General features: G+C 64.8%; 55 protein-coding genes (2 of these 55 running past the window's edge). 26 read left to right on the forward strand and 29 right to left on the reverse strand.

Annotation, left to right across the window (positions count from 1 at the left end; all coding sequences use genetic code 11):
* A protein-coding gene (locus tag ACYVH8_RS16465; protein WP_460489895.1) for an efflux RND transporter permease subunit crosses the window boundary here: on the forward strand, positions 1–1,127 show its end. It extends 1,948 nt beyond the left edge of the window; the window shows 1,127 of its 3,075 coding nt (coding positions 1,949–3,075); its start codon lies off the left edge, out of view; the stop codon is at positions 1,125–1,127.
* Positions 1,128–1,189: 62 nt separating this feature from the next.
* Here the strand turns inward: ACYVH8_RS16465 and ACYVH8_RS16470 are convergent, their stop codons facing one another.
* Entirely contained in the window at positions 1,190–2,791 is a 1,602-nt protein-coding gene (locus ACYVH8_RS16470; protein ID WP_460489896.1) for a methyl-accepting chemotaxis protein, read from the reverse strand.
* A 120-nt stretch (positions 2,792–2,911) separates the two neighbouring features.
* Complete coding sequence (locus tag ACYVH8_RS16475; RefSeq protein ID WP_460489897.1) at positions 2,912–5,131, reverse strand: heavy metal translocating P-type ATPase; 2,220 nt, start codon at positions 5,129–5,131, stop codon at positions 2,912–2,914.
* Between the two features lie 156 nt (positions 5,132–5,287).
* On the opposite strand from ACYVH8_RS16475, the gene ACYVH8_RS16480 reads away from it, so the two are divergent.
* The 8 genes from ACYVH8_RS16480 to ACYVH8_RS16515 all read left to right on the forward strand — a co-directional run bounded on the left by ACYVH8_RS16480 (position 5,288) and on the right by ACYVH8_RS16515 (position 9,666).
* Positions 5,288–5,485 carry a heavy-metal-associated domain-containing protein gene (locus tag ACYVH8_RS16480; RefSeq protein ID WP_460489898.1) on the forward strand — a complete coding sequence of 66 codons (198 nt, stop codon included), beginning with the start codon at positions 5,288–5,290 and terminating at the stop codon, positions 5,483–5,485.
* Positions 5,486–5,490: 5 nt separating this feature from the next.
* Positions 5,491–5,928 (forward strand): Cu(I)-responsive transcriptional regulator, encoded by a 438-nt coding sequence (cueR, locus tag ACYVH8_RS16485; protein WP_460489899.1) that lies wholly within the window; start codon positions 5,491–5,493, stop codon positions 5,926–5,928.
* Between the two features lie 52 nt (positions 5,929–5,980).
* Positions 5,981–6,184 (forward strand): YgaP family membrane protein, encoded by a 204-nt coding sequence (locus ACYVH8_RS16490; RefSeq protein WP_460489900.1) that lies wholly within the window; start codon positions 5,981–5,983, stop codon positions 6,182–6,184.
* Between the two features lie 4 nt (positions 6,185–6,188).
* Complete coding sequence (locus ACYVH8_RS16495; RefSeq protein ID WP_460489901.1) at positions 6,189–7,115, forward strand: sensor domain-containing diguanylate cyclase; 927 nt, start codon at positions 6,189–6,191, stop codon at positions 7,113–7,115.
* Positions 7,116–7,122: 7 nt separating this feature from the next.
* Positions 7,123–8,007, forward strand: a complete 885-nt coding sequence (locus ACYVH8_RS16500; RefSeq protein WP_460489902.1) for a pirin family protein — start codon at positions 7,123–7,125, stop codon at positions 8,005–8,007.
* Positions 8,008–8,130: 123 nt separating this feature from the next.
* On the forward strand, positions 8,131–8,619 hold the full coding sequence (locus ACYVH8_RS16505; RefSeq protein WP_460489903.1) for a Spy/CpxP family protein refolding chaperone: 489 nt from the start codon (positions 8,131–8,133) through the stop codon (positions 8,617–8,619).
* Between the two features lie 16 nt (positions 8,620–8,635).
* The gene (locus ACYVH8_RS16510) at positions 8,636–9,457 is read left to right on the forward strand and encodes a DUF2189 domain-containing protein (protein ID WP_460489904.1); all 822 of its coding nucleotides are present in this window, start codon (positions 8,636–8,638) and stop codon (positions 9,455–9,457) included.
* Positions 9,457–9,666 (forward strand): DUF2788 domain-containing protein, encoded by a 210-nt coding sequence (locus ACYVH8_RS16515; protein ID WP_460489905.1) that lies wholly within the window; start codon positions 9,457–9,459, stop codon positions 9,664–9,666. Before ACYVH8_RS16510 ends, ACYVH8_RS16515 begins: the two co-directional genes overlap by 1 nt.
* A gap of 19 nt (positions 9,667–9,685) precedes the next feature.
* Here the strand turns inward: ACYVH8_RS16515 and ACYVH8_RS16520 are convergent, their stop codons facing one another.
* From ACYVH8_RS16520 to dnaA, 6 genes are all read right to left on the reverse strand, one after another.
* Positions 9,686–10,264, reverse strand: a complete 579-nt coding sequence (locus ACYVH8_RS16520) for an NnrU family protein (protein WP_460489906.1) — start codon at positions 10,262–10,264, stop codon at positions 9,686–9,688.
* 20 nt (positions 10,265–10,284) lie between these two features.
* Entirely contained in the window at positions 10,285–11,820 is a 1,536-nt protein-coding gene (locus tag ACYVH8_RS16525; RefSeq protein ID WP_460489907.1) for a sensor domain-containing diguanylate cyclase, read from the reverse strand.
* A 50-nt stretch (positions 11,821–11,870) separates the two neighbouring features.
* A complete protein-coding gene (locus tag ACYVH8_RS16530) occupies positions 11,871–12,482 on the reverse strand; it encodes a 3'-5' exonuclease (RefSeq protein ID WP_460489908.1) in 612 nt (203 codons plus the stop codon).
* A 16-nt stretch (positions 12,483–12,498) separates the two neighbouring features.
* Entirely contained in the window at positions 12,499–15,093 is a 2,595-nt protein-coding gene (gene gyrB / locus ACYVH8_RS16535) for a DNA topoisomerase (ATP-hydrolyzing) subunit B (protein ID WP_460489909.1), read from the reverse strand.
* Between the two features lie 91 nt (positions 15,094–15,184).
* Positions 15,185–16,291 (reverse strand): DNA polymerase III subunit beta, encoded by a 1,107-nt coding sequence (gene dnaN / locus ACYVH8_RS16540; RefSeq protein ID WP_460489910.1) that lies wholly within the window; start codon positions 16,289–16,291, stop codon positions 15,185–15,187.
* A 258-nt stretch (positions 16,292–16,549) separates the two neighbouring features.
* Entirely contained in the window at positions 16,550–17,962 is a 1,413-nt protein-coding gene (gene dnaA / locus ACYVH8_RS16545; RefSeq protein ID WP_460489911.1) for a chromosomal replication initiator protein DnaA, read from the reverse strand.
* A 315-nt stretch (positions 17,963–18,277) separates the two neighbouring features.
* Here dnaA and rpmH point away from each other — a divergent pair, with 315 nt between their 5' ends.
* The 6 genes from rpmH to ACYVH8_RS16575 all read left to right on the forward strand — a co-directional run bounded on the left by rpmH (position 18,278) and on the right by ACYVH8_RS16575 (position 23,260).
* Positions 18,278–18,412, forward strand: a complete 135-nt coding sequence (rpmH, locus tag ACYVH8_RS16550) for a 50S ribosomal protein L34 (RefSeq protein WP_006299042.1) — start codon at positions 18,278–18,280, stop codon at positions 18,410–18,412.
* 59 nt (positions 18,413–18,471) lie between these two features.
* Complete coding sequence (gene rnpA / locus ACYVH8_RS16555; RefSeq protein ID WP_460489912.1) at positions 18,472–18,882, forward strand: ribonuclease P protein component; 411 nt, start codon at positions 18,472–18,474, stop codon at positions 18,880–18,882.
* On the forward strand, positions 18,879–19,151 hold the full coding sequence (gene yidD, locus ACYVH8_RS16560; protein ID WP_460489913.1) for a membrane protein insertion efficiency factor YidD: 273 nt from the start codon (positions 18,879–18,881) through the stop codon (positions 19,149–19,151). Before rnpA ends, yidD begins: the two co-directional genes overlap by 4 nt.
* The gene (gene yidC / locus ACYVH8_RS16565; protein WP_460489914.1) at positions 19,148–20,851 is read left to right on the forward strand and encodes a membrane protein insertase YidC; all 1,704 of its coding nucleotides are present in this window, start codon (positions 19,148–19,150) and stop codon (positions 20,849–20,851) included. The genes yidD and yidC overlap by 4 nt, the downstream gene beginning before the upstream one ends.
* Positions 20,852–20,915: 64 nt before the next feature.
* Positions 20,916–22,316, forward strand: a complete 1,401-nt coding sequence (gene mnmE / locus ACYVH8_RS16570; RefSeq protein ID WP_460489915.1) for a tRNA uridine-5-carboxymethylaminomethyl(34) synthesis GTPase MnmE — start codon at positions 20,916–20,918, stop codon at positions 22,314–22,316.
* Between the two features lie 221 nt (positions 22,317–22,537).
* On the forward strand, positions 22,538–23,260 hold the full coding sequence (locus ACYVH8_RS16575; RefSeq protein ID WP_460489916.1) for a hypothetical protein: 723 nt from the start codon (positions 22,538–22,540) through the stop codon (positions 23,258–23,260).
* Positions 23,261–23,287: 27 nt separating this feature from the next.
* Here ACYVH8_RS16575 and ACYVH8_RS16580 read toward each other — a convergent pair whose 3' ends face one another.
* Positions 23,288–23,842: an adenine phosphoribosyltransferase gene (locus ACYVH8_RS16580; protein WP_460489917.1), complete on the reverse strand. Its 555-nt coding sequence runs from the start codon at positions 23,840–23,842 to the stop codon at positions 23,288–23,290.
* 38 nt (positions 23,843–23,880) lie between these two features.
* On the reverse strand, positions 23,881–25,866 hold the full coding sequence (locus tag ACYVH8_RS16585) for a monovalent cation:proton antiporter-2 (CPA2) family protein (protein WP_460489918.1): 1,986 nt from the start codon (positions 25,864–25,866) through the stop codon (positions 23,881–23,883).
* Between the two features lie 45 nt (positions 25,867–25,911).
* Here ACYVH8_RS16585 and ACYVH8_RS16590 point away from each other — a divergent pair, with 45 nt between their 5' ends.
* The 4 genes from ACYVH8_RS16590 to ACYVH8_RS16605 are packed head-to-tail and all read left to right on the forward strand — an operon-like array spanning position 25,912 to position 28,872.
* On the forward strand, positions 25,912–26,913 hold the full coding sequence (locus ACYVH8_RS16590; protein WP_460489919.1) for a KpsF/GutQ family sugar-phosphate isomerase: 1,002 nt from the start codon (positions 25,912–25,914) through the stop codon (positions 26,911–26,913).
* Positions 26,910–27,464: a KdsC family phosphatase gene (locus ACYVH8_RS16595; protein ID WP_460489920.1), complete on the forward strand. Its 555-nt coding sequence runs from the start codon at positions 26,910–26,912 to the stop codon at positions 27,462–27,464. The genes ACYVH8_RS16590 and ACYVH8_RS16595 overlap by 4 nt, the downstream gene beginning before the upstream one ends.
* Positions 27,461–28,078: an LPS export ABC transporter periplasmic protein LptC gene (lptC, locus tag ACYVH8_RS16600; RefSeq protein ID WP_460489921.1), complete on the forward strand. Its 618-nt coding sequence runs from the start codon at positions 27,461–27,463 to the stop codon at positions 28,076–28,078. The genes ACYVH8_RS16595 and lptC overlap by 4 nt, the downstream gene beginning before the upstream one ends.
* A 17-nt stretch (positions 28,079–28,095) precedes the next feature.
* Positions 28,096–28,872, forward strand: coding sequence for an SDR family oxidoreductase (locus tag ACYVH8_RS16605; protein WP_460489922.1), 777 nt, complete (start codon positions 28,096–28,098; stop codon positions 28,870–28,872).
* A gap of 49 nt (positions 28,873–28,921) precedes the next feature.
* Here ACYVH8_RS16605 and ACYVH8_RS16610 read toward each other — a convergent pair whose 3' ends face one another.
* Both ACYVH8_RS16610 and ACYVH8_RS16615 read right to left on the reverse strand, forming a co-directional pair.
* A complete protein-coding gene (locus ACYVH8_RS16610; RefSeq protein WP_460489923.1) occupies positions 28,922–29,338 on the reverse strand; it encodes an RNA recognition motif domain-containing protein in 417 nt (138 codons plus the stop codon).
* Positions 29,339–29,563: 225 nt separating this feature from the next.
* On the reverse strand, positions 29,564–29,959 hold the full coding sequence (locus tag ACYVH8_RS16615) for an RNA recognition motif domain-containing protein (RefSeq protein WP_460489924.1): 396 nt from the start codon (positions 29,957–29,959) through the stop codon (positions 29,564–29,566).
* Positions 29,960–30,206: 247 nt separating this feature from the next.
* On the opposite strand from ACYVH8_RS16615, the gene ACYVH8_RS16620 reads away from it, so the two are divergent.
* Positions 30,207–30,722: a TlpA family protein disulfide reductase gene (locus ACYVH8_RS16620; protein ID WP_460489925.1), complete on the forward strand. Its 516-nt coding sequence runs from the start codon at positions 30,207–30,209 to the stop codon at positions 30,720–30,722.
* A gap of 169 nt (positions 30,723–30,891) precedes the next feature.
* Here ACYVH8_RS16620 and ACYVH8_RS16625 read toward each other — a convergent pair whose 3' ends face one another.
* The 13 genes from ACYVH8_RS16625 to ACYVH8_RS16685 form a co-directional block, all read right to left on the reverse strand.
* Positions 30,892–32,094: an ammonium transporter gene (locus ACYVH8_RS16625; RefSeq protein WP_460489926.1), complete on the reverse strand. Its 1,203-nt coding sequence runs from the start codon at positions 32,092–32,094 to the stop codon at positions 30,892–30,894.
* Positions 32,095–32,283: 189 nt separating this feature from the next.
* Positions 32,284–33,339 (reverse strand): DMT family transporter, encoded by a 1,056-nt coding sequence (locus tag ACYVH8_RS16630; RefSeq protein WP_460489927.1) that lies wholly within the window; start codon positions 33,337–33,339, stop codon positions 32,284–32,286.
* A 103-nt stretch (positions 33,340–33,442) separates the two neighbouring features.
* A complete protein-coding gene (locus ACYVH8_RS16635; protein ID WP_460489928.1) occupies positions 33,443–36,568 on the reverse strand; it encodes an efflux RND transporter permease subunit in 3,126 nt (1,041 codons plus the stop codon).
* Entirely contained in the window at positions 36,565–38,010 is a 1,446-nt protein-coding gene (locus tag ACYVH8_RS16640; RefSeq protein ID WP_460489929.1) for an efflux RND transporter periplasmic adaptor subunit, read from the reverse strand. The genes ACYVH8_RS16635 and ACYVH8_RS16640 overlap by 4 nt, the downstream gene beginning before the upstream one ends.
* 195 nt (positions 38,011–38,205) lie before the next feature.
* Positions 38,206–39,438: a TolC family protein gene (locus tag ACYVH8_RS16645; protein WP_460489930.1), complete on the reverse strand. Its 1,233-nt coding sequence runs from the start codon at positions 39,436–39,438 to the stop codon at positions 38,206–38,208.
* Positions 39,439–39,656: 218 nt separating this feature from the next.
* Positions 39,657–40,016, reverse strand: coding sequence for a hypothetical protein (locus tag ACYVH8_RS16650; RefSeq protein ID WP_460489931.1), 360 nt, complete (start codon positions 40,014–40,016; stop codon positions 39,657–39,659).
* 57 nt (positions 40,017–40,073) lie between these two features.
* Positions 40,074–42,269 (reverse strand): copper-transporting P-type ATPase, encoded by a 2,196-nt coding sequence (locus tag ACYVH8_RS16655; RefSeq protein WP_460489932.1) that lies wholly within the window; start codon positions 42,267–42,269, stop codon positions 40,074–40,076.
* Between the two features lie 12 nt (positions 42,270–42,281).
* On the reverse strand, positions 42,282–42,515 hold the full coding sequence (locus ACYVH8_RS16660; RefSeq protein ID WP_460489933.1) for a DUF2933 domain-containing protein: 234 nt from the start codon (positions 42,513–42,515) through the stop codon (positions 42,282–42,284).
* Between the two features lie 92 nt (positions 42,516–42,607).
* Positions 42,608–42,949, reverse strand: coding sequence for a copper-binding protein (locus tag ACYVH8_RS16665; protein ID WP_460489934.1), 342 nt, complete (start codon positions 42,947–42,949; stop codon positions 42,608–42,610).
* 68 nt (positions 42,950–43,017) lie between these two features.
* On the reverse strand, positions 43,018–43,512 hold the full coding sequence (locus ACYVH8_RS16670; RefSeq protein ID WP_460489935.1) for a cupredoxin domain-containing protein: 495 nt from the start codon (positions 43,510–43,512) through the stop codon (positions 43,018–43,020).
* A gap of 23 nt (positions 43,513–43,535) precedes the next feature.
* On the reverse strand, positions 43,536–44,948 hold the full coding sequence (locus tag ACYVH8_RS16675; protein ID WP_460489936.1) for a multicopper oxidase family protein: 1,413 nt from the start codon (positions 44,946–44,948) through the stop codon (positions 43,536–43,538).
* Positions 44,949–44,965: 17 nt separating this feature from the next.
* Positions 44,966–46,399, reverse strand: a complete 1,434-nt coding sequence (locus tag ACYVH8_RS16680) for a TolC family protein (RefSeq protein ID WP_460489937.1) — start codon at positions 46,397–46,399, stop codon at positions 44,966–44,968.
* Entirely contained in the window at positions 46,396–46,722 is a 327-nt protein-coding gene (locus ACYVH8_RS16685) for a hypothetical protein (RefSeq protein ID WP_460489938.1), read from the reverse strand. The genes ACYVH8_RS16680 and ACYVH8_RS16685 overlap by 4 nt, the downstream gene beginning before the upstream one ends.
* A gap of 153 nt (positions 46,723–46,875) precedes the next feature.
* On the opposite strand from ACYVH8_RS16685, the gene ACYVH8_RS16690 reads away from it, so the two are divergent.
* Both ACYVH8_RS16690 and ACYVH8_RS16695 read left to right on the forward strand, forming a co-directional pair.
* Positions 46,876–47,559 (forward strand): heavy metal response regulator transcription factor, encoded by a 684-nt coding sequence (locus ACYVH8_RS16690; RefSeq protein WP_460489939.1) that lies wholly within the window; start codon positions 46,876–46,878, stop codon positions 47,557–47,559.
* Complete coding sequence (locus ACYVH8_RS16695) at positions 47,560–48,936, forward strand: heavy metal sensor histidine kinase (RefSeq protein ID WP_460489940.1); 1,377 nt, start codon at positions 47,560–47,562, stop codon at positions 48,934–48,936.
* Between the two features lie 105 nt (positions 48,937–49,041).
* Here ACYVH8_RS16695 and merA read toward each other — a convergent pair whose 3' ends face one another.
* The 3 genes from merA to merT are packed head-to-tail and all read right to left on the reverse strand — an operon-like array spanning position 49,042 to position 51,388.
* Positions 49,042–50,733 (reverse strand): mercury(II) reductase, encoded by a 1,692-nt coding sequence (gene merA, locus ACYVH8_RS16700; protein ID WP_460489941.1) that lies wholly within the window; start codon positions 50,731–50,733, stop codon positions 49,042–49,044.
* 10 nt (positions 50,734–50,743) lie between these two features.
* Positions 50,744–51,022, reverse strand: a complete 279-nt coding sequence (gene merP, locus ACYVH8_RS16705) for a mercury resistance system periplasmic binding protein MerP (protein WP_460489942.1) — start codon at positions 51,020–51,022, stop codon at positions 50,744–50,746.
* A 15-nt stretch (positions 51,023–51,037) separates the two neighbouring features.
* Complete coding sequence (gene merT, locus ACYVH8_RS16710) at positions 51,038–51,388, reverse strand: mercuric ion transporter MerT (protein WP_460489943.1); 351 nt, start codon at positions 51,386–51,388, stop codon at positions 51,038–51,040.
* Positions 51,389–51,459: 71 nt separating this feature from the next.
* On the opposite strand from merT, the gene merR reads away from it, so the two are divergent.
* Positions 51,460–51,894, forward strand: a complete 435-nt coding sequence (merR, locus tag ACYVH8_RS16715) for an Hg(II)-responsive transcriptional regulator (RefSeq protein WP_460489944.1) — start codon at positions 51,460–51,462, stop codon at positions 51,892–51,894.
* A 176-nt stretch (positions 51,895–52,070) separates the two neighbouring features.
* Positions 52,071–52,364, forward strand: a complete 294-nt coding sequence (locus tag ACYVH8_RS16720) for a CopK family periplasmic copper-binding protein (RefSeq protein ID WP_460489945.1) — start codon at positions 52,071–52,073, stop codon at positions 52,362–52,364.
* A gap of 375 nt (positions 52,365–52,739) precedes the next feature.
* On the opposite strand, the gene ACYVH8_RS16725 is transcribed toward ACYVH8_RS16720, so the two are convergent.
* The gene (locus tag ACYVH8_RS16725; protein ID WP_460489946.1) at positions 52,740–54,941 is read right to left on the reverse strand and encodes a heavy metal translocating P-type ATPase; all 2,202 of its coding nucleotides are present in this window, start codon (positions 54,939–54,941) and stop codon (positions 52,740–52,742) included.
* Positions 54,942–55,163: 222 nt separating this feature from the next.
* Here ACYVH8_RS16725 and ACYVH8_RS16730 point away from each other — a divergent pair, with 222 nt between their 5' ends.
* Both ACYVH8_RS16730 and cadR read left to right on the forward strand, forming a co-directional pair.
* Positions 55,164–55,265 (forward strand): hypothetical protein, encoded by a 102-nt coding sequence (locus tag ACYVH8_RS16730; RefSeq protein WP_460489980.1) that lies wholly within the window; start codon positions 55,164–55,166, stop codon positions 55,263–55,265.
* A 16-nt stretch (positions 55,266–55,281) separates the two neighbouring features.
* Positions 55,282–55,475, forward strand: partial view of a Cd(II)/Pb(II)-responsive transcriptional regulator gene (gene cadR, locus ACYVH8_RS16735; RefSeq protein WP_460489947.1) — the 5' portion only. It continues 274 nt past the right edge of the window; the window shows 194 of its 468 coding nt (coding positions 1–194); it begins with the start codon at positions 55,282–55,284; its stop codon lies off the right edge, out of view.

The raw sequence follows: 55,475 nt of genomic DNA on the forward strand, positions 1-55,475 counted from the left end.
TCTCGCAACCCATACGCGACAACGTGCTCGAATCGATCTCGCAGATCAAGGGCCAGATCGTCGTCAAGGTCGCCGGCGAGGATCTGGGTGAATTGCAACGCACCGTAGAAGCGATGCGGCTGGAATTTCGTCGTGTGCAAGGCGTGCAGCGCGCAGAGGTCGACCGCCTGGGTGAGCTGCCTCAGCTGCTGATTGATATCGACCGCGAACGGGCTTCGCGTTTCGGGCTGAACGTCAGCGACGTACAGGACGTGATCGAATCGGCATTGGCCGGTCGCGCCGCCACCCTCTTGTGGGAAGGCGAGAAGAAATTTGCCGTGGCGGTTCGCCTGCCCGAAGACGAGCGCACCATCGCCAATCTGCCGTCCACTCCGCTGGCCATCCCCGGCGGGGGTTATACGACCCTGGGTTCCGTCGCCAGCATCCGGCAGAGTACGGGAGCCATGAACATTGCGCGCGAAGCCGGTCGCCGCACCATGGCCATCGGCGTCTTCATCAAGGGGCGTGACATGGGCTCGGTGGTCAAGGACATGAAGGCCCGCGTGGCGGCCAATGTCCGGGTACCCGAAAACTACACCGTCAACTGGTCAGGCGAGTTCGAGAACCAGGAACGCGCCATGCAGCGCCTGTCCGTGGTGGTGCCGATCTCGCTGCTGCTGATCTTCGTGCTGCTGTTCGACGCCTTCAGCTCCTTCAAGAAGGCGGCGCTGATCCTGATCAACGTGCCGCTGGCCCTGATCGGCGGTTTCATCGCGCTGTGGGTGTTCGACATCCCGCTGTCGGTGTCGGCTGCCATCGGTTTCATCGCCCTGTCAGGCCAGGCCGTGCTCAACGGCGTGGTGATGCTCTCGGTGTTCCAGCAGCTGCGCAACGCCGGCTACAGCGTGCTGGAGGCGGCGCGCACCGGCTCCATGCAACGCCTGCGCACGGTGCTGATGACGGCCATGCTGGCCGCGCTGGGCCTGCTGCCCATGGCGTTGTCGCACGACATCGGCTCCGAAACCCAGCGCCCGCTGGCCATCGTGGTGATCGGCGGCCTGGTCACGGCCACCCTGCTCACGCTGGTGCTGCTGCCCGTGCTCTACGTCGCCTGGTTCGCGGGCAAACGTCCGGACGAGGATATCTAGTAGACCCCGGGTCAGACCGCGCGGGCTTGACACTCGTCAAGTCTTGCGCAGTCTGGCGCGGTTCAGGCCAGCAGCAGCGGGCCGCCGCGACCCTGGGCTTCCAGGCGGAACTGGCGCACGATGCCGGCCAGGCGCTCAGCCTGCTCGCGCATGGACTCGGCCGCCGCCGCCGACTGCTCGACCAGGGCGGCATTCTGCTGTGTCATGCGGTCGATCTCCTGCACCGCCTGGTTGACCTCGCCAATGCCGCTGGACTGGCTGGCGGCGGCCACCGTGATCTCGCCAATGATGTCGCGCACGCGCTGCACGCCGCTGACGATCTCCTGCATCGCGGCGCCGGCTTCTTCGACCTGGCGCACACCGCCATCCACAGCCGTCACGCTGGCGCCAATCAAGGCCTTGATCTCCTTGGCGGCCTCGGCGCTGCGACCCGCGAGCGAGCGCACCTCGCTGGCCACCACGGCAAAACCGCGGCCCTGCTCGCCGGCACGCGCGGCTTCCACGGCCGCATTGAGCGCCAGGATGTTGGTCTGGAAGGCAATACCGTCGATCACGCCGATGATGTCGTTGATCTTGCGGCTGGACTGCGAGATGCTGTGCATGCTCTGCACCGCCTGCGTCACCACCGAGCCGCCGCGCTGCGCGGCCTGGGAGGCGGTGGCCACCAGCTGGCTGGCGGTCTGCGCCGAGGCGGCGGTCTGCTGCACATTGCCGCTGAGCGCGCCGATGGAGCTCACCGTGTGCTGCACATTGCCGGCGGTCTGCTCGGTGCGGTTGGACAGGTCCTGGTTGCCGGTGGCGATCTCGCTGCTGGCGATGGAGATGCTTTCACCGGCCTCGCGCAGCTGGCCCACCATGGCAGCCAGTCCGCCACGCATCTGCTCCAGCGCACGCGACAGATCGGCCGCCTCGTCGCGCCCCTGCACCTGCAGGCCTTGCGACAGGTCGCCGCTGGCGATGGCCTGGGCCAGCTGGCGGGCCTGTTCCACCGGACGGCAGATGGCCTGCATATTGAGCAGGGTCAGCGGCACCACCACCATCAGGCTCAGCACCACGAGGCCGGCAAAAACGATCAGGGTCTGGTCCAGCACGGCGTTGCGACTGGCATTGGAAGCCTGTGCATCGGCGCGTTGCCTCTCGTCGATCTGCGTGAGCAGCTTGTCAGCCTCCTCGAACTCGGCCACGGCACGCCCGCTCATGCGGTTGGCGATGGTCGCCGTTTCATAGGCGCTGTCTTCGAGCTGGCGGGTGATGCCGCCGAACATGTTGCGATAGCTCTTGAGGTGATCCGCCGCCTTCTGCAGCTGCGGCCGGCGCGCCTCGGACAGGCTGGCCGACAGCCCTTCCACGCTCTTCTCGATCTGCTGCATGTCGGCTTCCCAGCGCGTACGGATCTGGCGGATCTGCTCGGGCTTCTCGTACTGGATGATCATGTCCTTCTCGTAACGACGCACCTGGGCCATGTCGAAGCGCAGGCGGGCCACGCGGTCCACCACGGCCAGCGACTCGTCGATCACCTCGGCGCTGAGCTGGTGGATGCGGAACATGCCGAACACGCCGGCTCCGCCGACCAGCAACAGCAGGACCATCACCACACCGATCGCTCCGAGCATGCGCAAACGGATCGTGAACTGGCGCATCAGGACAAAAATGCTGCTGACCATAGGGTTACTCCCCTCCTTGACTTGATCCGGGCATTCTAGAGCGCGGCCTCCCTATGGCCTGCCGGTAATAGCACGTATTTGTCAGCCAGTTCAGGTCTTGGCGACGATGGGGCGCGCATCTCACCCGCCCCCGGGACGCCAGCGACGCAGCAGGAGGGCATTGCTCATCACGCTGACCGAGCTCAAGGCCATGGCCGCGCCGGCGATCACCGGGTTCAGATAACCCAGGGCCGCCAGGGGAATGCCGGCCACGTTGTAGACAAAGGCCCAGAACAGGTTCTGGCGGATCTTGGCGACCGTGCGGTCCGAAACCTCCAGCGCGGCGGCCACCAGCAGCGGGTCACCGCGCATCAAAGTGATGCCGGCCGCATGCATGGCCACGTCGGTCCCATTGCCCATGGCCAGGCCCACGTCGGCCGCGGCCAGGGCCGGCGCGTCGTTGACGCCATCGCCCACCATGGCGACAGTGCGCCCGCCCGCCTTGAGTTCGGCCACTTTCGCAGCCTTGTCTCCCGGCAGCACCTCGGCCATTACTTCGCCCGCCTCGGGGCGCAGGCCCAGGCGACGCGCCATGGTCTCGGCCGCACCGCGGTTGTCACCCGAGATCATCACGGTGCGGATACCGCGCGCGCGCAAGGCGGCCAGCGCCTCCTTCGCGCCGGGCTTGGGCTCGTCGCCGAAAGCCAGCAGGGCCCGCAAGGTGAGCCCCTGCGTGCTGCGTTCCACCATGACCGAGACGGTAGCGCCCTGCGCCTGCAGCGCGGCTGCACGCACCGCCATCGGCCCCAGAGACACGTGCAACTCGTCCATCCAGCGCAGACTGCCGATCAGATAGCTCCTCACGCCCACCTCGCCCTCGCTACCGCGCCCGGGCACGGCGCGCACGTTGTCGGGGACAACCTGCGCAATCTGCCGATCCTGTGCAGCACGCACCACGGCGCGTGCCAACGGGTGCTCGCTGCCGCTTTGCAGACTGGCGGCGGCGGCCAGCAAGCGCGCCTCGTCCTGGTCCGGCGCCACCTCGAAAGCCGTCAGGCGCGGCTGGCCCAGGGTCAGCGTGCCGGTCTTGTCGAAAGCCACGGTGTCGACCTTGTGCGCCAGTTCCAGCGCCTGCGCGTCCTTGATCAGGATGCCGTGCTTCGCGGCAACACCGGTGCCGGCCATGATGGCCGCCGGCGTGGCCAGGCCCAGCGCACAGGGGCAGGCAATGACCAGCACGGCCACGGCGTGGATGATGGCGGCCTCGCCGGAAGCTCCGACCCACAGCCAGCCCAGCAGGGTCAGCAGGGCGATGAGCAGCACCACCGGCACGAACACCGCCGACACCTGGTCCACCAGGCGCTGGATCGGCGCCTTGGCGGCCTGCGCGTCCTCCACCAGGCGGATGATGTGCGCCAGCACCGTCTCGCTGCCCACGGCCGCCACCTGCATCACAAGCCGGCCCTCGCCGTTGATGGAGCCGCCGGTGAGCCTGGCGCCGGCGTCCTTGGCCACGGGCAGAGGTTCACCCGTGAGCATGGACTCGTCCACCTGGGTGTGCCCTTCCAGCAGGGTGCCGTCCACCGGGAAACGCTCGCCGGGGCGCACCACCAGTTTGTCACCGACCAGCACCTCGGCCACGGGCACGTCGAGTTCGCCGTCCACCCCGATCAGGTGCGCCAGCTCGGGTCGCAGCGCATGCAGGGCGCGGATGGCGGCCGTGGTCTGGCGCTTGGCTCTGGCCTCCAGCCACTTGCCCAGCAACACCAGCGTGACCACCACGGCCGAGGCTTCGAAGTACAGGTGCGCCATCTCCCCCTGTTCGGCCGACAGCCAGAGCCAGACCGACAGCGCCCAGCCCGCCGTGGTGCCGATGGCCACCAGCAGGTCCATATTGCCGGTCAGGGCCTTGAGCGCGAACCAGCCGGCCTTGTAGAAACGCGCGCCGAGGATGAACTGCACCGGCGTGGCCAGCGCAAACTGCACCCAGGCCGGCAGCATCCAGTGGAACCCCCCCAGGTCGCCCAGCATGGGCACGACCAGGGGCAAGGACAGGGCCAGGCCGATGGCCACCGGCGCGAAGCCGGCCCAGGGCGAGGCCCCACCCTCCTGCACCAGCGCATCGGCGGCACGCGGCTCATAGCCGGCGTCGCGCACGGCCCGGCGCAGGCGCGCCTCGACCTGTTCCGAGGGCGCGTAGCTCACACGCGCCGACTCGGTGGCCAGGTTGACGGCCGCCTCGCTCACGCCCGGGACCTTTTTCAGGGCTTTTTCGACGCGCGTCACGCAGGAGGCGCAGGTCATGCCATCGATGCCGAGGTCCAGCGTGGCCAGGGGAGAGGTGGGGTTGGAAGTATTCATGGTCTGGATGTTGAACCTTGCCATGATGGCAGGGTCAAGTCTTGTCCTGGATCAACCTTGCTGCAGAAAAGGTTGCTGGCCTGTACGATTGACCTTCCCACGGTGGCAGGGTTCAGCATATGCTTCCCACCAACCCCTGTTCTTGAGGAAAAGACCATGAACCAGACCTTCAGCGTCAGCGGCATGACCTGCGGCCATTGCGAGAAATCCGTCACCCGCGCCATCCGGCAGGTGGACCCGCAGGCCGAAGTCCAGATCGACCGCAGCCGGAACCTCGTCGAGGTGCAGTCACAACAGCCGCGCGAGGCGCTGGCCAAAGCCATCGCCGAAGAAGGCTACGCCGTCACGGCCTGAGCACCATGGACCATGTTCGCTGGCCCGTCAACATCGGCGCCGTGGCCGAACTTTCGGGTATCTCGGCCAAGATGGTGCGGCACTACGAATCGCTGGGCCTGCTGCCGCGCGTGGCACGCACGGACAGCGGCTACCGCCAGTACAACGAGGCCGATGTGCACACCTTGCGTTTCATCAAGCGCTCGCGCGACCTGGGCTTTTCCATGGCCGGAATCGCCGAGCTGGTGACGCTGTGGCAGAACCGCCGGCGCACCAGCGCCAGCGTCAAGCGCATCGCGCAAAAGCACGTGGACGAACTGGCCGCGCGCATCGAGTCCATGCAGTCCATGCAGCGCACCCTGCACCAGCTCCTGCACCACTGCCATGGCGACGAGCGCCCGGAATGTCCCATTCTCGATGACCTTGCCAAACCGCCGGACGGCATGCGTCTGGTAACAGGTTGACGCCACCCACCCCGCGTCCAATAATGGACCACCAACCCACAGGAGCACCTTCATGAAGATCAATATCGGCGGCATCGAACGCATCATCCGCATCCTTGCCGGCGCCGTCCTGGTCGCGCTGGCCGCCACCGGCACCGTGGGCTGGTGGGGCTGGCTGGGCCTGGCCCCGCTGGCCACCGGGCTGACGGGCTGGTGCCCGCCCTACGCCATGCTGGGCATCAGCACCTGCCGCGTGAAGGACAGCGGCCAGGCCTGAGCGCTTGAACACCGACCTCCAGCTGAAACTGCTGGGCTGTCTTGAAAACGGTGCCAACGGCATCGGCCTGTTCGATCCGGCCGATCGCATGCGCTACGCCAACCGCCACTTCCGCACGGCCTATGCCATCGGGCCGGATGAGATGCCAAGCTGGGAAGAGATGATGCGCCGCTGCCACCGCGAGCGCGCCGGTCTGCTGATCGAGACCGATGACATCGAAACCTGGCTGGCCCGGGTGCGGCGCAGCCATCGCCAGACCGCGCTGCGCAGCTTCGAGTCCGACCTGGTCGACGGGCGCTGGATGCGTGTGACGGAAGCGCTGCAAGCCGACGGCTGGATGCTGACCGTGACCACCGACGTCACGGAGCTCAAGGTCAACGAGTCCGCCCTGCGGCAGGCGCACGATCAGGCCGTGCACCTGTCCATCACCGACCCGCTGACCGGCCTGCACAACCGCCGCCATGTCTTCGAGCGGCTGGACGAGCTCTTTCTCAGCGCGCGCCAGCTGCGCTATCCGCTGAGCCTGGTCGTGATCGATCTGGACCATTTCAAGCAGATCAACGATAACCACGGCCATGGCACGGGCGACCAGGTGCTGGCGCACTTCGCCCGCCATCTGGAACAGACGCTGCGTCCGCAGGACCTCGTGGGCCGCATCGGCGGCGAGGAGTTCCTGCTGGCGCTGCCCAATACCGGGCCCCGGGGCGCGCGCCAGGTGCTTGCTCGTCTGCGCGGCAGCCTGGCCGCCAGCCCGCCGGTGCCGTCCCTGCCCGCGCTGCGTACGGCCTTCTCCAGTGGTGTGACCCAGGCCCTGCCCGAGGACAACGTGCAGGCTCTGTGGACACGGGCCGACCGCGCGCTGTACCGGGCCAAGAGCGCGGGGCGCGGCCTGGACCTTGACGACGACACTGTCACCGGCTTTGCGGTGTAATTCGAACATGGATCCCATCACCTCCCCCCGCCGCGTTGAACGCATCATCACCGGCCAGCCCACCACGGACGGCGCGGGCGTCAAGCTCACGCGCGTGCTCACGCACGATCTGCAACGCCGGCTCGATCCCTTCCTCATGCTGGACAACTTTGCCAGCGACGACCCGAAAGACTACGGCGCCGGTTTTCCCGACCATCCGCACCGCGGCTTCGAGACCGTCACCTACATGATCGCCGGGCGCATGCGCCACCGCGACAGCGCCGGCCATGAGGGCCTGCTGCAGAACGGCGGCGTGCAGTGGATGACCGCCGGCCGCGGCCTGGTCCACAGCGAGATGCCCGAACAGGAAGAAGGTGTGATGGAGGGCTTCCAGCTCTGGCTCAACCTGCCGGGGCGCGACAAGATGGGCCCGCCCGGTTACCGCGACATCCAGAGCGCAGAGATCCCGGAGTTCACCACACCCGAGGGCGTGACCGTGCGCGTGATCTCCGGCCGCAGTCACGGCGTGAGCGGCGCCATGGCGCGCCCGATGGAGGCCTTCCCCACCGATCCGCTCTACCTGGACCTGCATTTCCCCGCCGGCGGCGGCGTCTTCAGCCAGCCGCTGCCGCCCGAGTACAACGCCTTTCTCTACACCTACCGCGGCACGGTGCATGTGCTGGATGGCAAGGAGCAGGCCACCCCGGTGCCGCTGCACCGCATGGCCATCCTGGACAACAGCGGCGACGGCGTGCGTCTGCAGGCTGATGCCAGTGGCGCGCCGGCACGCGCCCTGCTGATCGCCGGTCGGCCCTTGAAAGAGCCCATCGCCCAGTACGGCCCCTTCGTCATGAACACGCGCGAAGAACTGATGACCGCGGTGGAAGACTTCCAGAACGGACGCCTGGGCTGACATCACCGGGGCGGCACATTCTTTACACGTGCGACGCACACCCTCATCCTAGCGATACACAGGCCGCGCAGACTGCCATCACCCTGTTACTTCACAACAGGTCTGATCTGAAAGGATGAAGAGATGAAAGCCAATTTCAAACCCGCCGTGCTCGCCGCCGGGCTGGCCACTTCCGCCCTGATGGCGCTGGCCCAGCCGGGCCCGGGTCCCGCCGCTGGCCCGGGCGCCGGTCCCGACATGCACCAGCCCGATGGCGGGCATCGTGCCCAGCGCCAGGATCGCATGAAGGAGCACATGGCCCGACGCGCCGCCGAACTCAAGGCCAAGCTCAAGCTGAACGCCGACCAGGAAGCCAGCTGGAGCGCCTATCTGGCGGCCATGAAGCCGGCGGCCCACCAACCCGTCCCGAAGCGCGAAGACCTCGCCGAACTGAGCACGCCTGAACGTCTGGACAAGATGCGCGACCTGCGCAAGCAGCACGAGGCCGAAGTCGACAAACGCGACGCCGCCACCCGCAACTTCTACGGCAGCCTGAGCGCCGAGCAGAAGAAGGTCTTTGACGACAACACCGCACGCGCCTTCCATGTAGGCCGTCAGCGTGGACCGCGCTGACGGCCTTCGCCGCCCGATGAAACCGACCACCACGCCCCCGGTACGCACCATCACCCTGCAGCAACCCCTGCGCTGGCTGGTCCTGGGGTGGCGCGACATCGCACGCTGTGGCTGGGTCAGTTTTGCCTACGGCCTGGTACTGACCGTCGTCGGCCTGGGCCTGCTGGCGCTGGCCCATCACCAGTTCTGGTGGCTGGTGGGCGCCTTTTCGGGTCTGCTGGTGGTGGGGCCGGTGCTGGCCACCGGCCTCTACGCCCTGAGCCGCGCCGTGGAACGCAACGAGGCGGTTTCCTGGCGCCTGGTGCTGCAAACCTGGCTGAGCTGGAGACGCCACGGCAGCAGCCGCGACGGCAAGGACTGGCGCCTGGTGCAGTTCGGCCTGCTGCTGGGCCTGGCGGGCACCGGCTGGGTGCTGACCTCGGCCGCCCTGATCACGCTGATGTCGCCCCTGCCCATCGAGCAGCCGCTCGACTTCCTGCGCCATGTGGTGCTGGCGGGCGACAACTGGCTGTTTGAACTCTGGCTGGCCCTGGGTGGCCTGCTGGCCGCGCCCATCTTTGCGTCCAGCGCCGTGGCCATCCCTCTGCTGCTGGACCGCCGCATCGGCGTGCTGCAGGCTGTGGTCACGAGCTGGGAGACGGTGTTGAGCAACCCCCTGCCCATGGCCTGGTGGGCCACGCTCATCATGGGCTTCACCCTGCTGGGCCTGCTGTCGGCCCTGCTCGGGCTGATCGCCGTCATGCCCATGCTGGGCCATGCCAGCTGGCATGCCTACCGCGATCTGGTGGACGCGTCGGCCTGGCCCGAGCGCACAACGGGTGCCGTGGAGGCGCGCTGATGTTCGGCTACACCGAGGAGCAGATCGTCGCCTTCGGCCTGAGCTTCGGCGTGGGGGCTTTCATGCTCTACATGCTGTTCATCATTGCCCACCTGGCCTGGGAATCCAAGGCCGGGCGTTTCGGGACCTTCGTACTCTTCCTGGGTCTGGCCTTCGGCATGGTGGGCTTTGCTGCCAAGTTCGTGATCCAGTGGGTGCTGGAAAAGTAAGCGCGTCCGGCCAAGGACATCAGCCGTAAGGCTTGATGCCGATCAGCAGGCCGTGCAGGCCGTAGGCAAAAGCGGCCCAGGCGGCCACCCCCAGCACCACGGTGATCACCGTGGCCGTCATGCCACCAGCCGCGTAACTCACGCCATCACGCCGGTCCCGCCGCCGCGAAGCACTGAAATTGGCCACGGCCCAGAGCAGGAAGGCGCCGAACAGGAGCTGCTGTGCCAGCATGCCGCTCACCAGCAGATGCGCCAGGGCCCAGGTCTTCACGCCCAGCACCATGGGGTGGTGCACCCGCGCCTTGATGGCATTGCCCGGCACATAGGCGGCGGCCAGCAGCACGAAGGCCAGCAGGGTCAGCGCCGAGGTGGCATGGCGCAAGCCCGCTGGCGGTGTCCACAACAGCACGGGCTGCTCACGCGCCAGGTCAAAGCCGTAGACGATGAGCACCAGCCCGGCCAGAGAGACCAGGGAATACAGGCCCTTCCAGGCCCCCGCTCCCATGCGCGCGCGCATGCGTGTGCGCCAGCCCCCGGCCAGCATGCGCAGCGAGTGCACGCCCAGAAAGATCACGAGTCCGGCGATCAGCATGTCCATGGCGACGCTCCTTGCGGGGATCAGGCCCCGATGACGCGGTTCTTGCCCGCGCGTTTGGCCAGGTACATGGCCTGGTCGGCGCGTTTGATGGCGTCGGCCCCGGTTTCCCCCGCAGCCAGCTGGGCCACACCGGCACTGAAGGTGATCAGGATCTTCTCGTTGCCGGCCAGAAAGAAACGCTTGGTCAGCTCGCGCTGCAGGCGTGTCATGGCCTCCACGCCCTTGTCCAGCGGTGTGTCGGGCAGCAGCACGACAAACTCCTCGCCGCCGTAACGCGCCAGCGTATCCTGCGGGCGCATGCACTCGCGCGCCACCGTGGCCAGGTGCTTGAGCGCGGCGTCGCCGGTTTCATGGCCCCGGCCATCGTTGAGCTTCTTGAAATTGTCGATGTCCAGCAACGCCACGGAGAGCGTCGTGTCCTTGCGGCGCACGCCGGACACTTCGCGGTTCATGGCCTCGTCCAGACCCTGGCGGTTCAGCGCCCCGGTCAGGGTGTCGTGGCGCGCCTGGGCGCTGACGCGGTCAAGTTCGCGGTGCAGCTTGACCAGCTCGGCCTCGGTGACCTGGGTCTTCTCGCGCATGCTGCGCAATTCGTCGCGCACATTCGTGGACTCGGTGTTCATGTGGCGCGTCGCGCTGATGACCTCCTTGAGCACGGGCGCGATGTCCTCGATCTTCTTGGCCTGCTCAAGCTGCTTGACGCTCTCTTCCATCTTGCCCTGGTAGGCGCTGCTGGACGCGCTCATCTGCGACAGGCGGCTGATGAAGGTGGTCAGCATCTGGCGCAGTTCTTCCTGCGCTTCGAGCGCCCGGCCCTTGGCGTCCTTCTGCTTGAAGATCACGTCCTTGAGGCGGCGCTCCACGTCGTCCAGGCGGCGCAGGGTCAAGGGAGGCTGGGCCGCCTCCTTGAGGGCGTCGGTCTGGCCCTTGAGCCAGTTGTCGTCCAGGCTGAGTTCGCCGATGTTCTCGATGATGAGTTGCAACAGCTTGAGCAGGGTCAGGTGGATTTCGGCCTGGTCTTCCGCGGCAAAGGACAGGCGGTGACTGAAATCCGCCAGCAGGGCCTTGACCTTGTAGACCTCGACGGCCGGATCACGCAGGGCCTGGACGACCTGCTGCACCTGCTCCTGGAAACGGACGTCGTCCGTACCCAGGGCCGGTTGCGCGTACTCGATCAGACGCGCGATCTGTTCGAAGAACTCCGGGGTCAGGGCCGGCGCGGCGGCGGGTGTGGCCGCCAGCGGCGCCGGGACCGGGTCGGGGCCGCCGGGCATCGCAAAGCCGCTGTAAGCCACCAGGGCGTTCTGCACGCCCAGCCAGTTGCGCTGGCCTATGGCGTATTCGAGCAGGCTGCGCTGCTTTTCCTGGCCAGGATTGCGCGCCGGCAGCGCCTGGGCTATCTGCCGCAGGGGCTCGTCGGGAAAGGGCTGCACGTTGGGCAGGCCCGCGATCTCGTTGTAGATGGCCTGGTAATTGACCGGCGTCGGCGCCAGCTGGCGCGCCGTGATCTGCTTGAGCGCCTCGCGCGCGATCTCAAAAGGTTTTTTGTCGCTCATGGAATGAACCGTCCGGCAGGCTTTTTTTGATTATGCGGCCAAGCCACCGCCTATGCCCGGGCATGCCGCGACAGCAGCGCGGACACCCCTTGGCGCTGGCAGTGCTGCAGGTCGATCAGCAGACCATGGTCGACGCCCGGCACCTTGTACCGGCGCTGCAAGTCCTGCTGGATCCGGATCAGCAGCTCGGCCGCCATCTCGGCATCGGCCAGCGCCCGGTGGGCGGCGCCGGTGCGCGGCAGGCGGTGGTGGTCCACCAGCGTGCCCAGTTTGTGGTTCGGCGCCTGGGGGTAGAGCCGGCGCGACAGCAGCATGGTGCAGACAAAAGGCTGCGTCGCCGGCAGGCCCTGCCGTGCGAGCTCACCGATCCAGAACTTGCGATCGAAGGAAGCGTTGTGCGCCGCCATGGGCGTGTCGCCCACGAAACGGCTGGCCTCGCGCATCACCTCCCCGGCGTCGGGCGCGGCGCGCACCATGGCATTGCTGATGCCGGTGAGCTGGGTGATGAAGGCGGGAATATGGGCGCCAGCGTTCATCAGGCTCTGGAAACGGTCGACGATGCACCCGCCTTGCACCAGCACAATCGCCACCTCGGTGGCGCGGGCGCCCTGCTCGGGCGAAATGCCCGTGGTTTCGAAGTCGATGACGGCGACGGTTTTCATGCCGCCCGGAACTGCATCAGACGTCGATGTTGCCGGCACGCAATGCGTTGGTCTCGATGAACTCGCGCCGCGGCTCGACCTCGTCACCCATGAGCATGGTGAACACACGGTCGGCCTCGATGGCATCGTCGATCTGCACACGCAGAAGGCGGCGCACGGTCGGATCCATGGTGGTTTCCCACAGCTGGGCCGGGTTCATCTCGCCCAGACCCTTGTAGCGCTGGCGGGCCGTTGCGTTTTCGGCCTGCACGATCAGCCAGGCCATGGCCTGGCGGAAATCGCTGACCTTTTCTTCCTTCTGCTTCTCGCCTTCGCCGCGCATGACACGGGCGCCCTCGCCCAGCAGGCCGCGGAAGGTATTGGCCGCCTCGGCCAGGGCCGCGTAGTCGGCGCCGTGCACAAAATCCTGGGTGATGACGCTGCTCTTGACGTTGCCGTGGTGGCGGCGACTGATGCGCAGGATGGGTTTGTCGGTGCGGACGTCGAATTCGCCGGCCACCTCGGCTCCGCTGCCCACTTCGCGCAGTTTGGCTTGCAGAGCCAGGGCCGACGTCTCGGCTTCGGCCACCGTATTGAGCTGGAGTTCCACGCCATCGGCAATGGCGCGCAGGGCCTCGGCATCCATGAAGTTGTGCAAACGGGCAATGACGCCTTCCGCCAGCTGGTGTTTGCGCGCCAGTTCGGCCAGGGTCTCGCCGGTGATCAGGCTGCCGTTCGACCCGCCCGTGTGGATGGACGCCTGCACCAGAGCGATGCGCAAGAGGTAGCCGTCCAGAGCCGAGGCATCCTTGAGGTAAAGCTCTTCCTTGCCGGACTTGACCTTGTACAGCGGCGGCTGGGCGATGTAGATGTGGCCGCGCTCGACCAGCTCGGGCATCTGGCGGTAGAAGAAGGTCAGCAGCAGGGTGCGGATGTGGGCGCCGTCCACGTCGGCGTCGGTCATGATGATGATGCGGTGGTAGCGCAGCTTGTCGATGTTGAAGTCGTCTACGCCCGACTTGCCGCTTTCGACCGCGGCCTTGCCGATGCCCGTGCCCAGGGCGGTGATCAGCGTGACGATCTCGTTGCTGGTCAGCAGCTTCTCGTAACGCGCCTTCTCCACGTTCAGGATCTTGCCGCGCAGGGGCAGGATGGCCTGGAACTTGCGGTCGCGGCCCTGCTTGGCCGAACCGCCGGCGGAGTCACCCTCGACGATGTAGATCTCGCACAGGGCCGGGTCCTTTTCCTGGCAGTCGGCCAGCTTGCCCGGCAGGCCCATGCCATCGAGCACGCCCTTGCGGCGCGTCATCTCACGCGCCTTGCGCGCCGCCTCGCGGGCCCGGGCCGCCTCGATGATCTTGCCGCAGATGATCTTGGCGTCGTTGGGGCGCTCTTCCAGGAAATCGTTGAGCGACTTGGCCACGATGTCTTCCACCGGGGCGCGCACCTCGGAGCTGACCAGCTTGTCCTTGGTCTGGCTGCTGAACTTGGGCTCGGGCACCTTGACCGAAAGCACACAGCACAGGCCTTCGCGCATGTCATCGCCCGAGATTTCGACCTTGGCCTTCTTGGCCAGTTCGTTGCTCTCGATGTATTTGCTGATCACGCGGGTCATGGCCGCGCGCAGACCCGTCAGGTGGGTGCCACCATCACGCTGCGGGATGTTGTTGGTGAAGCAGAGTACAGACTCGTTGTAACCGTCATTCCACTGCATGGCGACTTCGACGCCGATATTGGTGCCGGGAATACCGCCGTAGGTTTCGGCCGGACGCTCGCCGTTGGCATGGAAGGCATTAGGGTGCAACACCTTCTTGTTGGCGTTGATGAAGTCGACAAAACCCTTGACACCGCCGGCGCCGGAGAAATCGTCTTCCTTGTTGCTGCGCTCGTCCTTGAGACGGATGCGTACGCCGTTGTTCAGGAAACTCAGTTCGCGCAGACGCTTGGCCAGAATGTCGTAATGAAATTCGTGGTTCTGCTGGAAGATATCGACATCGGGCAGGAAATGCACTTCAGTGCCGCGCTTCTCGGTGGCGCCGATCACCTTCATCGGCGAAACTTCCACGCCACCCGCCTGTTCGATGATGCGGTTCTGCACGAAACCACGCGCGAACTCGAGCTGGTGCACCTTGCCTTCACGCCGCACCGTCAGGTGCAGCCACTTGGACAGGGCGTTGACGCAGGACACCCCCACACCATGGAGGCCCCCCGAGACCTTGTAGCTGTTCTGGTTGAATTTGCCGCCGGCATGCAATTCGGTGAGCGCAATCTCGGAAGCGCTGCGCTTGGGCTCGTGCTTGTCGTCCATCTTGACGCCGGTCGGGATGCCACGGCCGTTGTCAACCACGCTGATCGAATTGTCCAGGTGGATGGTGACCACGATGTCATCGCAGTGCCCCGCCAGGGCTTCGTCGATGGAGTTGTCGACCACCTCGAACACCAGGTGGTGCAGGCCGGTTCCGTCGGAGGTGTCACCGATGTACATGCCGGGGCGTTTGCGCACCGCTTCCAGGCCTTCCAGAATCTGGATCGATGATTCGCCATAACCTTCTGATGCACCGATCTGATGGGCATCAATGAAGGGCTGGGCGCTGAAGTTCTCGGCAGCGCTGGGCTTGTTTTCTTCGGTCATGGCTTACTTTTTCAACACTACTCAAACTCTTGAATGAACAGACCCGCGATGAACCAGATGTTCGTCGCGGGTCATGGTCTTGCGATCTGCATCAGATGCGCATGGGCATCACGACGTATTTGAAGCTGTGGTTGTCGGGAATGGTGACCAGGGCCGAACTGTTCGAATCCGACAATTCGACCTTGACCATGTCCTGTTCCATGTTTGTCAGCACGTCGATCAGGTAGGTCACGTTGAAACCGATCTCGATGCTGTCGCCGCTGTAATCGATTTCCAGCTCGTCCACGGCTTCTTCCTGCTCGGCGTTGTTGGAAGCCACACGCAGGGTGCCAGGATCGATGTTCAAGCGCACGCCCTTGAACTTGTCGCTGGTCAGGATGGCCGTGCGCTGGAGGCTGGCGAGCAGAGGTTGGCGACCCAGGATGATGGCATTCTTGTGGTTCTTCGGGATCACACGGTTGTAATCCGGGAACTTGCCTTCGACCAGCTTGGTCACGAACTCCATGCCACCAAAGCTGAACTTGGCCTGGTTGCTCGCAAACTGCATCTCGATCGCGCCCTCGGTATCACTCAGAAGGCGCTGCATTTCCAGCACCGTCTTGCGCGGCAGGATGACTTCCTGCTTGGGCACTTCCACGTCCAGTGTGGCCGACGCAAAAGCCAGACGGTGACCGTCGGTGGCCACCAGGCTCAATTGCTTGCCTTCGGCCACGAACAGGATGCCGTTGAGGTAATAGCGGATGTCATGCACCGCCATCGAAAACGAAACCTGGCCCAGCAGTTCCTTGAGGGTCTTCTGCGGCACGCTGAAAGCCGGACCGAAATTGGCAGCTTCCTGCACCAGCGGGAAATCCTCAGCGGGCAAAGTCTGCAGCGTGAACTTGCTCTTGCCGCCCTTGAGGATGAGCTTGTTCTGGCTGGATTCCAGCGACACCGTCTGATCGGCCGGCATGGTGCGCAGAATATCGATCAGCTTGCGCGCACCCACTGTGGTCGTGAAATTGCCAGCGTCCCCATCGAGCTCCGCCGTGGTCCGGATCTGGATTTCCAGATCGCTGGTCGTGAATTGCAAGGCACTGCCCGTCTTGCGAATCATCACATTGGCCAGGATGGGCAGGGTGTGGCGACGTTCCACGATGCCCGAAACGGACTGGAATACGGAGAGTACTTTGTCTTGTGTTGCCTTCAGGACGATCATGTCAACCTCTTCTTTGATTTCTCTATTTCAAATTAGTAGTAGTAGATAGAGCGGGCAGCTTTCTGTGGACAGCGCCATTTTCCCTTTTTTTATCAACGACTTGCCTGTCCTCCAACCATGTGTGCAGCAGGCCGGTTTGTCCCCGGTTCCGCTGGCATAACTTGTTGGAACCCCCTCGGTCTGTGGATAAGTACGGACTTGTGCCAGAACTATCCCCAGGGTTTGGGCGGCCGTTGCTGTCTTGGGTGATGGCTCCTTTTATCCTTTGAGTGTCTGCTCAAGCACATGCAGTTGCTGGTTCAGTTCTGTCAATTGCTGGCGTTCGCCTGAAATTTTGCGCACGGCATGCAATACGGTCGTGTGGTCGCGGCCACCAAAGAGCTCACCAATTTCGGGCAGGCTTTTCTGGGTCAATTCCTTGGCCAGGTACATGGCGATCTGGCGCGGGCGGGCGATGCTGGCCGGCCGTTTCTTGGAATACATGTCCGCGACCTTGATCTTGTAGTAGTCGGCCACGGTCTTCTGGATGTTTTCCACCGAAATCTGCCGGTTCTGGATGGACAGCAGGTCGCGCAGGGCCTCACGGGCCAGCTGGATGGATATTTCCTTCTGGTTGAAACGTGAATACGCCAGGATCTTGCGCAGGGCGCCTTCCAGTTCACGGACGTTGGAACGCACGTTCTTGGCCACGAAAAAGGCCACTTCCTCGGGCATCTCGGTCCCTTCGCTCAGGGACTTGTTGATCAGGATGGCCACCCGCATTTCCAGCTCAGGCGGCTCGATCGCCACCGTCAGGCCGGAATCGAAGCGGGAGACCAGGCGTTCGTGGATGTCCAGCAGGCCCTTGGGATAGGTGTCGCTGGTCATCACGATGTGCGACTTCTTGGCCAGCAGGGCCTCGAAGGCATTGAAAAACTCTTCCTGGGTGCGGTCCTTGTTGGCGAAGAACTGCACATCGTCGATCAGCAGCAGGTCCAGGGAGTGGTACTTGTCCTTGAACTCGTCAAAAGTCTTGCGCTGGTAGGCCTTAACCACATCCGAAACGAATTGTTCGGCATGGATGTAGAGAACCTTGGCGTTGGGGCGCTCGACGAGCAGCCGGTTGCCCACGGCATGCATCAGGTGGGTCTTGCCCAGACCGACGCCGCCGTAGATGAACAGGGGGTTGTAAAGCTGGCCAGGCGAGCTGGCCACGTGCATGGCCGCAGCACGGGCCATGCGGTTGGCCGTGCCTTCGACCAGGGTTTCAAAGGTCAGGGCGGTGTTCAGACGGGTCCGGTTGCCCGCGTTGTTTCGCTCCACGCCCGCGGCATAGGATTCCTCGGCTGGCAAAACATCGGCCTCAATGAGACCTTCTTTAATCCGAACATGATTTTCCCTGGGCGTGAGTGCTAACTCAAGTCGCATGGGCTGACCATAGACTTTTTCCAGCAGAGTGGCGATGCGATTGCTGTATTGGGCCCGGACCCAGTCCAGTTTGAAGCGGTTGACGACAAAAAGTGTGACGCGGGAGAAGTCTTCGGCCACCTGGGCTGTCAAAGGCTTGATCCAGGTATTGAACTGCTGTTCAGGCAATTCCTGGGCTAGCTGATCGACGCAGGCCTGCCACAGTCCCTGGCCACTTTCCTGGCCGATACCGATCGGCTGCCCGTTGATTTGTCCCTCGCCCATACCTGTGATTATTGTGGATAGTTATGCTGACCAGAACGCCGAATTGTAAATTATCAAGAATTTATCCACAAGAGGAAAAAGCGCCTTCCGGCTTCATGTGCAACACGCATTCAAACAGCCAAGGCCTTGCCAACATTGGAAATTTTTGCGATAATTTACGGTTTTCCCGAGGCCTGTGACGTGCCCGGAACGCGCCCTCGGGCGCGGACTGCGGTACGGACGTACGGACGGGACACGACATGGGACGAGCCGCAGCCTGTTGAGGGCTCGCCTGCATGGACAGAAAACTCCATCGCTTATCACTAGGATTTCGAGATGAAACGTACTTACCAGCCCTCCAAGATCCGCCGTGCGCGCACCCATGGCTTTCTGGTCCGCATGAAGACCCGTGGTGGCCGCGCCGTGATCAATGCACGTCGCGCCAAGGGCCGCAAGCGTCTGGCCGTCTGAGCCGTATCGTCCACCCAGCGTCCTGTACGGTAGATGCGCAGTGTTCTTGACGGCGCACCATGCTGGCGCGGCGGCTGAAAACCCGGGAACAGTTCCAGGCCATGCTGGCATGCGCCTCATTTGCCCGGACCGAGCATTTCGTCATGCATCGCATGGTCGGGGAAACCTCGGACGCGTCCGCCGTCCCGAGGGTCTTTCTTGCCGATGACGAGCTTTGGTTCGGCGCCATGGTTCCCAAGCGCTGGGCACGCCGTGCCGTGACGCGCAATCTCATCAAGCGACAGATCTACAGCATCGCGGCGCAGCATGCGCCAGTGCTGCCGGCGGCCGCCTACCTGGTGCGCCTGCGTGCAGGTTTTGAGCGCCGGCAGTTCAACAGTGCTGCTTCGGACGCCCTGCATGCGGCGGTCCGTGCCGAGATCCAGCAGTTGTTCGGCAAGGCCGCGCAGCCACGCAAGGTGGGCGCATGATCGCCAAAGTGCTCATCGGCCTGGTCAAGGCCTACCGTTTCTTTCTGAGCCCCTGGCTGGGCTCGGCCTGCCGTTTCGAACCGACCTGCTCGCGTTATGCGCTGGACGCCCTGCATCAGCATGGCGCGCTGGCCGGCAGCTATCTGACCATGGCGCGTCTGTTGCGCTGCCATCCCTGGTGTGGCGGTGGGCATGATCCCGTGCCGGCACAAAAACCGCGATTCTTCAGCGGCCTGCTTACCTCCTCCTCTGAAAAGAAGACTTCATGAACGATATTCGCCGCACCATCCTGTGGGTGATTTTTGGCTTTTCCCTGGTCCTGCTGTGGGACCAGTGGCAGATCCACAATGGCCGACCCGCGACCTTCTTCCCGAGCCCCACGGTCAAGACGGTCCCGGCGCCGCAAACTCCCGCTTCGGCGCCTGCGGCCACCGTCCCGACCGCCACGCCCGTGCTGCCGGCCGGCAACAGCAGTGATCGCATCACCAAGACCGAGACACAGGCCCCGGTGGCCCGAGAGCGGGTGGAGGTGAGCACCGATGTGCTGAAGCTGGGTTTCGACACCGAGGGTGGCTCCCTGGTCCATTCCGAATTCCTGAAGCACCACGATCAGAAGCATCCCGAAACCAACGTCGTGCTGTTCGACGAAAGCAAGGACCGTGTCTATCTTTCCCAATCCGGCCTGATCGCCGGCGCTGCGGGCGGCAATCTGCCGACGCACAAGACCGTCATGAAACTGGTGCCCGGCGAGCGCGTGCTCAAGGAGGGCGTTGATGAACTGCTGCTGAAGTTTGAGTCGCCCGAAGTCGGGGGTGTCAAGCTGGTCAAGACCTATACGATCAAGCGAGGCAGTTATACCCTGGGCGTCAAACACGAGGTGCAGAACCTGGGCGGCGCGCCGGTGACGCCGCAGCTTTACCTGCAACTGGTGCGCGACGGCAACAAGCCTGCCGGCGAGTCGTCCTTCTATTCCACCTTCACCGGCCCGGCGGTCTACACCGAAGCCAGGAAATACCACAAGATCGAGTTCAGCGATATCGAAAAAGGCAAGGCCGAATTCGACAAGCAATCGACCAATGGCTATGTCGCCATGGTGCAGCATTACTTTGCCAGCGCCTGGCTGCTGGCTGACGGCGTGCAGCGCGACATCTTCGCGCGCAAGGTGGACAGCAATTTGTACGCGGTCGGCATGATTGCCCCCCTGGAGACCCTCGCCCCGGGGACGAGCCGGGCCGTGGAGGCGCGCCTCTTCGTCGGGCCGCAGGAAGAGAAGCGACTTGAAGCCATCGCACCCGGATTGGAACTGGTCAAGGACTATGGCTGGCTGACCATCCTGGCCAAGCCCCTGTATTGGCTGCTGGACCAGCTCCACCGCCTGCTGCACAACTGGGGCTGGTCCATCGTGGCCCTGGTGGTGCTGCTGAAGATCGCCTTCTACTGGCTCAACGCCAAGGCCTACGCCAGCATGGCCAAGATGAAGGCCATCACGCCGCGCATCACCGAGCTGCGGGAGCGCCTCAAGGACAAGCCGCAGCAGATGCAGCAGGAAATGATGCGCGTCTACCGCGAGGAAAAGGTCAACCCCATGGGCGGCTGCCTGCCCATCATGATCCAGATCCCGGTTTTCATCGCCCTGTACTGGGTGCTGCTGTCCAGCGTGGAAATGCGCAACGCGCCCTGGATCCTGTGGATCAAGGACCTGTCGGCCAACGATCCCTATTACATCCTGCCCCTGCTCATGACGGCCACCACCCTGCTGCAAACGGCCCTGAACCCGGCGCCGCCGGACCCGCTGCAGGCCAAGATGATGTGGTTCATGCCCCTGATCTTCAGCGTGATGTTCTTCTTCTTCCCGGCCGGCCTGGTGCTGTACTGGCTGACGAACAACATCCTGTCGATCGCCCAGCAGTGGATCATCAACACCCGCATGGGGGTTCCGCCGCAGTTCAACCTGCCGAAGTTCAAGTAAGCAGATGAACAGGGCCGCGCAAGCGGCCCTTTCACTTGCAGCTGCCGCTGCAAAATAGAGGCCCATGCTGGCACGTCAACAGGAGCCCGTCGTCGCCGTCGCCACCGCCCCCGGACGCGGGGCGGTGGGCATCGTGCGCGTGAGCGGGCGCGGCCTGGATGCTTTCGTCGCGGCCCTGTGCGGGCGCGCCTTGCAGGCGCGCCATGCCACGTACCTGCCCTTGCGCGACGCGGCGGGCGAGGTGCTGGACCACGGCCTGGCCATTCATTTCCCGGCGCCGCACTCCTATACCGGCGAGGATGTGCTGGAGTTGCAGGTGCACGGCGGCCCGGTGGTGATGCAGCTTCTGCTGGCCCGTTGCCTCGAAGTGGCTGGGCGGGTGGATCCGGCAAGCGGCCGCACCTGTCTGCCGGGTCTGCGGCTGGCTCAGCCCGGTGAGTTCACCGAGCGAGCCTTCCTCAACGACAAGATCGACCTGACGCAGGCCGAGGCCATCGCCGACCTGATCGATGCCAGCACCGAAGCGGCAGCGCGCAGCGCCAGCCGTTCGCTGGACGGCGCGTTCTCACGGGAGATCGGCGTGCTGCGCGAGGCGCTGATCCAGCTGCGCATGCTGGTGGAAGCCACGCTCGACTTCCCGGAAGAAGAGATCGATTTCCTGAAAAAGGCCGACGCCAACGGTCAGCTGACCCGGCTGCAAGAGCAACTGGCGGCCGTGATGCAGCACGCGCGCCAGGGCAGCCTCTTGCGTGAAGGCATCAAGGTGGTCATCGCCGGCCAGCCCAATGCGGGCAAGAGCTCGCTGCTCAACGCCCTGGCAGGGGCCGAACTGGCCATCGTGACCGCCATTCCAGGCACCACACGAGACAAGGTGCAGCAGACCATCCAGATCGAGGGCGTGCCCCTGCACGTGATCGATACGGCCGGCCTGCGCGAAAGCAGCGACGAAGTGGAGCGCATCGGGATCGCTCGTGCCTGGGCCGAGATCGAGGCCGCCGATGCCGTGCTTTTCCTGCACGATCTCACGCGCCACGCCCTGTCCGAATACCGCCAGGCCGACGAGGCCATCGCGCGCACCCTGGCGCAACGCCTGCCGGCACGCGTGCCTGTGCTCGAGGTCTGGAACAAGGCCGACGCGGCGCCACCACCGTCCGAGCGCCTGAGTCTCTCGGCCAAAACCGGCGCCGGCCTGGAGCCGCTGCGCCGCCGCCTGCTGGAGACAGTGGGCTGGCAGGCGGCGTCCGAAGGCGTCTACATCGCCCGCGAACGCCATGTGCAGGCCTTGCGCCGTGTGCGGGTCCACCTGGAAATGGCGGCTGCGCATCTGGCTTCGCAGGCCCATGCGTTGGACCTGTTGGCCGAGGAGCTGCGCCTCGCGCAGAACGCGCTCAACGAGATCACGGGCGAGTTCACATCAGACGACCTGCTGGGTGTCATTTTTTCCCGTTTCTGCATCGGTAAATAAGACCCGCGGAGTTGCGGGTTTGCAGCAGGTCTTTTGCCTGTGCCTTGAAGTCGGCGTACTGTGTGGACTGACAGCCCGGGTGCGGGAGGTCTGAACCGGAAACAATTTCTTACGCCGGGCATGTCAGCAGGTATGCACGCTCCCGCATTTAGGAAGAAAATGCGAGGGACAGACAAATCTGCCTGCCCTGTGTTCTGCAAGCGGCGTCATCGGAATGAAAAATGGGACGACTGGACAACCTCTTCTCCAAAAAATCGATGGTCAAGGCCAGCCCCGCGCAGGGTGCCGGTCCGACCCATCTGCCGCCGGATGAAGAACAGGCCATGGATCGCAAGACCCTCCGGCTGGAGCGTCGTGAACTGCTGTATGCCGTGGTGCGTGAGTCCATGGCGCGTGTGGGCATGCTCTCGTCGAGCTACAAGTACAAGGTGCTCTCGCTCGACTCGCGTGGCAGCCAGTATCTGATCATGATGGATCTGCCCAGGGAAATGGCCGAACATATCGGCCAGCTGGCAGAGATCGAAGAGATCATTACCCAGAACGCCCGCATGCGTCACAGGATCGACGTGACCGCGGTGTACTGGCGTATCAATGAACTGACCAAGACCTCGACGTCGGTGCTGCGCAAGCCGCGCACCGAAAGCGAGCTGGGCGTGGCGCTCTCTGCGCCGACCGTCAACGACATGTTTCCCGAAGCGCCGCCGGCCCCAGCCGTGCCCGGCCAGAGCAAGCGCCGCTTCGAGCCCATCCGTCCTGACGAAGTCAATGCCTTCAAGCAGGCACTGGCTTCGGGCAACAAGGAACGGCCGGGCGCTCCGGGCAAGCCTTTGCCCGCAGACTTTGCGCCGACCGAGTTCCCGCCGACCGAATTCGAGGAAACCCGCATGGAGGATGAGGTCGAGCGTCTGCCACTGAGTCGGACCCAGTACGGCGACCTGATCTGAAGCCTGGCACGGGCGCCGCAGCGCGCCTCAATGTCCGGCGAAATCGAGCAGTGTGAACAAGGGCAGACCGGCCTCGCGCAGGCGGGCCGAGCCCTTGAGTTCGGGCAGGTCGACGATGGCGGCCCCCTCCATCACCTGGGCCCCCAGTTTCTCCAGCAGTTTCTTGCCCGCCATCATGGTGCCGCCGGTGGCGATCAGGTCGTCGACCAGCAGGACGCGGTCACCCGGCTTGACTGCATCGGTGTGCAGTTCCACCGTGGCGCTGCCGTATTCGAGCTCATAGGTTTCCTCCACCGTGGTGAAGGGCAGTTTGCCTTTCTTGCGGATGGGCACGAAACCCACGGCCAGCTCATAGGCGATCACCGAGCCCAGGATGAAACCACGTGCATCCAGCCCGGCCACCACATCCGGGCGCAGGGACGGGTCCATGTAGCGATGGACAAAAGCGTCGATCAGGACACGAAAGACCTTGGGATTCTGCAGCAGGGGCGTGATGTCGCGGAACTGCACACCCGGCGAGGGCCAGTCGGGCACGGTGCGGATATGGCTGCGGAGGTAGTCGTGGATGTTCCAGTCCTGCATGATGATCCTGATGGGCGTCGTGGTGTGGGCGCGTCGGCTCAGCCCCGCAGCAATTGTTCCTCGGCCAGCGCCAGTGCCTCGGCCGGCCCGCTGAGCACGAGGGTGTCCCCATCTTCCAGTGTCAGTCCGGTATCGGGAGAGAGGCTTTTGCCGTTGCGCCGGCGCAGGCTGAGTATGCGGGTGTCGGTCAGCCGCGGCAAGAGCGCGCCCAAGGTCTGTCCCAGGGCACGGGCGCCCGCCGGCAAGGTCAGGCTGTGCAGGCGCTCCTGCGCCCCGTCGTCATCGGCGCTGTCGTCGGCACCGTGGAAATAGCCGCGCAAGAGGTTGTAGCGGGCATCGCGCTGGTCCTGCACCAGCCGGATCACGCGCCGCATGGGCACACCGACCAGCGCCAGGGCGTGGCTGGCCAGCATCAGCGACCCTTCGATCGATTCGGGCACCACCTCGGTGGCGCCGGCGGCGCGCAGGCGGTCCAGGGCGTAGTCATCCTGGGTTCGCACGATCACGGGCACGCTCGGGGCGTGAGCTCGTACATTGGCCAGCACCTTGAGCGCGCCGGGCACATCCAAATAGGTGATCACCACCGCGCTGGCGCGGCCCAGGCCGGCTGCCATCAGGGCTTGCAGGCGGGCCGCGTCGCCGTAGGCGACGGCATTGCCGGCCGCTGTGGCCTGTCGCACCCGGTCGGGGTCCAGGTCCAGCGCCATATAGGGAATCTTTTCCCCCTCCAGCATGCGCGCCAGGTTCTGGCCGCAGCGTCCGTAGCCGCAGATGATGACGTGGCCGCTGGTGCCGATGGCCTGGCGTGCGATGCTGGTCATCTGCAGCGACTGCTGCAGCCATTCGCTCGCCACCAGTCGCAGCACGATGCGGTTGCTGTACATGATGATGAAGGGCGTGGCCAGCATGGACAGCACCATCGAGGCCAGGATGGGGTTGAGCGTGACAGCTTCGATCAGGCCCCGCTCATGCGTCAGCGACAACAGTACAAAGCCGAACTCGCCGGCTTGCGTCAGGTACAGGCCGGTGCGCAGCGCCACACCCATGGTGGCGTCGAGAAGCCGTGTGAGCGCGGTGATCAGCACCAGCTTGAGCAGCAATGAAGAGGCCATGAGCATCAGCACCAGGGGCCAGCGCTGCCAGACGATGCTCCAGTCCAGCATCATGCCGATCGTGATGAAGAACAGGCCCAGCAGCACGTCATGGAAGGGCCGGATGTCGGTCTCCACCTGGTGTTTGAATTCGGTCTCGGCAATCAGCATGCCGGCGACGAAAGCGCCCAGGGCCAGACTCAGGCCGGCCAGCTCGGTCAGCCAGGCCAGGCCCAGGGTGATCAGCAGCAGGTTGAGCATGAAGAGCTCGTTGCTCTTGTGGCGCGCCACCTGGGTCAGCCAGCTGCGCATCAGGCGCTGGCCACCCAGCAGCAGCAGAGACAACAGCACCACCGCCTTGAACAGGGCCAGGCCGAGCGAGCCCAGCAGTTCGTTGGCCGGGCTGCCCAGTGCCGGGATCAGCACCAGCAGCGGCACCACGGCCAGGTCCTGGAACAACAGGATGCCCATGACGCGTTTGCCGTGCTCGGACTCCAGCTCCAGCCGGTCGGCCATGAGCTTGACCACGATGGCCGTGCTGCTCATGGCCATGACCCCCGAAAGCGCCAGCGCAGCCTGCCAGCTGATGGACCACTGGTCGGGCAGGAGCAGGTTCAGCCCATAGGCGCCGGCCATGGTCAGCAGCATGGTGAACAGCACTTGCAGCAGACCCAGGCCGAAGACATGGCGACGCATGGCGCGCAGGCGCGGCAGGTTGAACTCCAGGCCGATGGCGAACATCAGGAACACCACGCCAAACTCGGCCAGGTGGGCAATACCCTCGGAGTTCTGTGCCAGCGCCAGCGCATTGGGCCCGATCAGCACGCCCACGGCCAGGTAGCCGAGCATGGGCGGAAGTTTGAGGTTGCGGAAAACGACCACACCCAGCACGGCCGCCAGCAGGTAGATCAAGGTCAGTTCAAGGCCGCTCATACCCAGGATACTAGCAAGACAGCACACCCCCGATAGAATCCGTCCATGAGCGAAAGCAAGCAGGCGCATCCGCCGCTGGATGCGAACCGGGCCATCCGGCTCGCCCACGAAACCCTCGAGATCGAAGCCGCAGCCGTGCTCGGCTTGCGCCAGCGTGTCGGCGAGCCTTTCGCGCAAGCCGTGGCCCTGGTGCTCAGGGTGCCCGGACGTGTGGTGGTGATGGGCATGGGCAAGAGCGGCCACATCGGCCGCAAGATGGCCGCCACCCTGGCCTCCACGGGCACACCGGCCATGTTCGTGCACCCGGCCGAAGCCAGCCATGGCGACCTGGGCATGATCACGGCCGCCGACCTGCTGCTGGGCATCTCCAACAGCGGCGAATCCGAGGAGCTGACCGCCATCCTGCCGGTGCTCAAGCGCCAGGGCGTGCCCCTGATCGCCATGACCGGCAACCCGCAGTCCACCCTGGGCCGCCACGCCGACCTGGTGCTCGACACCGGTGTCGAGAAAGAGGCCTGTCCCCTCAACCTGGCGCCGACCGCCAGCACCACGGCCCAGCTGGCCCTGGGCGATGCCCTGGCCGTGGCGCTGCTCGATGCCCGCGGTTTCAAGGCCGAGGACTTTGCCCGTTCACATCCCGGTGGTTCGCTCGGGCGCAAGCTGCTCACGCATGTGAGCGATGTGATGCGCCAGGGCGAGGCCGTGCCCAAGGTCAGTGCCGATGCCGGCTTCAGCGTCATCATGCGCGAGATGAGCGCCAAGGGCCTGGGGGCCACGGCCATCGTCGATGGCGCAGACCGCGTGCTGGGCATCTTCACCGACGGCGACCTGCGGCGCCTGCTGGAAAAAGGCGTGGATGTGCGCGAAGGCAGCGCGCAGCAGTTCATGCACCCCAATCCGGTGACCATCCAGCACGACGCGCTGGCGGTGGAGGCGGCCGAGATGATGGAACAGCGTCGTATCACCAGCGTGCTGGTGGTGGATGGCGGGGGCCGCCTGTGCGGGGCGCTCAACAGCAACGACCTGATGCGCGCCAAGGTCATATGAACGTCCGCCATCCGGTGCTGACCTTTGCTCCCGAGCTGCTGTTGCGGGCACAGGGCGTGCGCGTGGCCTTTTTCGACGTCGATGGCGTGCTCACCGACGGCGGCCTGTACATCGGGGAGAGCGGAGAAGGCCTCAAGCGCTTCCATACCCTGGACGGTCATGGGCTCAAGCTGCTGCAGCGCGCCGGCATCACGCCGGCCGTGATCACCGGCCGCGACAGCCCGGCGCTGCGTGTGCGCCTCCAGGCGCTGGGCATCCAGCATGTGCATTACGGCACCGAGGACAAACGACCGGCCGCCGAGCTGACCCTCCAGGCCCTGGGGCTGGACTGGGCGCAGGCGGCGGCCATCGGCGACGACTGGCCGGACCTGCCGGTGATGCAGCGTTGTGCCTTTGCCTGCGCACCGCCCAACGCGCATGCCGAGGTGCTGGCGCGGGCCCATCATGTGACAAAAACGGCGGGCGGCAGCGGCGCCGCGCGCGAGTTCAGTGATCTGTTGCTGGTGGCCAGCGGTCGTTATGCGGGTTTGCTGCAGGAGTACATGTCGTGATCCGCATCGTGCGCCTGGCCTGGGACAGGCTGTCGATCTACCTGCCGCTCATGCTCATGGGCCTGCTGGCGCTGGGCACCTACTGGCTGGTGCGCAGCACGCCGCTGCTGGCGCCAGGTGCGACGGAGCAACCCCTGCGCAAGGATCCGGATTACCTGATGGAGCGCTTTTCGATCAAGACCTTCGACAGCAGCGGGCGCCTCAAGAGCGAGGTCTATGGCGAGCAGGCGCGGCACTATCCGCACACCGATCTGCTGGAAATCGACCAGGTGCGTATCCGCAGCTTCAACAGCCTTGGTCACCTGACCGTGGCGACCGCCAAACGCGCGCTGGCCAACAACGACGCCAGCGAAGTGCAGCTCATGGGCGATGCGCAGGTGGTGCGCGAGGCCACGGTGGACCGCTCGGGCGCCATCCTGCCGCGTGTGAGCTTCAACGGCGAATTCCTGCATGCCTTTCTGGAAGAGGAGCGCATCAAGTCGCACAAGCCGGTGGCCTTGACGCGAGGCAACGACCACATCACCGCCGAGAGCATGGACTACAGCAATTTCGACCAGGTGGTGGAACTGCGGGGCCGGGTGCGCGGCACGCTGCAGGCGCCGCAGGACCGCTGAGCCGCGCCAAAACTTCGATGCGCAAGCTGGTCTTCATCACGGGCGCTTCCAGCGGCATTGGCCAGGCCCTGGCCTGGCGCTGTTACCAGGCCGGCTACGACCTGGCCCTCGTGGCGCGCCGCGTACAGGAGATGCAGCAGTGGGCCGATGCCCATCAGCTTGAGGGTGCGCGTTACCGACTTTATGCCGCCGACGTGGCAGAGGTCCAGAGCATCGTGGCCACAGGGCAGGCCTGCCTGACGCAGCAGGGTCTGCCCGATGTGGTGGTGGCCAATGCCGGCATCAGCATCGGCATGGACACCACCGAGCGCGAGGATCTGGCGGTCATGGCCCAGACCTTTGCCGTCAACAACACCGGGTTGGCCGCCACGTTCCACCCCTTCATCGTGCCCATGCGCCAGCGCGGCTCGGGTCGCCTGGTGGGCATCGCCAGCGTGGCCGGTATCCGCGGCCTGCCCGGCCACGGTGCTTATTGCGCCAGCAAGGCCGGTGTCATCAGCTATTGCGAGAGCCTGCGCGGCGAACTGCGCGGCAGCGGCGTGCGTGTGGTCACGCTCAGCCCGGGGTATATCGATACCCCGTTGACGCGGCAGAACCGCTACGCCATGCCCTTTCTCACGTCGCCCCCCGCTTTTGCCGAGCGCGCCCTGCGGGCGATCGAGGCCGGTGTCAGCTACCGTGTCATACCCTGGCAGATGGGCGTGGCCGCCAAGCTGCTGCGCCTTTTGCCCAATGCCTTGTTTGACCGCCTGCTGGCCGGGCGACCGCGCAAGCATCGCGCGCCGTCCCGCTGAAGTCAAAGAAAAAGGCCCCGATGGGGCCTTTGCCTGTGCAGTCTGGAGATCAGTAGCCACGGCGACCGCCGCCCCCACCGCCGCCGCCGCGCGGATTGCCATAGGGGCTGCGGAAACCGCCCTCGCCCCCGCCGCCTGCGTCACCGCCTTCACGGCCGCCGCCGCCGTAACCCCCACCACCACCCCCGCCGTAACCCCCGCTACGGGGGGCGCGAGGCTCCATGGGCCGGGCTTCGTTGACGACGATGCTGCGCCCGCTCAGCGGCTGGCCGTTCATGCCGTTGATGGCGGCCTGGGCTTCAGCATCACTGCCCATTTCGACGAAACCGAAACCCTTGGAGCGGCCGGTGTCGCGCTCCATCATGACCTTGGCGCTGCTGACGCTGCCGAACTGGCTGAAGGCCTGTTCCAGGTCGTTGTCACGGACGGAATAGGCCAGATTGCCGACGTAAAGTTTATTGCCCATGCAGGGACTCCTGAAAAGCCTAAAACAAGCGATGGGGTCCCAGAAACGCAATCCATTCGTGTCGACGATGCGAATTCGGCAGATCATCGCAATCCTGTGAGTGGCCTCCCAGCCCTCACCTTTTTATTATTGGCACAGAAATCCGCTTCAGACAAGGTGCTCCGGCCTAGGAAAAACCATGAAAAAAGGACCCGCACAGGGTCCTTTTTGGGGAAGCAGCAGAGCTTAGTAGCTGTTGCGGCCACCGCCGTAACCGCCGCCACCGCCTTCGCGACGGCCACCGCCGCCGCCGTATCCACCGCCACCACCACCGTAGCCGCCGCCACCGCCGCCGTATCCACCACCACCACCACCGCTACGGGGCGGGCGGGCTTCCATCGGACGGGCTTCGTTCACCACCAGGGCGCGGCCGCCCTGCTGCTGGCCGTGCAGGGCGCTGATGGCGGCCTGTGCCTCGGCATCACTGCCCATTTCGACGAAGCCGAAACCCTTGGAGCGGCCGGTGTCGCGCTCCATCATGACCTTGGCGCTGCCGACGCTGCCGAACGCGGAAAAGGCGCGTTGCAGGTCTTCGTCACGGAAGGAATAGGGCAGGTTGCCCACGTAAAGTTTGTTGCCCATGAAGGGACTCCTCAAAAAGACTCAGGTAAGGCGATGGAGTCCGATAGCCGCGAGCAACAAAGCACTGAAGACTTGAAGAAGACGCAAAACCGACGAATCACCGCAATTTAATACCACCGATTTACAGCAGTAGGTCCCATTATGCGTGATCCCGCTGAAATAGCCAGCAAGTGGATACCCGCAGACCCCGGATCTGTAAGAAAGCGGGGCCCGGATGCGACAAACCGGTCTCATGCGGAGCAAAAACATGCGCAGGATGGCCAATTTCACGCTGGCTGGGGCGCTGGTTCTTGCGCCGCTGGCGCAGGCACAGACGGACAAGCCCGCGGCCCCGGCCGCAGGGCAGCCCCGGCTGAGCGGTCAGACCTTCGAGGGCCGGCCCTTTGATCCGGGCAGTCTGCGCGGCAAGGTTTTGCTGGTCGTGTTCTGGTCCACCGCCTGCCCCGTGTGCCGCGACAAGATGGGCGAGTTGCGTGCCAATTACGAGGGCTGGCACGGCCAGCCTTTCGAGATGGTCCTGGTGAACCAGGACCGGCGCCTGCAGGATGTGCAGGCCTACGGGCAGATCCTTGCGCTGACCGTTCCGCGGGCGCAACGTTTTCCCCAACTCTGGACCGGTCAGCCGGCCTATGCCGACAGTTTCGGCGCCCAAACGGCGCTGCCGGCCACCTGCATCATCAACAAAAACGGGACAGTGGAGAAGACCTACCGCGGCCGCATTCCGCCCGAGGCCTGGGCGCGCGTTTTGCCGACCTCGGCCTGAGTGTGGTGAACGGGTGGCCGTGATCAGCCTGGCCGAGATCGCCCCGGCCACCTTGCAGCAGTACATCCTCTGGGGCGTGCTGCTGCTTGGGCTGGCTATTTACGGACCCGGGCGCTGGAGCGTCGGGTCTGGCCCTGCTTGTTGCAACGCATGGGCCAGAAGACGGGACTTACCAGTTGACCTCGCGGTCCGGTGTGGCGCCGATCTTGTGGATGGAGAGGTCGGCGCCGTCGAACTCCTCTTCCTGGCTCAGGCGCAAGCCCATGGTGAGCTTGAGCAGGCCGTAGACCGCGAAACCACCCACCAGGGCCCAGAGTATTCCCAGCCCGGTGCCGATGAGCTGGCCCGTCAGGGTCACGCCGCCCAGGCCGCCCAGGGCCTTGCTGCCGAAGATGCCGGCGGCGATGCCACCCCAGGTGCCGCACAGGCCATGCAGGGGCCAGACGCCCAGCACATCATCGATCCTCCACTTGTTCTGCGTGAGCGTGAACATGAAAACGAAGATGGCGCCGGCCACGCTGCCCACCACCAGCGCGCCCAGCGGGTGCATCAGGTCCGAGCCGGCGCAGACCGCCACCAGTCCGGCCAGAGGGCCGTTGTGCACGAAACCCGGGTCGTTCTTGCCCATCAACAGCGCGGCCAGCGTGCCGCCGGCCATGGCCATCAGCGAGTTCACGGCCACCAGGCCGGACATCCTGTCCAGGGTCTGGGCGCTCATGACGTTGAAACCGAACCAGCCTACCGTCAGGATCCAGGCGCCCAGCGCCAGGAAGGGGATGCTCGAGGGCGGGTGGGCCGAAATGCCGCCGTCCTTGCGGTAGCGGTTGTAGCGTGCGCCCAGCAGCAGCACGGCCGGCAGGGCGATCCAGCCGCCCACGGCGTGCACGACGATGCTGCCCGCGAAGTCGTGGAACTCCTCGCCGCTGAGGGACTTGATCCAGGCCTGGATGCCGAACTTCTGGTTCCAGGCGATGCCTTCGAACAAGGGATAGACCAGACCCACGATGACGGCCGTGGCGATCAGCTGCGGCCAGAACTTGGCGCGCTCGGCGATGCCGCCCGAGATGATGGCCGGAATGGCCGCGGCGAAGGTCAGCAGGAAGAAGAACTTCACCAGCTCGTAGCCGTTTTTGGCCACCAGCTCTTCGGCGCCGATCAGAAAGCCGGTGCCATAGGCCACGGTGTAGCCCACCAGGAAATAGACCACGGTGGAGACCGAGAAGTCGACCAGGATCTTGATCAGGGCATTGACCTGGTTCTTGCGCCTGACGGTGCCCAGTTCCAGGAAGGCAAAACCGGCGTGCATGGCCAGAACCATGATGGCGCCGAGCAGGATGAACAGGGCATCGGCGCCCTGTTTTAGTGCGTCCATAAGAAAATCTCCGGAAAAATGCTTTTATCTGGTGCAAAAACCAGAACTTTTAAGAAATGCACCAATGACAAGCAAAAAACAGGCCAAATTGCGCCATGAGAGTGCGAGTTGCGCACCAAGGCGGGTAGCTGCTTTCCATCTCAGACTTTGGACGCAAGGTCAAACCTGAGCCCCCGGCTCAGCGGCGGCTCAGTGCCCGTGCCCGTGTCGGTGATGGAGATCGGGATAGTGAGGGTGCTTGTGGGTCAGCACCTCGTGCCGGTGCTGGTGCAAGTGCGGCTCGCGCCCGTCCCCTGCGGCCTCGTGCGCATGCTGGTGGTGCTCATCGTGCACATGGGCATGGGCGTGTTCCAGGACCTCATGCGTGTGTTCGTGCTCGTGGTGTTCGCTCAGGTGCAGCCACACGCCCAGTGCCATGAGCGCGGCCGCGATCCAGAACAGCGGCCCCACTACCGTCTCGCCGGGCAGGGCCAGCGCCAAGGCAGCGCCCGCAAAGGGCGCGGTCGAGAAATACGCCCCCGTGCGCGCCGTGCCCAGGCTGCGCAGGGCCAGCACAAAGAGCACCAGGCTCAGGCCGTACCCTAACAGGCCCAGCAGCAGCGTCAGGCCGAACAGGCCCATCGCCGGCAGGGCTGCGCCCAGCGTCAGGGCCAGCAGGGTGTTCACGCTGCCGGCCACCAGGCCCTTGGTGCTGGCGATGAAAAGCGCATCGGCCGCCGACGCCTTGCGGGTGAGGTTGTTGTCGATGGCCCAGCACAGACAGGCCAGTGCCACGGCCAGCACGCCGCCGGTGGGCGCCACCGCGGGTCCACCCGCTCCGTTCGGCCACGCCAGCAAGACACCGCCCAGCACGATGGCCATCATGCCCAGCGCCACGCGCCGGTCCGCGTTCTCGCGAAAGATCCCCCAGGCGATCAGGGCCGTCAGCACGGCCTCAAGATTGAGCAGCAGGGAGGCCGTGGCGCCGCCCAGTTGCGTGAGGCCGACCATCAGGGCCACCGGGCCGAGCACGCCGCCGAAGAGGATGGCGCCGAGCAGCCACGGCCAGTCAGCGCGCGCCAGCGCCACCTGCGGCTGCCGGCGTCGCCGGAACAGGCGCACCAGACCCAGGCCCACACCGCTGCCCAGGTACAGCAGCCCTGCCAGCAGCACGGGCGGCATTTCCCCCACCAGCAGGCGCGCCAGCGGTGTGCTCGCACCGAATAGCAGAGCGGCCAGCAAGGCCTGTATCACGCCTGGATGCATCGTTGTCTTCCCCTGCGTTCTCGGAGGTCAGTTGTGCGATTCATACTGCTTCTGTCGACACCAAGCATTCCAAGGCTCCACATGGCACCATGATAGTGGGACGCTAAAGTGATTTCCCTCTCCTCGCCAGAAGAAATACGGCCGGCACGACAAACAAGGACAACAAGGGCGCGCTGATCATCCCGCCCACCATGGGCGCCGCAATCCTTTGCATCACCTCGCTGCCCGCCCCACCACCCCAGAAGATCGGCAGCAAGCCGGCCACGATGGTGGCAACGGTCATGGCCTTGGGCCGCACGCGCAGCACCGCCCCCTCGCGTATCGCCTCCAGCAGCGCACCCTCATCCGTGCGCCCCTGCGCCAGACGGGTCTCCCAGGATTGCCTCAGGTAGAGCAGCATGATCACGCCAAACTCAGCCGCCACTCCGGCCAGGGCGATGAAGCCAATCACGCTGGCCACGGAGACGTTGTGCCCCAGGGCCCAGAGCAGCCAGATGCCGCCGATCAAGGCGAAAGGCAAGGTGCCCATGATCAGCAAGGCGTCCCCGATGTGGCGGAAGGTGATGTAGAGCAACACGAAGATGATGAGCAGGGTGAAGGGGATCACCACCTTGAGCTTGGCCGTGGCACGCTCCAGGAACTCGAACTGGCCTGACCAGGACACCGAGTAGCCCGGTGGCAGCTGCACCTGTTCGGCGACCGCTTTCTGCATATCGAGCACGGTCCCGCGCAGATCGCGGCCGCGCACATCGACGTAAACGAAGCCCGCCAGCCGGCTGTTCTCGCTGCGCAGCATGGGCGGCCCGTCGCTGATGCGGATGTCTGCCACGTCGGACAGCAGCAGTCGCTGCCCCGTCGGCGTGACGATGGGCAAGGCCCGCAGGCGGGGCAAGGAATCCCGCATCTCACGGGGGTAGCGCAGGTTGATGCTGAACCGCTGCAGGCCTTCGACGGTCTTGCCGATCTCCATGCCACCCAGGCTGCCCTCGATGACCGCCTGAACGTCGGCGATGTTCAGGCCATAGCGGGCGGCGGCCTGCCGGTTGATGTCCACATCGACATAGCGTCCCCCGGTGAGGCGCTCGGACAAGGCGCTGCTGACACCCCGCACCGGCTTGACGGCCTGCTCGATCTGACGTGTCAGACCATCGATGGTGGCCAGATCCGGACCCGCAACTTTGACCCCCACAGGGCTCTTGATGCCCGTGGCCAGCATGTCGATCCGGTTGCGGATGGGGGGCACCCAGATATTGGACAGGCCCGGAACCCGGACGGTGCGGTCCAGCTCCTCCACCAGCTTGTCCAGGGTCATGCCGGACCGCCATTGGTCGCGCGGCTTGAACTGGATCGTGGTCTCGAACATCTCCATCGGCGCAGGGTCGGTGGCGGTATCGGCGCGTCCTGCCTTGCCGTACACGCTGAGGACCTCCGGCACGGTCTTGATGAGCCGATCCGTCTGCTGCAGCAGCTCCGAGGCCTTGGCGGCCGAGAGGCCGGGCAGGGCCGTGGGCATGTAGAGCAGGTCGCCTTCGTCCAGCGGCGGCAGGAACTCGCTGCCCAGCCGCTGCAAGGGCCAGAGGCTGAGCAGCAGCAGCAGCACCGAGCAGGCCAAGGTGAGCTTGGGCCGGCGCAGCACGCCCTCCAGCAGCGGTCGGTAGATCGCGATCAGAGCTCGATTGATCGGGTTCTGGGATTCGCCGGGAATACGGCCGCGGATCAGGTAGCCCATCAGGACGGGAATGAGGGTCACCGCCAGGCCGGCCGAGGCGGCCATGGCATAGGTCTTGGTGTAGGCCAAGGGCGAGAACAGCCGCCCCTCCTGGGCTTCCAGCGTGAAGACCGGAATGAAACTCAAGGTGATCACCAGCAGCGAGAAGAAGAGCGCAGGCCCCACCTCCGCAGCGGACTCAGCGATCAGTTGCCAGCGGCGCTCGCCCGAGAGCGCGAGTCCGGGGTTGTCATGCGCCCAGCGTTCGAGGTGCTTGTGCGCGTTCTCGATCATGACGATGGCGGCGTCCACCATGGCGCCGATGGCAATGGCGATGCCCCCCAGGGACATGATGTTCGCGTTGATGCCCTGGTGCTGCATCACGATGAAGGCCATCAGCACCCCCAGCGGCAGGGTCACGATCGCGACCAGCGCGCTGCGCAGGTGAAACAGAAACACCAGGCAGACCAGGCCGACGACGATGAATTCCTCGATCAGCTTGGTCTGCAGGTTGTCCACGGCGCGGGTGATCAGGCCCGAGCGGTCATAGACCGGCACGATCTCCACGCCAGTGGGCAGGCTGCGCTGCAGTTCGGCCAGCTTGGCCTTGACGGCCTGGATGGTGGCCAGGGCATTTTTCCCGGTGCGCATGACGATGACGCCACCGACGGCTTCGCCCTCGCCATTGAGCTCCCCGATGCCCCGACGCATCTCGGGGCCGATCTGTACATGGGCCACATCGCCCAAACGCACCGAGATGCCTGCCGCGGTGGTCCGGATGGGGATGGCCCGGAAATCGTCCAGGGATTTGAGGTAGCCACTGGCCCGGACCGCGTATTCGGCCTCACCCAGCTCGATCACGGAGCCTCCCGTCTCCTGGTTGGCGCGTCCCACGGCTTCGCTGACCATGTCCTGGCTGATGCGGTAAGCCGCCAGCTTGTCGGGATCCAGCACGATCTGGTACTGCTTGACCATGCCCCCGATGCTGGCGACCTCGGCCACATCGGCCACGGTCTTGAGCTCGAAGCGCAGGAACCAGTCCTGCAGGGCCCGCAGCTGGGCGATGTCCTGCCGGCCGCTGCGGTCGATCAAGGCGTACTGGTAGATCCAGCCCACGCCGCTGGCATCCGGCCCGATGGATGAGCGGGCCGTGGCGGGCAGGCGCGACTGCACCTGGTTGAGGTACTCCAGCACCCGCGAGCGGGCCCAGTAGAGGTCCACGTTGTCGTCGAACAAGACGTAGACGAAACTGTCGCCGAACAAGGAAAACCCGCGCACCGCCTTGGTCCCGGGCACCGAGAGCATGGTGGTCGTGAGCGGATAGGTGATCTGGTTCTCGACGATCTGGGGGGCCTGCCCAGGCCAGGTGGTACGGATGATGACCTGGGTGTCCGAGAGATCGGGCAGGGCGTCCAGCGGCGTACGCATCAGCGTCAACACGCCCCAGGCGCTGACGATGAGTGTCGCGATCAGCACCAGGATACGGTTGGTGATGCTCCAGTGGATGAGGCGGGAGATCATGGGGTACCTCCGCCGCTCAGGCGTTCCATCCGGGTGATCAGCGGCATCTCACCGTCCTGCATCCTGAATTCGATGCGGACCTTCTCGCCGGTCGCCAGCTTGGCCGCGCCTTGCTCAGCCGGCGGCAGACGGAAGTCCATCGTCATGCTTGGCCACTTCAACGCCGGAACCGGCTGGTGCGTCAGGGTCACGGCCTCGTCCTGGATCTTCTCGATCACCGCGTCGGTCGTGTAGGTCTGTGTTGCGGCTTTGGCCGCCTGCGCCGGGCCCTGATTGAGCCGGTCCACCAGACCGCGCAGGCTGGCCTCGGAATCGATCAGGAACTGGCCGGACACCACGACGTTCTGCCCCGGATCCAGGCCCGAGAGAATCTCAATCTTCCCGTCGGCTTCGCGACCGGTTTTCACCTCGACAGGCCGGTAATACCCGTTTTCCTCGGCCAGCATCACCATATTGCGCTGTCCGGTGCGGATCACGGCTTCGCTGGGAACAAGCAAAGTGGCTTTGCGCGTGGCTCCGGCGAACTGCATCTGAACCAGCATGCCCGGGACCAGCTTGGCGCCGGGGTTGCGCAGCTCCAGCCGGGCCTTGAGCGTCCGGGTGCTGGCATCCACCTGAGGCAGCAGGGCCTGTACGCGCCCCTCAAAAACCACCCCCGCAAACGCCGGGCTGCTGGCACGTACGGCCATACCCGGCCTGAGCTCGGCGATCTGGCTCTCCGGCACCTCGGCCTCGGCCCAGACGGTCTGGGTCCCTTGCAGGCGCAGCAGCAGCATGCCCGGCATGACGGTGCCTCCTTCGCGCACCATGAGTTCGGTCAGCACGCCGGCCTGGGGTGCACGCAGGGTCAGGCGGGCGTGCAAGGTTCCGCTGTCCGTCACCTGGCGTATCTGCTCCTCGGACATGCCGACCTGGCGCATGCGTTGCAAAGCAGCTTTACGCAGGACATCCAGATCCGTGCCTTGCATCCGGGTGATGGCCAGGTAGTCTTCCTGTGCCGCCACCCAGTCGGGTACATAGATGTCCAGCAGCGGCTGGTCCTTCGCCACGGCATCCAGGACGGCGCGCACATGCAGCTTCTCCACATAGCCCATGGCCCGGCTGCTCAGCGTCGTCTGAAGACGCTCGTTCCAGGCGATATCGCCCACGGCAGCAAACCCCGTCTGTAGAACGCCCTCCATCGCAGTCGCGGTGCGCAGGCCGAGGTTTTGCTGGATGCGCGGGCTGACGCTGACCAGTCCGGCATCGGCATCGCCGGCGCCAGCGTAGCGCGGCACCAGCATCATGTCCATGAAGGGGGATTTGCCCGGTGCTTCGAAGTTCTTGCCGGGCACCATGGGATCGACGTAATAGAGGATGGTGCGCCCCGTCTGGGGGTCCATGTCTCCTGCCTTCAAGCCCTCGCGCAGATGGCGGCGCGTGGCGTCCTCGCCTTGTGCCATGGACCAACTTCCCGGGTCCTCCAGGGAGGCGCTCGTTGCGCCGGAGCCTGCAGTCCCCGTGGTGGATCTGCTGTTGACCGAGGGGGGCATCCGAGCGCCGAGTTGCCAGAATCCGAGGGCCACGATGACCAGGACGAGGACAACCCAATAGACCGGAACTTGCAGTGTTTTGACTTGAATCTTCATGGCTTCACCTCATTCCCGCACCGGGGACGAATTCGGGATCAGAAACTCGAGAGCCGCCCACAGGCGTGCGGCCTGCAGCTCGATATCGATGCGCTCGATGGCCAGCATGAGAGCTGCCTGGCGGGCTTCCAGGACCGAGGTCAACGGTGTCGTGCCGGAGCGGTAGGCCGCAAGCACGGCTTCCACACGCTGTTGCGCAAGCGGGAGACGATCCCGGTCGATCAGCTGGAGTTGCGCCAGGGCGGCGCGCCAGCCCTGGCGTTGGCGCTCGATATCCAGCATCCGCTCGCGTCGGGCTTCGTTCAGTTCGGCCTCCAGCGCGTCGGCCTGGGCCAGGCTCGCGGCCAGCTCCCGGTCCTGGCGCTGGGGACGATCCCAGGTCAGCGGCACCGACAGCCCGACCGACATCATGTCGGAGTACTGCGGCCCGCGTTTGCTCAGCATCAGCTCCACACTCCAGTCCGGCTCACGCTCCAGCCGCATCACCTCGGCATTGGCACGTGCGGCCTCCACGCGGGCTTGCATGGCGCGCAAGGCAATGTGCTGATCCAGGGCCGCCGCAAGGGGCTGCGCATCCAGGCTGGAACTGGAAATCGGCAGGAGATCGTTCAGGGTGATGCCGGTGACCAGGCCCGTCCATCGCGCCAGTGTGCTGCCTGCAGACGCCTGCTCAGCTTGCATCTGCAGCAGCGCCTGCTCCAGCCGTGACTTGGCATCCCGCGCAGCGATCCAGTCGGTCTGGGCGCCACGTCCGCTGCGAAACGCTGTCTCCGTCGCCAACACCTGGCGCCCGGCCTCGTCGATCTGTGCTTTCAGCAGGCCGATCTTGAGCTCGACGGCACGCAGCTCAAACCAGGCCACAGCGGTCTCACGCTGGATCTCCGTGACCACCATGTGTCGCTGTTCGAGCGCTGCATCGGCCTCCCGCTCGAATTTCTGGCTGCGCGCCTGGCGCTTGGCCTGGCTGGGCAAGGTCTGCATGATCCCCACCGACTGCATCGTCATGAAGTCATTGCTGGTGCTCCAGCTGTCCGCGCCGTTGACCGGCACGTTGTTCAGGGACAGGCGCAACACGGGATCCGGGCGTTGTCCCGCAGCCACCGCCAACTCCCGCGCCGCTCTGGCATTGGCTGCGGGAACCGCCAAGGCCTGCGAGCGCTCCAGTGCGGCCGCAATGGCGGATCGCAGACTGAGGTCTGCCGGATCCGGGGCAGCGGCCCAGGCCGGCCAGGCTTCCAGCATGAGCAGCAGCAACCCTGCGGCAACCCAGATGGTCGACCATGGGCGAGACGAAAAGGTGCGGCGAACCGGCCTGTAGGGGCGGACGCCGTGAATCGCCCCTGCTGGGGCGTGATGGGATGAATACATACTGACCTCCGGATACGGCAGAGCCAGGCCTGGGGCTTGGCCAGCGAATGCACGGCCCCGGCCCTCAGGGACGGGGACTCAATGCAGCGGGGTCAGATTTGGGTGGGAGGTCGCCAGATGGCGCTCAGCTTGGCGGGAGGAGGGGTGGTCTGGAACCAGGTCGCCGGCTCCACATGACCGGCTGCAAGAGGGATGATCGGCGGCATAGGCAGCGCCATGCTCGCCATCCCCCCGCATTCAAGCCCGGTCTTGCATGCCTTGCCGGTTTTCTGGGCCGTGGCCAGGTCGTTGCAGCAGTCCGTGGCAGATCCCCCCAAGCCCGTGTCCGCCTCATCTGCGGTGACCGGTGACGTCATGCCATCCATCGGGCAGGGAGGCGGCAAGGCGCGCATCGTCGCACTGGCCGGCAAGGCCAGCGCGAGACTCAGCATCAGGGTCATCAGCTTGCGCATGGTCGAATTATAGGAGCCGTCCGGAAGAGTGCCAATCTGGCTGAGGCGCGTGGATGCTCAACGCCGCAGACGCAGTGCGTTGCCTATTACCGAGGCCGAGCTCAGACTCATGGCCAGGGCTGCAATCAGCGGTGACAAAAGCCAGCCCGTGAAGGGGTAGAGCACGCCGGCGGCAACAGGAATGCCCAATACGTTGTACAGGAACGCGAACATCAGATTCTGCTTCATATTGCGCACCGTGTCCTGCGACAGCGTACGCGCCGCAACGATGCCACGCAGATCGCCCTTGATCAGCGTGACCTGCGCGCTGTTCATGGCCACATCGGTGCCCGTACCCATGGCGATGCCGACATCGGCCTTGGCCAGCGCCGGCGCATCATTGATGCCGTCTCCAGCCATGGCCACCACCCGGCCTTCGCGCTGCAGCCGTGCAACGAGGTCCAGTTTGTCTGCCGGTTTGACCTCGCCATGCACTTCATCGATGCCGAGCCGCTGGCCCACGGCTCTGGCCGTGGTCAGACCGTCACCGGTCGCCATCACGATGCGCAGTCCAGCGGCCTTCAGGGCCTCCAGCGCCTCAGGGGTGCTCGTCTTGATCGGGTCGGACACCGCCAGCAAGCCGGCGAACTGTCCATTGACGGCCAAGTACATGACGCTGGCGCCTTCGGCTCGGAGTTTTTCTGTCTGGGGCATCAGACCGTCTACCTCTACACCCGCCTGCTGCATCAAGGCCGTATTACCCAGCAATACCTTTCGCCCCAAAATCAGACCACTCACACCTATGCCCGAGCTGGACTCGAACTGGCTGGGCTTGTCCAGCGACAAACCCAGCGCCCGGGCGGCCTTGACGATGGCATCGGCCAGCGGATGTTCGCTGCCCTGGTCCAGGCTGGCGGCCAGACGTAATACCTCACGCTCCGAGAAACCAGGGGCGGCAACCACCCGATCAAAGGCCGGCCGCCCTTCCGTCAGGGTCCCGGTCTTGTCGATGATCAGCGTGTCGATCTTGCGCAGGTTCTCAATCGCCGCGGCGTCCCGGAACAAGACGCCCTGCGTGGCGCCTTTTCCCGTGGCCACCATGATGGACATGGGGGTGGCCAGGCCCAAGGCGCAGGGGCAGGCAATGATCAGGACCGCCACCGCATTGATCACGCCATAGACCCAGCTGGGCTGGGGACCCCAGAACCCCCAGACCAGCAAGGTCAGAACGGCGATGGCCACGACGACCAGCACGAAACCGCCGGCGACAACGTCAGCCATGCGCTGCATGGGGGCCTTGGAGCGCTGCGCTTGGGCCACCATCTGGACGATCTGAGCCAGCATGGTGGTCGAACCGACGCGCTCCGAACGCATGATGAGCGCGCCATTGGTGTTCAGGGTGGCCCCGATCAGCTGGTCTCCGCTCCTTTTGCTCACCGGCAGGGGTTCCCCGGTGAGCATGGATTCGTCGACCGCACTGGAACCTTCCACCACAACCCCGTCGACTGGTACTTTTTCACCAGGACGCACGCGCAGGAGATCGCCGACGTGAACATGGGTAAGGAGAATGTCCTCCTCTGTGCCGTCGTCGCGGATGCGGCGGGCCGTTTTGGGGGCCAGGCCCAGCAGGGATTTGATGGCCGCGGAGGTCTGGGAGCGGGCCTTGAGTTCAAGGAGCTGCCCCAGCAGCGTCAGCGAAATGATGACGGCCGCAGCCTCGTAGTAGACCCCGACACGACCCATGGAGATGAAGGAAGCGGGAAAGATCTGAGGTGCGACGGTCGCCAGGACGCTGTAGAGAAAAGCCGCTCCCGTCCCCAGCCCGATCAGGGTCCACATATTGGGACTGCGGTTGAGGACAGACTGCCAGCCGCGCGAGAAGAAGGGCCAGCCGGCCCAGAGCACGATGGGTAGTGACAAGACCAGCTCTACCCAGGTCTGGGTGGCGATACTGAAAAGCGCCAGCTGATGGCCGAACATGGCCAAGACGGTGACGACCACGGTCAGGGGCAGGGTCCACCAGAAGCGGCGCTGGAAGTCCTTCAACTCCGGGTTCTCATCCTCATCCGCTATAGGCAGCAAAGGCTCCAGCGTCATGCCGCATTTGGGGCAGGTACCCGGCTGGTTTTGTCGAATCTCGGGGTGCATGGGGCAGGTATAGACCGTCCCCGCCGCAGGCAGCGTCACCGCTTCCGAAGAAGCACCCGTCGACTTGGGATGGTGGTGCGTGTGAGCATGCCCCTGATGATGCCGATGCTGGCCGTCTGCCGTCATGTCTCACTCCCGTTAGTCTTGTCGGGGTGGATGATATGCATGCCCACCATGCCCGTGGAAAAGATGCATCAAGGGGCAGGCCAGGAGAATCAAATAGGGCCACATCCCCAGGACATGCCCCCAATGCTCGCGCAGCAGATAGAAGGCAGCAATCACCAAAGCTGTCACAGCTGCCAGGACGGCAGGGCGTGCCCGGAACGGGCGTGGTTGCTCTGAATGAGATCCGTGATCCCTTACGTGACTCATGGTGCTTCGCCTCTCAAACAATGGGCGCGCAGAAAGCAAGGCACGGCTGGATTCTGTCCTGATCCAGCCCGTGCGCTACGGAAGGCCCAGAATCATTGCGCGGGTTGAATATCGGTGAGCAACATCTTCCCGCCTTCGTTGACGACCATGAACTTGACCTTGTCGCCAGGCTTGATGTTGCTCAGCAAGCCCTTGTCCTTGACGGTGAACACCATGGTCATGCCGGGCATGTCCATGTGCTTGATGTCACCGTGCTTGATCGTGACCTTGCCAGCGGCCGGATCGACCTTTTTCACTTCGCCATCGGTCATCATGGCCGCCCCGGGCATGCCCGCCTTGCTGTGTTCCATCATGCCCTGGGCCGAACTGAGCAGGGGCCATGCCATGCCCATGGATACAGCACTGATCATCAGAATTTTCTTGATCGCATTCATGTCTATTTCTCCAAATGGTGTTGATGGTTTGAACCGAGGCTTTGCCTTGGATCAATGCGCTTGCATGCTTACTTTTTCCCGACCCGGACGACGCCCTTCATGCCTGCTTCATAGTGGCCGGGCATCAGGCAGGCGAAATTCACCGTACCGGCCTTGGTGAACTGCCAGATGATCTCGCCCTGTTTGCCCGGAGCCAGCGTGATCTTGCTGGGTTCGTCGTGCTCCATGTCGGGAAACTTCTTCATCTGCTCCAGATGCTCCAGCAGCTCCTGCTGCGTGCCGAGGCTCAGCTCGTGCTTGACCTTCCCGACGTTCTTGACCACGAAGCGGACGGTTTCACCTTGCTTGACCTGAACGTCGGCAGGGGCATAGCGCATGTTGTCGTTCATTTCGATGGTGATGCTGCGGTTGACCCGTGCAACCACGCCGGGCTTGCCGATCGCCGTCTCCTCATCGTCGTGGCCGTGGCCACCGGCATGCTTGCCGCCGGCAAAAGCCGAGCTGGACAGGGCAATGGCCATCAGGGCCGTCACTTTGACCAGAGTGTATGTCTTGTGCGTCATGGGTATCTCCTTGGAGTAAAAAATCAGTGCCCGCTGTGGGACTGAGGTTTGCGAACCTTGACTTCGGTCGGCTGGCTGGGGGTCTGTACGCGGGGCATGGATTGGCCGCCTTCGGCCTTGAACCGCGCAGGCTCGCCGAGCGGGCCTTCGTACTCGTGAGCCACCGTGCCTTCGGGGTGCTTGAACCAGCCCGGGTCTTTGTAGTCGCCGGGTTTTTGATCGCGCCGCACCTTGAGCACGCTGAACATGCCGCCCATCTCCACCGAGCCGAACGGACCCTCGCCGGTCATCATGGGGACGGTGTTGTCCGGTATGGGCATCTCCATTTCCGTCATGTCCGCCATGCCACGCTCCCCCATGACCATGTAGTCCGGGATCAGGTTGTTGATCTTCTTGGACAGGCCGCTGTGGTCCACGCCGATCAGCGTCGGGATGTTATGTCCCATGGCGTTCATGGTGTGGTGGCTCTTGTGGCAGTGGAAGGCCCAGTCGCCTTCTTCATCCGCGAGGAACTCAATCTGGCGCATCTGGCCGACCGCGACATCGGTGGTCACCTCATACCAGCGCGTGCTCTTCGGGGTGGGGCCGCCATCGGTGCCGGTGACCAGGAACTCATGGCCATGCAGGTGGATGGGGTGATTGGTCATCGTCAGATTGCCGATCCGGATCCGGACCTTGTCGTTCAGGCGGACGTTGAGCGAGTCGATGCCGGGGAAGATGCGGCTGTTCCAGGACCACAGGTTGAAGTCCAGCATGGTCATGATCTTGGGGGTGTAGCTCCCGGGATCGATGTCGTAGGCGTTCAGCAGGAAGCAGAAATCCCTCTGCACCTCGTCGATCAGCGGGTTCTTGACCTTCGGGTGGGTCACCCAGAAGCCCATCATGCCCATGGCCATCTGTGTCATCTCGTCGGCATGCGGGTGGTACATGAAGGTGCCCGGCCGGCGCGCCACGAACTCGTAGACAAAGGTCTTGCCGGGTTGAATCGAGGGCTGGTTCAGGCCGGCGACGCCGTCCATGCCGTTGGGCAGCCGTTGGCCATGCCAGTGGATGCTGGTATGTTCCGGCAGCTTGTTGGTCACGAAGATGCGCACGCGGTCGCCCTCGACCACCTCGATGGTGGGCCCGGGACTCTGGCCGTTGTAACCCCAGAGGTGGGCCTTGAACCCGGGCGCCATCTCGCGAACCACCGGCTCGGCCACCAGGTGGAATTCCTTGACGCCCTGGTTCATGCGCCAGGGCAGGGTCCATCCGTTGAGCGTGACCACCGGGTTGTAGGGGCGGCCGCTGTTGGGGACCAGGGGGGCCATGGTGTCCGGGCTGGTCTGGATGACCGGCTCGGGCAGCGCGGCCATGGCCACGCGGCTGACCGAGGCCGCTGCAACGGCGCCGCCGGCGATGCCTGCGAACTTGAAAAAATCTCTTCTGGATGTCATTGCGGATTCCTTGGAAATCAATGGCCGGCGGCGGCAGAACCGGACGCAGGCGCCGCGGCAGATAGCGCCGTACTGGTCGGACGCCCGACGAGGGAGGCCTGCAGGGCCGCGTCCGCCAGCCAGAACTGCTGCTCCGTGTTGATGGCGGCGATGACCGTGTTGACCTGGTCGCGTGCGTCGGCCAGCAGTTCGAAAACGCCGATGATCATTCCGTTGTAGCGCAGCTGGTTCTCATCGGAGATCACCCTGCGCAGCGGGACCACCTCATCGCGGTGATGGCGCGCGACCTCGTAGGCGGTGCGGTAGGCGGAATAGCTCTCACGCAGACTCGATCCGGCCGCACGCACCGTGGCTTCCAGCTGGTTGGCCGCAGCCAGGGTACGCGCGCTCATCGCATCACGCTGCATGCCGCCCCAGTCGAAAATCGGCAGCCGCACGCCGATTTCATAGCCGCGCGGGTCCGAGCGGCTGCCCGTCGCGCTGTCGGTCTTGGTGTTATGACGCGCCGTGAGTTCGATGTCGGTGAAGCTGGTCACCGTGGTCAGGCCCTGGGATCTGGCATAAGCCTCGTAGTTCGTCTGCGCGAGCCGGATATCCAGGCGGTTGCGCGTGGCTTGCGAACCTGCGGTCCGGGGATCCATGGCCTGCCTGGGCAGATCCGGCAGGCGCTCGGGGAGCTTGAGCAGTGGGGCCTGTGCTTCATCGAGCCCCAGCCGGCGGACCAGCTCCTCGCGCGTTGCCGTGGCCTGATGGCTGGCCGTGGCCAGGCGCGTGGCGGCATCTGCGTAGAAAGCCTGCTCGCGGGCACGGCTGATGCGGCTGAAGTTGCCCGCGGCCTGCATGCGCCGGGCAATCTCGGCGGTGGCTTCTGCGCTTTCGTACACCTGACGGGCATAGCGGAGGGTTTGCTGCGCCGCGACGGCGCGCACCCAGGCCTGTCGGACCTGCGTGACCTGGTCCACCACTTCGCTGGTCAGACGCAACTGCGACTGCTCGATGCGGTAGCGGGAAATCCCCTGGCGCGTCGGCAGCGTCAGCAGGTCCAGCAGGCCGAACGACAGGGCGCGTCCAATCTCCAGCTCGTCGCCCGCGACCATGCGCTCGTAGCTGAAAATAGGGTTGGCGATCCGGCCGATCTGGGCTGCGTCGGCTGATTCCGCCCAGCCCTGGGCCAGCAAGGCCTGCAGGGAAGGGCTGTTCACCAGTGCCAGCTGAACGGCTTCGCGCTGGCCCAGAGCCTGGGCGAGGAGGGTTTGGGCGGCCTCAGCCCGCTCCTTGCGCTCCTGCTCCGTGCGCGAGAGCGTCAGTTTCTTCTCCGTGAAGCTGCTGGCCTCGTCGTTCACGCGGCTGACGTTCTGTTCAAGGCTGACGCTGGCGCAGCCGGACAGAACCGCCAGAGTCACGGCCGATATCGCCAGCTTGGCGCCGCTCGAAGGCAGGGTGCGTCTCATGGCTTGGAACCTCCGTGATGCCCTTCATGGGCCGGCGACGAAGGCGCCGCGTCCTTGGCAGGCTCAGCCGTTCTGGCCTCCCTGGCATAGGTGCGCCATCCCCCGATACGGCCGACGGTGTCGTTGGCCTCCCGCCAGGACTGGACCGGCTGGTCGGCGTAGGCCTGATAGCCGCTCAGGGGCGAGGTGTAGCTCAGGTGGATCTGGGGTTGCGGCGGTGGGGTCTGTTCGGCCGTGGTCTGTGCCATGGCTGAGCCGGCAAGCAAAGCCATCGTCCAGGGAAGCGATTTTCCGAAAGACAGGCTGTGGGTAGGGATGGTCATGGATTCCTCTTGGGTTGAGACGCTGATCTCAGGGAGAGATTCTGAAAATCCGACGCCGTCAGAAAGCTGACTTCCAGATTACATTTCTGTCATCTTGACGACAGAGGGCAGAAACTTGTCAAACTGGCGCCGATTCGGCTGTGGAGTGCATGTGTGAAGATATTGATCGTTGAGGACGAGCACAAGACCGGGGATTATCTGCGCCAGGGTCTGGGAGAGGCCGGTTTCGTGGTCGATCTGGCGCGAGACGGAACGGACGGGCTGCACCAGGCCCTGCAGGAGTCCTACGATCTGGTCATCCTGGATGTCATGCTGCCCGGCATCGATGGCTGGCAGGTCCTTCAGGGCATACGCAAACGCGGGCTGCAGATGCCGGTGCTGTTTCTCACCGCGCGCGACCAGGTGGAAGACCGCATCAAGGGCCTCGAACTTGGCGCCGACGACTACCTGGTCAAGCCCTTTTCCTTTGCCGAGCTGCTCGCCCGGGTGCGAACCATCCTGCGGCGCGGGCGCAGTGGTACGGAGCCGACCACGCTGCTGGTGGCCGACCTGGAGCTGGATCTGCTGCGTCGCCGTGTCACCCGGGGCGGCCGGAAAATCGACCTGACCGCCAAGGAATTCGGCTTGCTGGAGCTGCTGATGCGTCGCCGCGGCGAAGTCCTGCCGCGCTCCCTGATCGCCTCCCAGGTGTGGGACATGAACTTCGACGGGGACACCAATGTCATTGAAGTGGCCATGCGGCGGCTGCGGGTCAAGGTCGACGAAGGTCGTGATGTCAAGCTCATCCAGACGGTGCGGGGCATGGGCTACGTGCTGGAAGCCCCGGAGGAGTCCTGAGTGCCTCGGTCCCTGTCCCTGACCTCCCGTCTCACCCTGTTCTTCACGCTGCTCTCGGCGGTGATCGTCCTGGGCCTGGGGGTGATTTTTCTGGTGGCGTCCGAGCGTCATTTCATCGTCCTGGACGATATCGTCCTGCAAGACAAGCAGCGCCTGGTTGGTGAGCTGCTCGCCACGTCCAGCGCGACGCAGGACGTCCAAGTCCGATTGAAGGAGGCGCTGGACCATCACCACGGCCTCTATGTGCTGATCAAGGACACGGAGGGGAACGTCTTTTTCGAATCGGACGATTTCAACTGGCCTGACGCGGCAGCACTGCCCGAACCCGGTGGCGCCCCGAAATCCCTGCACTGGACCCGCCGCGGCCGCGGTTACCACGGGCTGGCCCAGTGGCTGGAAAGCGATCGCGGCGGATCGACCCGCAGGCTCATCCTGGTCGCCATCGATACCGAGCACCACACCCATTTCATGGCGCAGCTGCAGCAGACCCTGGTGCTGTATGCCGTGCTCGCCACCCTGGTCAGCGGGTTTGCAGGCTGGTTCGCCGCACACCAGGGCATGGCCCCGCTGCGCGCCATGAAATCAAGAGCCTCGGTCGTCAGTGGCCAGCAGCTCAATCCACGCATGCCGGTCGAGGCCGTGCCCGTCGAAATGGCGGATCTGGCCAATGAACTCAACCGCATGCTGGATCGGCTGCAGCAGGATTTCCAGCGCCTGTCCGATTTTTCATCCGATCTGGCGCATGAGCTGCGCACGCCCATCAGCAACCTCCTGACGCAGACACAGGTGGCCCTGTCCAACCGGCGTGATGCCGACACCTATCGCGACATCCTGGCGTCCAACGCCGAGGAGTTCCAGCGCCTGGCACGCATGGTGTCCGACATGCTCTTTCTGGCCAAGACCGAAAGAGGGATCCAGCTCCCCAGCAAAGAACTGTTCTCCGCCGCACAGGAGGTCCAGGCCTTGCTGGATTTCTACGAAGCTGTGGCCGATGAAAAAAATGTACGCATGAGCCTGCACGGCGGCGGCAACATCCTGGGCGACCGGCTGATGTTTCGCAGGGCGGTGAGCAACCTGCTGTCCAACGCACTGCGGCATACGAAGACGGCGGGTGAGGTCCGCATCGAGATCAGCGATCACGAGAGCTCGACCCAGGTCACCGTCGAAAACACGGGCGATGGCATCGACCCGAAAATCATGCCCAGGCTGTTTGACCGCTTCTATCGAGCAGATCCGTCACGGGCGCAACCGGACTCAGAAGGCGCCGGGCTGGGACTCGCCATCACGCGCGCGATTGTGGAGGCGCACGGGGGGAAGATCAACGTTTCTTCAGCTCAGGGCAGAACAAGATTTTCACTGGAGTTCACAAAAACATGAACATCCGAGGGCGTCTCCGAGCCGGCTTGGTGCACGCCACGTCCGGTAGCCGCCTGCTTGCGCAAGCCGTTGATGAAGGCGCAGACGCTCATCCGCTCCGTCTCTTCAGCCGGCGCAGCAAGACAGTTGCTTCACGTCCTTGTGGAAGGTCTGCGCCGCGAGCTTCAACCCTTCGACCATGGTCAGGTAGGGGAACAGCTGATCGGCCAGCTCCTGAACGGTCATCCGGCAGCGGATCGCCAGCGCTGCCGTCTGGATCAGCTCACCCGCTTCTGCTGCCACCACCTGCACGCCGATCAGCCGTCCCGAGCCGGCCTCGGTGACCAGTTTGATGAAGCCGCGCGTGTCGAAGTTGGCCAGCGCCCTCGGCACATTGTCGAGCGTCAGGGTCCGGCTGTCGGTCGCGATGCCATCGTCGCGCGCCTGCGCTTCACTGCAGCCCACCGTCGCCACCTGCGGATCGCTGAACACCACCGCCGGCATCGCGGTCAGGTCCAGCGCAGCGTCGCCGCCGCTCATGTTGATCGCGGCCCGCGTGCCGGCTGCCGCCGCCACATAGACAAACTGCGGCTGGTTGGTGCAGTCGCCGGCAGCAAAGATGTGCGGTGTGCTTGTTCGCAGGCGTGAGTCGATGGCGATGGCTCCTTGCGCGTCGACCTCGACGCCTGCCGCACCGAGATTCAGGCGGGACGTATTCGGTGCACGCCCGGTGGCGATCAGCAGCCGGTCGACGCGCAGCTCGCCGTGCCCGGTGGCGAGTGCGAATTCCCCATTCGCATAAGCAACTTGAAACGCCTGGGTATGGTCCAGCACCTTGATGCCCTCGGCGCGGAAGATGGCCATGATGGCTGCGCCAATGGCCGGGTCTTCGCGCAAGAGCAGTGTGCTGCGCGCCAGGATGGTGACCTGGCTGCCGAGCCGGGCAAATGCTTGCGCCAGCTCCACGGCAACCACCGACGAGCCAATCACGGCCAGGCGCTCAGGTACCGTGTCACTCGCCAGCGCCTCGGTGGAAGTCCAGTAGGGCGTGTCCTTCAAGCCGGAGATCGGTGGAATCGCCGGACTCGCACCGGTCGCAACCAGGCAGCGGTCAAAAGTCACTTCCCGGCTCCCACCGTCAGAAAGCAGGACGGTCAGCGTGTGCGCGTTCTTGAAACGAGCCTCGCCGTGCAGCACGGTGATGGCCGGGGTACTCGCCAGGATGCCTTCGTACTTGGCGCGGCGCAGCTCCTCGACACGGCTCGACTGCTGGGCCAGCAGTCGCTCGCGCAGTACGGCGGGCGCGCAGGCAGTCAGACCTTCATCGAACGGGCTTTCGCGACGCAGGTGGGCGATGTGCGCAGCGCGGATCATGATCTTGGATGGCACGCAACCGATGTTGACGCAGGTTCCGCCAATGACGCCCCGCTCGATGAGGGTCACACGCGCACCCTGCTCGACAGCTTTCAGCGCCGCCGCCATCGCCGCACCACCGCTGCCGATCACGGCCACGTGCAGCGCTGGTGCGCTGCCGACGTGCTTTGCCCCCCTGCCCGTCCAGTCGAGCGCCTTGTCGAACAGGCCGCCTGGGAGCGGGCCCTGAGAGCCGGCAACCCTTGCGCGGTAGCCGAGCGCGTTCACAGCCGCGACCAGCTGATCCGGGCTCACGCCCGCATCCGCCTCGATCTCGGCCCGTTTGCGCGGACAGGACACCGAGATCGAGCGCACGCCGGGCACGTTTTCCAAAGACTGCTGGATGTGCACGGCGCACGACGTGCAGGTCATGCCGTCGATGTGCAGGGTGATCGTTCCGGTCATGACCATGCCCTCACGGTTTTACGGCAGCGGGATAGCCCGCGCTCTCAGTAGCCTTGGCCAGCGCTGCGGCGCTGGTCTTGGTGTCATCGAAAGTCACGATGGCCTCACGTTTCTCGAGGCTGAACTCGGCTTTCTGGACACCAGCGACCTTGAACAGGGCCTTCTTGATGGTGATCGGGCACGCGGCGCAGGTCATGCCGGGCACCGATAGGGTGACGGTCCTGGTGGTAGCCCAGGCCGGGGTGCTCAGGGTGGCGATCAGGGCGATCAGGGCGGCGAGTTTCTTCATGACGCTCCTTTCCTTTCAATAGAACAGCGGCAGAACGTAGGGAAACGCGATGGCAAGCAAGACCAGGGCAACCACTGTCCAGAAAATCAGCCTGGAGACCGTCCGTACCTGCGGCACGGTGCAAAGGGCGTCCGGTTTGCAGGTTTGTGCCGGGCGGAAGATGCTGTGCCAGGCAAGGAGCAGCGCGACGAGTGCCGCGCCGATGAACAGCGGCCGGTACGGCTCCAGTACGGTCAGGTTGCCGATCCAGGCGCCCGAAAAGCCGACCGTGACCAGCACGAGGGGGCCAAGGCAGCAGGTGGATGCGAGGATGGCGGCGAGGCCGCCGGCGACCAAGGCGCCGCGACCGCTCGTGGGTTCCGACATGAGGTTCTCCTTCCGGGTTTTCGGTTGATGCTGTAACGTTACGTCCGTAGTCAAGTACGGAGTCAAGCGCGATGAAGAACGATCTGGAGAGCCTGACCATCGGCGCCTTTGCCAAGGCGGTCAGGGTCAATGTGGAGACGATCCGCTTCTATCAGCGCAAGGGCCTGCTGCCGGAACCGGCGCGGCCGTATGGGGGCATACGCCGCTATGGTCATGCGGATATGGCGCGGGTGAAGTTCGTGAAGTCAGCCCAGCGCCTGGGATTCAGCCTGGATGAAGTCGGCCAGCTCCTGAAACTCGCGGATGGCGCCCACTGCAGCGAGGCTGCCGGGTTGGCTGCCCTGCGCCTGGCCGACGTGCGCACCCGCTTGGCAGACCTCGCGCGGATGGAGGCGGCGCTGTCGACGCTGGTGAGCGAATGCAACGCGCAGCAGGGCAAAGTTTCCTGCCCGTTGATCGCGGCCTTGGATTGCTCTCGAACAGAATGCTTCGAGCACAAAGCATGAGCCGCGAAGGCGTGCGCAATGCCCGTTGCAGCCTTTCTCTTCCCGATGTATCGGATCTGACGCAAATGTAATCACCGGCACATCTTCATGTCAGGGCCGATCGACAGAATACAGGACGTGCATTCGCACAAGGTGCATCAAGTGACGTTGCACCTGTATTCAAGAAAGGAACTGATATGAACGCCCGCATCACCTCGCTCTTCGCCGCCGCTGTGCTCAGCACCCTGGCATCGACCGCTTTTGCTTCCGACTCGCTGGCGAACAATGTCGACAAAACCTACCGCCTCAAAGACGGCGGCACTGTGTACGTTTTCAAGGACGGGAAAATGGCTGCGGCCGACAAGTTCGACCGCGTTGTCCACGTCTCCAAAGGCCAAGTCCTGGAGACGGCTGATGGCCAGAAGATTTCCATGACCAGCAGCGAGAGTGCTCGCCTCGGCTTCCTGCAGCGCCAAGGGCACGAGAACTGACCTGTCATCCATTGATGTTTTCTTTACGCATGACATCTTGCCGTTCCGGCTGAGCCTGTCGGGGCCCTTCGACAGGCTCAGGGCGAACGGATGTGAGGTGCTCGCCATGACTGCCAAAGCTCCAGCCCAGCACGGCCTGTGCAAGGCATAGATTTCGTTCGATTCGCGGCGGCGGTTTCGTGCCGGCAATGCACGCTCACTGCCGCCCAACTGAGTTGCAGCGGGAGCAGGGCCAGCAGAAGAATGGAGAGCCAGCGGCGGCGCATGGGTGGCATTCTCGTAGACGCTGCATGTTGGCGCCGGAAATCGGGCGGTGCCGTGGCATGACGGGTTCTGGCGCTCGAGGTTGATAGGGGCTGTTTTCATGCGCCCCCTTCAAGTCTTGGTCTTCAGCAGGCGCAGGCCGTTGAACACCACGATCAGGCTGGCGCCCATGTCGGCGAACACGGCCATCCACATGGTGGCGCCGCCCAGAACCGACAGCACCAGGAAGACCGACTTGATGCCCAGGGCCAGCACGATGTTCTGCCAGAGCACGGACCGGGTACGACGTGAGAGCCGGATCAGCTCGGGGATGCGGCGCAGGTCGTCGTTCATGATGACCACGTCGGCCGCCTCCATGGCCGTGTCGGTGCCCGCCGCGCCCATGGCGATGCCGATGCTGGCGCGCGCCAGGGCCGGCGCATCGTTGATGCCATCTCCGGTCATCGCGGTCACCCCATAGCGCGTCTGCAGATCCTCGATGGCCGTCAGCTTGTCCTCGGGCAGCAGATTGCCGCGTGCATCGTCGATACCGGCCTGGCGGGCTATCGTTTGCGCGGTCGCCGGGTTGTCACCTGTCAGCATCACCGAGCGCACCCCCAGAGCGTGGAGCTCGCTCAGGGCCTCGCGTGAACTCTCCTTGATGGTGTCGGCCACGGCAAAGAGGGCCAGCACCTGGTTCTCCATGGCCAGCAGCGTCACGGTGCGCCCCTGCGCCTCGTGTTCTGCCAGCCGTGCCTCGATCGCCGGGGTGCACAGGCCCCGCTCCTCGATCAGGCGGTGGTTGCCCAGGATGAGCGTCTGGCCATCGGTGCGGGCCTGGGTGCCACGGCCGGGCAGGGCCGTGAACTGCTCCAGCTGTCCGTTGCTGTGACCCAGTCCCTGGACGATGGCCTTGGACACGGGATGATCGGAATGGCCCGCCAGATCGCCGGCCCAGCGCAGCACCTGTGCCTCCGGGATCGGTGAAGGCAGCACCTCGGTGGCCACCAGCCGGGGCTTGCCCTCGGTGATGGTGCCGGTCTTGTCCAGCGCGATCGCCCTGATCTTGTGAGCGTCTTCGAGGTAGACCCCGCCCTTGATGAGGATGCCGCGGCGCGCCGCCGAGGCCAGGCCGCTGACCACCGTGACCGGCGTGGCAATCACCAGGGCGCAGGGGCAGGCGATGACCAGCAGGACCAGGGCCTTGTACAGGGCCGCCATCCAGCTCAAGCCCATGAGCCAGGGCGTCAACAGCGCCACGGCCACGGCGAGCGCGAACACCGCCGGGGTGTAGATGGCAGCGAAGCGGTCCACGAACTGCTGGGTCGGCGCGCGGCTGCCCTGGGCCTGTTCCACGGCCCGGATGATGCGGGCCAGCGTGGTGTTGCCGGCGGCGGCGGTGACGCGCACTTCGAGCGCGCCGGCGCCGTTGATGGTGCCCGCGAAGACCGGATCGCCTGCGATCTTGTCCACCGGCATGCTCTCGCCCGTCACCGGTGCCTGGTTGATCGCACTGTTGCCGGTCATGACCACGCCATCGAGTGGAATGCGCGCCCCGGGCTTGACCCTGACGATGGCCTCCAGGGCAACATCGGCCGCGGCAAGCTCCTTCCATTCGCCGTCGGGTTGGCGGATTTCAGCCCTGTCCGGCGTCAGATCCAGCAGGCTCTTGATGGCGTTGCGCGCCCGGTCCACGGCCCGCGCCTCGATGAGTTCAGCGATGGCATAGAGCGCCATCACCATGGCCGCCTCCGGCCATTGGCCGATCAGGAAGGCGCCTGTGACTGCCACCGTCATCAGGGCGCTGATGTTCAGCCGGCCCTGCCGCAGCGCGGTCAAGCCCTTGCTGTAGGTGGAGAAGCCGGCCAGCCAGATCGCCGCCGCCGCCAGGGCCATGCCGGCGCCTTTGTAGACGGCCGTCTCCGGCGCGAAGAAGTCCAGCAGTTCGGCGGCAATGGCCAGCAGCAGTGAAGCACCGAGGCGCCACAGCCCTTCGGCCATGGGGGCGTGCGGTGCATCCTGTGCAAGTGGCGCGACAGGCTGGGGATCAAAGCCGGCCTGGCGGATGGCGTCCAGAGCACGTGCGATGACTTCGGCCGGGGCATCGATGCGCAGGGTGCGCGCCGACAGCTGGAAGCCGAGGCTCCGCACGCCGGCAATGTCCGCCAACGCATGCCGGATCTCGCTTTCCTCGGCAGCGCAATCCATGGCCGGGATGCGGAAAACCGCGCCTGGGGCGCCGGCGGGTCCGGTTTCGACGCGAACGGGCGCCGGCGTGACACTGCAGGCGCATCCGTGGTCCTGGTCCTGCGCTGAGCTGTTCCGTCGCTGCATTTCCACTCCTTGTTGGATTGAATTGGAAACCCTGTAGCGGCTATAGAGTCAAGCCGCTAAGATGCGATCACCCGGATCCCATAGCCACCTTGCCATGTCGGAAGCCCTGCGCGTCTCGATTCTGTACGTTCTCACCGCCGTGGCGGAGATCGTCGGCTGCTGCCTGCCCTGACGGTTTACGGTGGTGTCGATGTGGTGGCAGCGTTGCTGAGGCCTTGGCGTGTGGAGGGTGTCACGCCCACACGTCGGGATCCGGTGGGCGGGACGGTCTGTCTGCTGGGCCTGGCCCTGATCGCCGTCCAGCCTCGAACCGTCGCGGCTTGATCGTGGGGAGTTGAGTATGAAGATCGGTGATCTGTCGAAACAGACCCAAACCCGGGTCGAAACGGTCCGCTACTACGAGCGCGAAGGTCTGCTGCCCGAGCCCGCCCGTACTGAAGGCAACTACCGAATTTATGGTGAGGCCCATGCCGAGCGACTGACTTTCATCCGGCACTGTCGCAGCCTGGACATGACCCTGGATGAGATCCGGCA

This window comes from Curvibacter fontanus, assembly GCF_054780335.1.

What these genes read in the sequence shown, in the direction of transcription:
- ACYVH8_RS16665 (WP_460489934.1), bottom strand. Translation starts at nt 42,949, where the DNA reads ATGAATGCGATCAAGAAAATTCTGATGATCAGTGCTGTATCCATGGGC.
- ACYVH8_RS16725 (WP_460489946.1), bottom strand. Translation starts at nt 54,941, where the DNA reads ATGCAGCGACGGAACAGCTCAGCGCAGGACCAGGACCACGGATGCGCC.
- ACYVH8_RS16680 (WP_460489937.1), bottom strand. Translation starts at nt 46,399, where the DNA reads ATGAGACGCACCCTGCCTTCGAGCGGCGCCAAGCTGGCGATATCGGCC.
- ACYVH8_RS16515 (WP_460489905.1), top strand. Translation starts at nt 9,457, where the DNA reads ATGTTCGGCTACACCGAGGAGCAGATCGTCGCCTTCGGCCTGAGCTTC.
- ACYVH8_RS16670 (WP_460489935.1), bottom strand. Translation starts at nt 43,512, where the DNA reads ATGACGCACAAGACATACACTCTGGTCAAAGTGACGGCCCTGATGGCC.
- ACYVH8_RS16585 (WP_460489918.1), bottom strand. Translation starts at nt 25,866, where the DNA reads ATGAGCGGCCTTGAACTGACCTTGATCTACCTGCTGGCGGCCGTGCTG.
- ACYVH8_RS16675 (WP_460489936.1), bottom strand. Translation starts at nt 44,948, where the DNA reads ATGACATCCAGAAGAGATTTTTTCAAGTTCGCAGGCATCGCCGGCGGC.
- ACYVH8_RS16630 (WP_460489927.1), bottom strand. Translation starts at nt 33,339, where the DNA reads ATGCATCCAGGCGTGATACAGGCCTTGCTGGCCGCTCTGCTATTCGGT.
- ACYVH8_RS16590 (WP_460489919.1), top strand. Translation starts at nt 25,912, where the DNA reads ATGAGCGAAAGCAAGCAGGCGCATCCGCCGCTGGATGCGAACCGGGCC.
- dnaN (WP_460489910.1), bottom strand. Translation starts at nt 16,291, where the DNA reads ATGATCGTCCTGAAGGCAACACAAGACAAAGTACTCTCCGTATTCCAG.
- merT (WP_460489943.1), bottom strand. Translation starts at nt 51,388, where the DNA reads ATGTCGGAACCCACGAGCGGTCGCGGCGCCTTGGTCGCCGGCGGCCTC.
- ACYVH8_RS16660 (WP_460489933.1), bottom strand. Translation starts at nt 42,515, where the DNA reads ATGAGTCACGTAAGGGATCACGGATCTCATTCAGAGCAACCACGCCCG.
- ACYVH8_RS16580 (WP_460489917.1), bottom strand. Translation starts at nt 23,842, where the DNA reads ATGCAGGACTGGAACATCCACGACTACCTCCGCAGCCATATCCGCACC.
- ACYVH8_RS16605 (WP_460489922.1), top strand. Translation starts at nt 28,096, where the DNA reads ATGCGCAAGCTGGTCTTCATCACGGGCGCTTCCAGCGGCATTGGCCAG.
- ACYVH8_RS16525 (WP_460489907.1), bottom strand. Translation starts at nt 11,820, where the DNA reads ATGAGCGACAAAAAACCTTTTGAGATCGCGCGCGAGGCGCTCAAGCAG.
- ACYVH8_RS16490 (WP_460489900.1), top strand. Translation starts at nt 5,981, where the DNA reads ATGAAGATCAATATCGGCGGCATCGAACGCATCATCCGCATCCTTGCC.
- ACYVH8_RS16530 (WP_460489908.1), bottom strand. Translation starts at nt 12,482, where the DNA reads ATGAAAACCGTCGCCGTCATCGACTTCGAAACCACGGGCATTTCGCCC.
- gyrB (WP_460489909.1), bottom strand. Translation starts at nt 15,093, where the DNA reads ATGACCGAAGAAAACAAGCCCAGCGCTGCCGAGAACTTCAGCGCCCAG.
- merP (WP_460489942.1), bottom strand. Translation starts at nt 51,022, where the DNA reads ATGAAGAAACTCGCCGCCCTGATCGCCCTGATCGCCACCCTGAGCACC.
- ACYVH8_RS16625 (WP_460489926.1), bottom strand. Translation starts at nt 32,094, where the DNA reads ATGGACGCACTAAAACAGGGCGCCGATGCCCTGTTCATCCTGCTCGGC.
- rpmH (WP_006299042.1), top strand. Translation starts at nt 18,278, where the DNA reads ATGAAACGTACTTACCAGCCCTCCAAGATCCGCCGTGCGCGCACCCAT.
- dnaA (WP_460489911.1), bottom strand. Translation starts at nt 17,962, where the DNA reads ATGGGCGAGGGACAAATCAACGGGCAGCCGATCGGTATCGGCCAGGAA.
- ACYVH8_RS16520 (WP_460489906.1), bottom strand. Translation starts at nt 10,264, where the DNA reads ATGGACATGCTGATCGCCGGACTCGTGATCTTTCTGGGCGTGCACTCG.
- ACYVH8_RS16510 (WP_460489904.1), top strand. Translation starts at nt 8,636, where the DNA reads ATGAAACCGACCACCACGCCCCCGGTACGCACCATCACCCTGCAGCAA.
- ACYVH8_RS16470 (WP_460489896.1), bottom strand. Translation starts at nt 2,791, where the DNA reads ATGGTCAGCAGCATTTTTGTCCTGATGCGCCAGTTCACGATCCGTTTG.
- merA (WP_460489941.1), bottom strand. Translation starts at nt 50,733, where the DNA reads ATGACCGGAACGATCACCCTGCACATCGACGGCATGACCTGCACGTCG.
- ACYVH8_RS16575 (WP_460489916.1), top strand. Translation starts at nt 22,538, where the DNA reads ATGGGACGACTGGACAACCTCTTCTCCAAAAAATCGATGGTCAAGGCC.
- ACYVH8_RS16475 (WP_460489897.1), bottom strand. Translation starts at nt 5,131, where the DNA reads ATGAATACTTCCAACCCCACCTCTCCCCTGGCCACGCTGGACCTCGGC.
- ACYVH8_RS16480 (WP_460489898.1), top strand. Translation starts at nt 5,288, where the DNA reads ATGAACCAGACCTTCAGCGTCAGCGGCATGACCTGCGGCCATTGCGAG.
- yidC (WP_460489914.1), top strand. Translation starts at nt 19,148, where the DNA reads ATGAACGATATTCGCCGCACCATCCTGTGGGTGATTTTTGGCTTTTCC.
- ACYVH8_RS16635 (WP_460489928.1), bottom strand. Translation starts at nt 36,568, where the DNA reads ATGATCTCCCGCCTCATCCACTGGAGCATCACCAACCGTATCCTGGTG.
- ACYVH8_RS16610 (WP_460489923.1), bottom strand. Translation starts at nt 29,338, where the DNA reads ATGGGCAATAAACTTTACGTCGGCAATCTGGCCTATTCCGTCCGTGAC.
- ACYVH8_RS16685 (WP_460489938.1), bottom strand. Translation starts at nt 46,722, where the DNA reads ATGACCATCCCTACCCACAGCCTGTCTTTCGGAAAATCGCTTCCCTGG.
- cueR (WP_460489899.1), top strand. Translation starts at nt 5,491, where the DNA reads ATGGACCATGTTCGCTGGCCCGTCAACATCGGCGCCGTGGCCGAACTT.
- ACYVH8_RS16640 (WP_460489929.1), bottom strand. Translation starts at nt 38,010, where the DNA reads ATGGCACAAGGCGAGGACGCCACGCGCCGCCATCTGCGCGAGGGCTTG.
- ACYVH8_RS16655 (WP_460489932.1), bottom strand. Translation starts at nt 42,269, where the DNA reads ATGACGGCAGACGGCCAGCATCGGCATCATCAGGGGCATGCTCACACG.
- rnpA (WP_460489912.1), top strand. Translation starts at nt 18,472, where the DNA reads ATGCTGGCGCGGCGGCTGAAAACCCGGGAACAGTTCCAGGCCATGCTG.
- ACYVH8_RS16720 (WP_460489945.1), top strand. Translation starts at nt 52,071, where the DNA reads ATGAACGCCCGCATCACCTCGCTCTTCGCCGCCGCTGTGCTCAGCACC.
- ACYVH8_RS16650 (WP_460489931.1), bottom strand. Translation starts at nt 40,016, where the DNA reads ATGCGCAAGCTGATGACCCTGATGCTGAGTCTCGCGCTGGCCTTGCCG.
- ACYVH8_RS16615 (WP_460489924.1), bottom strand. Translation starts at nt 29,959, where the DNA reads ATGGGCAACAAACTTTACGTGGGCAACCTGCCCTATTCCTTCCGTGAC.
- ACYVH8_RS16500 (WP_460489902.1), top strand. Translation starts at nt 7,123, where the DNA reads ATGGATCCCATCACCTCCCCCCGCCGCGTTGAACGCATCATCACCGGC.
- yidD (WP_460489913.1), top strand. Translation starts at nt 18,879, where the DNA reads ATGATCGCCAAAGTGCTCATCGGCCTGGTCAAGGCCTACCGTTTCTTT.
- ACYVH8_RS16620 (WP_460489925.1), top strand. Translation starts at nt 30,207, where the DNA reads ATGCGCAGGATGGCCAATTTCACGCTGGCTGGGGCGCTGGTTCTTGCG.
- ACYVH8_RS16595 (WP_460489920.1), top strand. Translation starts at nt 26,910, where the DNA reads ATGAACGTCCGCCATCCGGTGCTGACCTTTGCTCCCGAGCTGCTGTTG.
- ACYVH8_RS16645 (WP_460489930.1), bottom strand. Translation starts at nt 39,438, where the DNA reads ATGCTGGAAGCCTGGCCGGCCTGGGCCGCTGCCCCGGATCCGGCAGAC.
- ACYVH8_RS16505 (WP_460489903.1), top strand. Translation starts at nt 8,131, where the DNA reads ATGAAAGCCAATTTCAAACCCGCCGTGCTCGCCGCCGGGCTGGCCACT.
- merR (WP_460489944.1), top strand. Translation starts at nt 51,460, where the DNA reads ATGAAGAACGATCTGGAGAGCCTGACCATCGGCGCCTTTGCCAAGGCG.
- mnmE (WP_460489915.1), top strand. Translation starts at nt 20,916, where the DNA reads ATGCTGGCACGTCAACAGGAGCCCGTCGTCGCCGTCGCCACCGCCCCC.